Source organism: Kitasatospora sp. NPDC088264, from assembly GCF_040685715.1.
GTDB lineage: Bacteria > Actinomycetota > Actinomycetes > Streptomycetales > Streptomycetaceae > Kitasatospora.
On record NZ_JBFBIR010000044.1, the window covers coordinates 1 to 57,671 of the forward strand.

Consider the following 57,671-nt stretch of genomic DNA (forward strand, 5'->3'; position numbering starts at 1 on the left):
TCCTCGTACTGGGCCGTACTTGGACGTTTCGCCGGTGCGTCCAGGCGGGATGCCCGGCGTCGCGCGCCCGGCGGGAATTATGAAACACGCCCTAGCTCGGCCGGTCGCCCGGGCGGCCCGGGTCGATGCCGGGCGGCGGCGGGGTGGTGCCCGGAGCGGCCTGGGTGGTCGGCCGGGCCGGCTGGTTGGCCAGCACGTCCGCCCGGCCCGCCTGGTAGGCGCTGCCGCGCAGTTTGGCGCTCTCCTGCTCGGCGTGGTCCAGCCAGCGCTCCCAGCGCTGGCGCATCGGCAGGATCAGGCCGCCGCCGACACCCACCACCAGCACACCGGCGATCGTGGCGAGCGCCGCGATCAGCACCGGTCCGGTGATCGCGGTGGCGATCCCGGCCTGGCCGAGCGCCGCGATCACGCCCAGCGCGACGATGAACGCCCAGGCGATCGTGGCGACCGTCCGGCCGTACGAGGCGCCGGCGAGCGCGTTGCGCACGATGTCGCGGACGCCGTTGGCGATGGCCATCGCGACCACCACGATCGCGACCGCCACGATGCCCCTGGGCAGCCAGGCGACGATGCTGTGGATCATCACGCTGATCGGGTTCGGGCCGAAGACACCGAACGCCAGTTGCAGCACCATCAGCAGGATCGCGTAGTAGACGATCTTGCAGATGATGCCGGTCATGTCGTAGTTCGACCCGCTCAGGTGGCGGGCCATCCCGGCCCGCTCGGCGACCCGCTCCGAGCCGACCTTGCGCAGCACACGGTCCAGGACCTTGGCGATCGCCTTCGCCACGATCCAGCCGATGACCAGGATCGCCAGGAAGGCGATGAACTGCGGGATGAATTTCGCGATCTTGGACCAGGCGTCGGTGAAACCCGATCCGAAGTCCACGGAGAGTGCGAGCTGCTGAGCCACGGAGTCCTCCACTCGGTGACACGGCGCCACGAGCGGCGCGTGCGACCCCCCACCCTTCGTGGATAGCAGCACCCCGCCCGGCCCGCGCGCGCCTGGTCCCCGGGCTGCTCCCCCCGGGTGAAACGGGCCCGTAGACGCCCCGCGTAAAGTGATGTTCAAGGGCACGGGACGGGGGCGGGACGGGACGGGACGGTGCGGGTGTGAGCAGCGACACGGTGGACGGCGGCACGACGACCGGCAGCACGGCCGGGCACCCGGCACTGCGCTGGCGGGTGCGGCCCGAGGCGGCGTGCGCCGCCGTCCTGGTGCTGCACGGCGGCGAGGAGCACAACCTCTCCCGGCCCGGTCCGGTCAACCTGCCGCTGTTGCGGATGCGCGGCTTCCTGCGCTCCCTCGCCAAGGACACCGCCGGCGCCGACGTGGCCGTCGGCACCGTCCGCTACCGCCACCGGGGCTGGAACGGGCAGCGCGCCGATGCCGCGCTGGACGCCCTCGCCGCCCTCGACGAGCTGGCCCGGGAGCTGGGCGAGGTGCCGACCGTCCTGATCGGGCACTCGATGGGCGGGCGCGCGGCCCTGCGGGCCGGCGGCCACCCGGCCGTCACCGGCCTGGTCGCCCTCGCCCCCTGGTGCCCGGCCGAGGACCCGTGCGAGCAACTGGCCGGACGGGACGTGCTCCTGCTGCACGGCGACCGCGACAAGGTCACCCCGCCCGCCGAGACCCGGGCCTTCGCCGCCCGCAGCCGGGCCGCCGGCGCCCGCGTCTGCGGCTACACCGTCACCGGCAGCGGCCACGCCATGCTCCAGCGCATCCCCGACTGGCACCGGGCCACCACCCGCCTGGCCACCGCCCTGCTCGGCCTGCGCCCGCTCCCCGCCGAGACCGCCTCCGCCCTCGCCCTCCCGCCCGCCTCCCCCGAGGCCCTCACCCTCGCCCTGCCCCGCCAGCCGCGCGACTGACCCGGCGCGGACCGGCGGGCGCGCAGCGGCGCGGGGTCAGCGGGCCAGGCGGCCGAGGAGCGCGGAGGCCGCGGTGATGCCGAGCACGGTGGCCAGGGTCAGGACGGCGAAGTCGAGCGGGAGGTGGGCGCGGGTGCCGATCAGCAGGCCGCGCAGGGCGTCGACCTGGTAGCTGAGCGGGTTGGCCCGGCTGACCACCTGGAGCCAGCCCGGCATCAGGTCCACCGGGTAGAGGGCGTTGGAGCCGAAGAAGAGCGGCATCGTGATCGCCTGGCCGATGCCCATCAGGCGGTCACGGGTGAGCACGATGCCGGCGATGGTCATCGAGAGGCAGGAGAAGAACGCCGAGCCGAGCAGCACGGCGACCACGACCCCGAGCAGCCGCAGCGGGTTCCAGGTCATCGCGACTCCGAGCAGAGCGGCGATCACCACCACGACGACGGCCTGGATCACCGCCTTCACCCCGGCGGCGAAGGCCTTGCCGGTCACCAGCGCGGCGCGCGGGGTGGGGGTGACCAGCAGTTTGGTGAGCACCCCGGAGTCCCGCTCCCAGATGATCATGATGCCGTAGAAGATCGCGATGAACATGGCGGACTGGGCGATGATCCCGGGGGCCAGGAAGTCCAGGTAGGGGATGCCGCCGGTGGGGATGGCCTTGAGCCGGGTGAAGGTCTCCCCGAAGATCAGCAGCCACAGCGCGGGTTGCACGGCCCGGGTGTAGAGCTCGGTGCGGTCGTGGCGCAGCTTCTGCAGTTCGACGGTGCACATCGCCAGCGTCCGGGCGGGCACCAGCCGCCAGCCGGTGCGGGCGCGCGGGGGGACCAGCAGCAGGCCGAGGTCGGGACGGGCGGCGGTCGCGGCGGCAGTGGCAGCGGCAGTGGCAGTGGCGGGGCCCGGGGGCTCAGCCGACGCGGGAGGCGGTGCGGCGGGTACGGCGGACATCGCTGAACTCTCCTTCCGGAGCCTCGCCGGGGGCCAGCTCGCGGCCCGCGAAGTGGCGGAACACGTCGTCCAGACTGGGGTCGGCGAGCTGCGGGTCCTGCGCGCGGACCACGGTCTTCAGCTCCTCGGTGGTGCCGAGCGCACGGATCCGGCCGCGGTCCATCAGGGCGATCCGGTCGCAGTAGCGGTCGGCCTCGTCCATGTAGTGGGTGGTGACCAGCACGGTCATCCCGGTGGCCTGCCGGACCGCCTCGACGCACTCCCAGACGCCGGTGCGGGCGATCGGGTCCAGGCCGATGGTGGGCTCGTCCATCACCAGCAGGCGCGGGGCGCTGACCAGGGCCTGGGCGAGCTCCAGCCGGCGGACCATGCCGCCGGAGTAGGTGCCGGCCATCCGGTCGGCCGCCTCGGCGAGGCCGACGGCGGCCAGCGCCTGGGCGACCCGCTCGCGGCGCTCGCCGTGCGACACGTCGAAGACGCGGGCGAACAGCGCGACGTTCTCCCGACCGGTCAGCCCGCCGTCCGCGGAGAGCTGCTGCGGCACGTAGCCGAGCAGCCGGCGGACCTCCATCCGCTGCCGGGCGGGGTCGTGGCCGAAGACCCGCACCATGCCGGCGCGGACCGGCAGCAGGGTGGTGATCGCCCGGATCGTGGTGGTCTTGCCCGCGCCGTTGGGGCCGAGCAGGCCGAACACCTCGCCGGTGCGCACCGTCAGGTCGACACCGTCGACGGCCTTGGTGCCGGCACCCTTCCCGCGCCCGTGGTGGAAGGTGTACTCCAGACCGCGGCAGGCCACCGCCGCGTCACCGTCGTCCTCCGGGAACGTCATCGCTCCTCCTCCCCCGGCTCACCGGGCCGGGTGCGCAGGCCCGTCGCCACCTCGCGCAGCGCGGGCACCGCGGCGGCCAGGGCCGCCCGGGAGTCGGCGGGCAGCCCGGCCACCACCTCCCCCACCAGCGCGGTGCGCCGGGCCCGCCAGACCGCGAGGCGTTCGACGGCCTCGTCGGTGGCGTACAGCAGGGCGGCCCGGCGGTCGGCCGGGTCCACCTCCCGGCGCAGCAGCCGCAGCGCGACCAGCTGGTTGACCAGGGTGGAGACCGAGTTGCCGGCGAGGCACAGCTCCTCGGCCGCGTCGGACACCCGCAGCCCGGGGGTGTCCATCACCAGGCGGAGCAGTTCGATCTGCGCTCCGCGGAGCCTCGGCTCGGTGAGTCCCTGCCGCAGCCGGCGGCGGACCAGGCGCTGGATGCCGACCAGCAGGGCGGAGAGTTCGTCGGCCACGTCGGGATCGGGGGTCGCCAGGAGGTCGGCGGCCGGTGCGGGGGCGAGCGTTTCCGGTGTCGCACTCATACCTCCGATTTTAGCTCTCAGTGAGAGGTATTCGTCCAGAGGGCGGACGAGGTGGACCGGAGGACTGCCGGGCGGGGCGCGGCTGTGCCAGGATCCCGGGTGACCGTGTACGGACACCTACCCGCCCTCACCGCTGGGGACCATCATGAGAAGACTCGCGCGCCGTGTGCTGTCCGCGGCAACGGCGCTGTCCGCGTTGCTCGTTGTGCCGGTGGCCACTGCGGCGCCCGGCACTGCGGCGACCACCCCCGCGAGGGCCGCCGCCCCGGTGCCGCTCAGCGGCGCGCAGTTGGCGGCCTCCTGGGCGGGGCCGCTCAGCACCCGGGGGCGGTACGTCGTCGACGCGTCGGGCGACCGGTTCAAGCTGAAGTCCGGCAACTGGTCCGGCGCGCAGGGCACGTGGCAGGGCAGCGGCTCGACCACCGATCCGGCGAACAACCAGGCCGGCCAGGTCTCGTACAACCTGCCGCTCGGCCTCGACCGGGCGCCGCTGTCCGAGATCATGGCGGGCTTCCACAGCCTCGGGCTGAACAGCGTCCGACTGCCGTTCGCGGACGCGATGATCCGGGACACCGCCGCCGTCCCGGACGCCGCCGTCGCCGCCAACCCCGGGCTGCGCGGCAGCACCCCGCTCCAGGTGTACGACGCGGTGGTGGCGGCGCTCACCGCCGACGGGTTCGCGGTGATCCTCAACAACCACACCACCGGGTACCGGTTCTGCTGCGGCCTGGACGGCAACGAGCGGTGGAACAGCGGCCAGTCCACCGAGACCTGGGAGCAGGACTGGCTGTTCATGGTGAACCGGTACCGGGCCAACAAGCGCGTGGTCGGCGCCGACCTGCGCAACGAGGTCCGCCGCGACACCTGGGACGACCCCAACTGGGGCCTGGGCGACGGCCACGACGCGTACGCCGCCTTCGAGGAGGCGGGCAACCGGATCCTCCGGGCCGCCCCCGACCTGCTGATCATCATGGAGGGCATCAACTGGCAGGGCGTCCCGCTGGCGGGCCTGCCGCACGGCCGTCCGATGCTCAAGCCGGTGGCCACGCTCTCCCACACCCTGATCGACTCGGGCAAACTGGTCTACTCGGCGCACTTCTACGGGTACACCGGCTCGGCCAACACCGGTGCGGGCAGCGGGCCGGGCGCCACCGGCGATCCGCGCTACCAGGACCTGACGCCCGGTCAACTCGCTGCGGTGGTCGACGAGGAGGCGCTCTTCGTCACCCGCGCCGGGCAGCACTTCACCGCCCCGGTCTGGATCAGCGAGTTCGGTGCGGGCGGGCGGGGCTCGACCGACGCCAAGGAGCAGGCCTGGTTCGACCGCTTCACCGCGATCCTGGCCGAGCACGACACCGACTTCGCCGTCTGGCCGCTGGTCGGGTGGCACAACGGCGGTGTACCACAGGACAGCTGGGCACTGCTCCACTACGACCGGGCGGGCCGGCGGCTGAGCGTCGAGGACCCGGGCGACTGGCGCGCCGCGTACTGGAACCGACTGGTCGCCGCCCCCGGGCACACCGGCCCGGTCCCGGTCCCCGCCCGCTGGAACCTGCTCGACCTCGACCACGCCGACCAGAACGCCTCCCGGCGGATGCTGGCCCTGCCCGACTGGAGCAGCGGCAACCGCAAGGGGAACTGCCCGGACGGCCAGCGCCTGATCGGCCTCGGCCGCGGTGACGGCCGCGGCCTGTGCACCGACGCCGGGCAGCCCGCCACCGGGCCCGACGCCTGGACGACCGTCACGGACGAGCGCTACGTCACCGGCGGCGACTGGGCGCCCGGCTACGACAAACTCCAGTGCCCGGACGGCCGGTTCGCGGTCGGCTACAGCGTCCGCGCCGACGCGATGGCCGCCCTGCTCTGCGCCCCGGCCGCGGCCGCGCCGCCCGCCGCGACCGACCGGGTGCTCTGGTTCGACCACGGCGACAACCGGCCCCCGGTCACCACCGGCGCCGACTCGGCGGCCAGCGACTGGGCGCCCGGGGCCTACAAGGGGCAGTGCGCCTCGAACGAGTACGTCGCGGGGGTCGCCTTCACCTGGCGCTGGCTGCACGCCGGCGTCCCGGACGCGCTGCTCTGCCGTCCACTGGCCTGACACCGCCGCTGCCGGGGCCCGGCCGACGGGCCGGGCCCCGGCGGGAACGGTTCAGCTCAGCGCGGCCTGGGACTCCACGACCACGCCGTACAGGTCGCCGATGGTCGCCAGGGCACTGCGGTGCAGTTGGGCGGCGCTCACCCGGGTACCCGCCGAGGCGAGCGGGCGGGTCGCGCAGGCGTCGGCGACGACGGTCGGCCGGTTGCCGCGCAGGAAGGCGCCCGCGGTGGTGAAGGCCACGCACATGTGGGTCATGAAGCCGGCGACCACCACGTCCTGGTGGCCGGCCTCGTCGAGCAGGGCGCCCAGGCCGGTGCCGACGAAGGCGTCCGGGGCCTGCTTGACGACCACGGCCTCGCCCTCGGCCGGCGCCACGGCGGGGTGGATCTGCCCGATCTCGGCACGGACGTCGTACGGGGTGCCCGCGCCGCCGTCGTTGATCACGTGGATGACCGTGGCGCCCGCCGCGCGCGCCCGGGCGAGCAGGGCCGCGCCCGCGTCGAGCGCCTCCCGCCAGCCCTCCAGCTCCATCACGCCGCGCACGTAGGTGTTCTGGTAGTCGATCAGGATCAGCGTGGACGCGGCGAGCGTGGCGGGCGTCTCGTCGAGGCCGTTCAGGGCGCGCAGGGTCGTCGTGGGCATGGGGGGACCACCTTCGGTTCGGTACACGGGCAAGGGCGGGCGGCGGCTGCGACGGCCGCGGCGGCCCGCCTCCGGAACGCTACGACCGGCCACCGGATGTCGGCAATGCCGTCTAACCTGCAGATTCCGACATCGAGAGAGCATCGAGAGAGCAAGGTGGGGGCCGTGGGCGCCGTACAACGACTGATCGTCATCGTCCTGTTCGAGGGCGTCGACCTGCTCGACGTCACCGGACCGCCCGAGGTGTTCTCCCTCGTCCGGCGGGAGAGCGGCGACGCGACCGGCTACCGCGTCGTCCTCGCCGCCGCGACCACGGACCCGGTCACCACCGCCGCCGGCGTGCGGATCCTGCCCGACCTCACCTTCGACGAGGCCGCCGCGAGCGCCATCGACACCCTGCTGGTGCCCGGCGCCGTCGAGGTGGACGGCCCGCGCCGGGTCCGCCCGCGCACCGACCCGGCCGTGGTCGACTGGGTGCGCACCCTCGCCGGGCGCTCACGCCGCATCGCCTCGGTCTGCGTCGGCGCGCACCTGCTCGCCGCCGCCGGGCTCCTCGACGGCAAACGCGCCACCACCCACTGGTCGACCGCCGCGCAACTGGCCGCCGAGTACCCGGAGATCGAGGTGGACGCCGACCCGATCTTCATCCGCGCGGGCGACGTCTGGACCGGCGCGGGCATCAGCGCCTGCCTCGACCTCTCCCTCGCCCTGGTCGCCGAGGACTTCGGCGAGGAGCTCGCGCTGAGGGTCGCCCGCCAGCTCGTGATGTACCTCAAACGCCCCGGCGGCCAGAGCCAGTTCAGTGTCCCGCTGGAACCCGTCTCCACCACCCGGCGAATCGAGGAGCTGCGCCACCACGTCCTGCGCAACCTCACCGGCCGGCTCACCGTCCCCGATCTCGCCGCCCACGCCCACGTCAGCGAAAGGCAGTTGACCCGGATCTTCAAGACCGAACTGGGCACCACGCCCAGCGCCTACATCGAGTCGGCCCGGGTCGAACTCGCCCGCCACCAGCTCGAATCCACCGATGCCACGCTCGACCGCGTCGCCGCCGACTGCGGGTTCGGCACCACCGACACCCTGGTCCGGGCCTTCCGCCGCCGGCTCGACACCACCCCGACCGAGTACCGCCACCGCTTCCGCACCACCACGCCCACGCCCTGGGGTCCGCCCCCGGTCAGGGCGGCAGCCGGACCGTGAACACGGTGCGCCCCGGCCAGCTCGCCGCGTCCACCGTGCCGCCGTGCGCCCGGACCACCGCCCGCACGATCGACAGGCCGAGCCCCGTCGACCCGGTCGAGCGCGAGCGGGCGCGGTCCCCCCGGACGAACCGCTCGAACATCCGGCCCGCCAGCTCCGGCGCGATCCCCGGGCCGTCGTCGGCGACGGCCAGCCGCACCCCCGCCCCGGCCGGCTCCAGGCTCAGCTCGACCTCGGTGCCGGGCGGGGTGTGGGTCCGGGCGTTCGCCAGCAGGTTGACCACCACCTGGCTGAGCCGGTCCGCGTCCCCGCGCACCAGCACCGGTTCCTCGGGCAGCGCCAGGCGCCAGCGGTGCCCGGGCCCGGCCGCCCGGGCGTCGGCCACCGCGTTCAGCGCGATCCGGGTCAGGTCGACCTCGGCGTCGGCCAGCGGCCGGCCGGCGTCCAGCCGGGCGAGCAGCAGCAGGTCCTCGACGATCGCGCCCATCCGCACCGCTTCGGCGTCGATCCGCTCCAGCGAGTGCCGGACCGGCCCGGGCACCGCGCCCGGGTGGCGCAGCGCGAGTTCGGCGTGGCCGCGGACCGCCGCCACGGGGGTGCGCAGCTCGTGGCTGGCGTCGGCCGCGAACGCCCGCAGCCGCTCCTCCACCGCGTGCCGGCGGGCCAGCGCGTCGCCCACGTGCCCGAGCATCCGGTTGAGCGCCGCGCCGACCCGGCCGACCTCCGTCCGCGGATCGTCGTCCGGGACGCGTTCGGCCAGCGTGACGGCGCCGCTGGCGAGCGGCAGCGCGGCGACCCGCTCGGCCGTGCCCACCACCCGCCGCAGCGGACGCAGCGACCAGCCGACCCAGACCGCCCCGGCCGCCCCCGCCCCGGCGACGGCGATCGCGAAGACGGTCAGCTCCAGGGTCGCCAGCCGGTCCACGGTGTCCTCGGCCGGGCGCAGCGGCAGTCCACTGACCAGCACGTCGCCGTCCCGGCCGGCCACCGCGCGCACCCGGTAGTGGCCCTGCGCGCGGCCCAGGTCGACGGTGCGGGCCGGCCCGCCGACCGGCAGGGCGGCCAGGGCCCGCTGCTCGGCCGGCGAGAACACCAGCCGGTCGTCGGCGCTGGGGCCGTTGGCGTCGTCGGCGTCCCCGTCGACCACGCCCGCCGCGGTGACCCGGCCGTCCAGCAGCCGGGCGCCCAGGGTGCCGGGGGTCTGCGCCCGGGTGTCGGTGCCGCCGCCCTGGCCGGCGTGCTCCAGGCTGGCGGCGTAGCGCCCGCCGGCGTCGGCGAGCTGCTGGTCCAGGCGGTCCACCAGGAAGTGGCGCAGCGCCGCCGTGGTGGCGAGGCCGACCGCGGCGCAGGTCACCACCAGCAGCACCAGCAGGCCGGCGATCAGCCGGGCCCGCAGCGTCCGCGGCACCAGCCGGGCGGCCCGGCGGCGCGCCCTGGCGGCGCCCGTCACGGGGCCGCCGGTCACGGGGCCGCCCGTCGTGGGCCGGCCGGTCACGGGGCCGCCTTGATCAGGTAGCCGGCGCCGCGCACCGTGTGGATCATCGGCGTCCGGCCCGCGTCCAGCTTCTTGCGCAGATAGCTGATGTACAGCTCGACGACGTGCGCCTGCCCGCCGAAGTCGTACGACCAGACGGCGTCCAGGATCTGCGCCTTGCTGAGCACCTGCCGCGGGTGGTGCATCAGGTGGGCGAGCAGCGCGTACTCGGTCGGGCTGAGGTCGACCACCTCACCGGCGCGGGTGACCTCGCGGGCCCGCTCGTCGAGGACGAGGTCGCCGAGCACCAGGGCGTGCGCGGGCGGTTGCCCCGCGGCCCCCGGCGGGGTGGCGCGGCGCAGCAGCCCACGCAGCCGGACCACCACCTCGGCCAGGCTGAACGGCTTGGTCACGTAGTCGTCGCCACCCGCCGCGATGCCCGCGATCCGGTCCTCGACGGCGTCCCGGGCGGTGAGGAAGAGCACCCGCACCTCGGGCCGCTCGGCGTGGATGCGGCGCAGCACCTCCATGCCGTCGAGGTCGGGGAGCATCATGTCGAGCACCACGGCGTCCGGGCGCCAGTGCGCCGCCGCCCGGACGGCGGCCAGACCGGTGGTCTCGCCCCGTGCCTGCCAGCCCTCGTAGCGGACCGCGCCGCAGACCACCTCCACCAGGTCCGGTTCGTCGTCGACGACGAGGACCCGCCAGTCCTGCCGGTCGGCGCCCCGCTCGGCGGTGTCGTCCATGGTGCTCCCTGGGTGCAGGCGGTCGGCCGCCTTCATCCTGGCCCACCGCGATGAGAAAGCCGTGAGACCGGCAGTCGCCCGGGAAACCCGATCCACCCACCCTGACCTGCGGCGACATCGCCGGAGGCGACGGGGGCGACGGCCCCGGTTCAGAGCCGGCTCAGAGGTTGCGGTGCGATCGTGGTGCGCCCCGGCGGTGCTCGCCCGCCGGGCCCGAAGGAGGATCCCCGATGGCCACCGCCGCCCCGCCGAGACCCGCCGCCCGCACCCGCCGGGCGGCCCCGCGCCGCCCGGCCGCCGCCCGGCCGGACGCGGTGCTGGGCCTGATCGCCGCCGGGGCGCTCGGCGTCCTCGCGCTGTGGTGGTCCGACACCCCGGCGGTCGCCGGCGCGGCCGGCTGGCTGACCGGGGCGGGCCGGATCACCGGCCTGCTCGCCGGGTACGCGGCGCCGGTGCTGCTCCTGCTGATGGCCCGGCTGCCGCCGGTGGAGCGCGGGGTCGGCGCCGACCGGCTGGCCCGCTGGCACGCGTTCGGCGGGCGCTGGCTGGTCGCCGTGGTGACGGTGCACGTGCTGTCGGTCGTCTGGGGGTACGCGCTGACGGACGGGCGCGGCCTGTTCGGCGAGGGCGTGGAGATCGTCCTCCACTACCCCGAGATGCTCAAGGCCGCGCTGGGCACCCTGCTGATGCTGGGCACCGGCGCCGTCTCCGCCCGGGCCGCCCGGCGCCGCCTCCCGTACGAGGCCTGGTACTACCTGCACCTGGCCACCTACCTCGCGGTGGCGCTCGCCTTCGGCCACCAGCTGGCCACCGGCGCCGACCTCGGCGACGGCCCGGCCCGCGCCGCCTGGTACGCGCTCTACCTCGGCACCGCCGCCCTGCTGGGCTGGTACCGGCTGGCCCGGCCCTGGCGGCTCGACCGCCGGCACCGGCTGCGGGTGGCGGAGGTCCGCCGGGAGGGGCCGGGCGTGGTGTCGCTGTTCCTGACCGGTCGGCGGCTGGACGAACTCCGGGCCGAGCCGGGCCAGTTCTTCCGCCTCCAGTTTCAGACGCCCGGCCTGCGGTGGGCCGCCAACCCGTACTCGCTGTCCGCGCCGCCGCGCCCGGACTTCCTGCGCTTCACCGTCAAGGACCTCGGCGGGCACAGCGCCGCGGTGGCCGCGCTGCGCCCGGGCACCCCGGTGCGCGCCGAGGGCCCGTACGGGGCGTTCACGGGGCGGCTGCAACGGCGGCGCCGGGTGCTGCTGCTCGGGGCTGGGGTGGGGATCACCCCGCTGCGGGCGCTGTTCGAGACGCTGCCGGGCGAACTGACCCTGGTCCAGCGGGCCGGACGCCCGGAGGACGTGCTGTTCCGGGCGGAGCTGGCGGAGGTGGCCCGGCGGCGGGGCGCCGCGGTGCACGAACTGGTCGGCCCGCGGGCGCGGATCGGCGACCTCGGCCGCGCGCTCGCCCGGCTCGTCCCCGACCTCGCCGAGCACGAGGTCTACCTGTGCGGGCCGGACGCGCTGGCCGAGGAGGCCGTCCGTTCGCTGCGGGCCGCCGGGGTGCGGGCGGGGCGCATCCACCGGGAGTCCTTCGACTTCTGAGCCCGATCGCCGAGCCCGCCGGACCTGCCGAGCCCGTCCCACCACGCCACCTCCGCCACACCCCGAGGAGCCCCGCCCATGCGCCGAGCCGTCGTCACCAGTGCCGCCACCGCGGCCGGAGTCGTCCTGCTGCTCTCCCTCAAACCGCACGGGGCCACCGGGCCCGCGCCGGTGATCAGCTCCGGCGGCACGGGCTCGTCCGGTACCGCGGGCCCGTCCGGCACCGGTTCGTCCGGTACCGCCGCCGGGGCCTCCGACGCCACCGCCGGGCCGTCGGGCTCCCCCACCGCGCCGGCCGCCGGTGGCACTGGCGGCACCGGTGGCACTGGCGGCACCGGCGGCACCCGGAAGGTCACCGGCGACGCCGTGAACACCCGCTACGGCCCCGTCCAGGTCGAGGTCACCCTCGCCGGCAGCCGGATCACCGCCGTCGACGTCGTCAAGTACCCCACCGAGGACCGCCGGGACCGCGAGATCAACAGTTCCGCGCTGCCCCTGCTCAACCAGGAGGCGATCGCCGCGCAGAGCGCCGGGATCGACGTGGTCAGCGGCGCGACCTTCACCAGCGACGGCTACGTCCGCTCCCTGCAGAGCGCGCTCGACCGCGCCGGGCGGTGAGGCACGGTGCTCCGCCACGCCGAACCCGTCATGGGCACCGTCTTCTCGATCGCCGTCCGCGATCCCGGCCCGGCCACGCCCGCCGCGCTCCGCCGGATCGCCGACCGGCTGCACCGGATCGACGCGGTGTTCTCGCCCTACCGGCCGGACAGCGACATCAGCCGCCTCGACCGGGGCGAACTCGCCCTCGCCGACTGCGATCCGCAGGTCCGCGCCGTCCTGGCCACCTGCCGCGAGGTCGCCGCGCAGACCGACGGCTTCTTCACCGAGCGGCCCGACGGCCGGCTCGACCCGAGCGGCTGGGTCAAGGGGTGGGCGGTCGAGGAGGCGGCCGGGCTGCTGCGCGCCGCCGGGGCCCGGCAGTACTGCGTCAGCGGCGGCGGGGACGTGCAGACCGCCGGCGGGCCGTGGCGGATCGGGGTCGCCCACCCGCTGCGGCCGGGCGCGCTGGCCGCCGTCCTGGGCGGCGACGGCCTCGCGGTGGCCACCTCCGGCACCGCCGAGCGCGGCGCGCACATCCTCGATCCGCACACCGGCCGGCCGGCGCTCGGCCTGGCCTCGCTGACCCTGGTCGGCGCCCCCGGCACCGGGATCGCCCGCACCGACGCCTGGGCCACCGCCGCCTTCGCGATGGGCCCCGACCGCGCGCTCGTCTGGGCCGCCCGGCAGCCCGGCGTCGAGGCCCTCGCCGTCCTGCCCGACGGGACGAAGCGCTGGACGCCCGGCCTGCCCCGGCACCTCCCGCCCACCGGCCCCGCCGACTGGCGGCCGGCCGCCCCGGCGGCCCCAGCAGGGCCGTTTGCGCGCCAACTGGCTTTCGAACGCTGATAGTTCACTCCATCAGGTGAAGAACTCGATCATGACTCATCCGCCCCGGACCGGGTGGCCGATAGTGGGGAGACCGATCGGACGCACACCATCCGGTCCCACCGGAACGCGTGGACCCGCGGACACGCGTGAACCCACGGAAAGAGGTAGCGACACATGCCCACCGAGGCCACCCGGCGGATCGACCTCGTCTTCTCCCTGTTCGACGCCAACCGCAACGGCGTCGTCGAGGTCGACGACTTCAACCTGATGACGGCCCGCGTGGTCGCGGCCGCCGCCGATTCGGACGAGGCCGCGAAGGCCGCGATCCGCGCCGCCTTCCGGCGCTACTGGACCACCCTGGTCAGCGAGTTGGACACCAACGGCGACGGCGTGATCAGCCGCGAGGAGTTCGGCGGCTTCGTCCTCTCGCCTGAGCGCTTCGGCCCCGCCGCCGGCGAGTTCGCCGACGCCCTGGCCGCGCTCGGCGACCCGGACGGCGACGGTCTGATCGAGCGCCCGCTGTTCGTGGCGCTGATGACCGCGATCGGCTTCGAGCACGCCAACATCCACGCCCTCTTCGACGCCTTCGGCCCCACCCCCGAGGACCGCATCACGGTGGCCGTCTGGGCCGCCGGGATCCGCGACTACTACGCCCCGGACAAGGCCGGCATCCCCGGCGACCTGCTGGTGGGCCAACCGGCCGCCTGATCTCCCCGGGGCGCGCCCGCCCCGGATCGGCTGAGCGACGGCGCCGCCGCCCCGCACCTGCCCGGCGGCGCCGTCCCGCGCTTCGCGCACCGGGCCCACGGCCGCCCGCGCCACCACCCACGACCGGTCCGCCGGCCAGGTCCTGTCCGGCCGATCCTGCCGGACAGGACCTGGCCGCGGCTTCCCGAAGTCCGAACACCAGGAGGGATCATGGCCACCGCCGCCCGCCCCCGTGCCGGCGTCGACGAGGGCGTCGGACCGACCGCCCTGATGGTCGCCGCCGCCCGCGCGATCGAGACCCACCGCCCCGACGCCCTCGCCCGGGACGCCCACGCCGAGCACTTCGTGCGCGCCGCCCGGTCTTCCGCGCACTGGCCGGTGCACCCCCGGGACGTCCCGGACGGCGAGGCCGATCCGCTCTGGGGGCGGCTCGGCCGCTACCTCGCCCTGCGGACGAGGGCGTTGGACGACCAGCTGCTGTGGTCCGCCCACCTGGGCGTCCGCCAGGTGGTCCTGCTCGGCGCCGGCCTGGACACCCGGGCCTTCCGGCTCGACTGGCCCGCCGACCTCGCCGTCTTCGAGGTCGACCGGCCCGGGGTCCTCGCGTTCAAGCAGCGCGTCCTCGACCGGGTCGACGCCCGGCCGGCGGCGCGCCGCGTACCGGTGGCCGCCGACCTGCGCGGCGACTGGGCCGACGCCCTCACCGCGGCCGGCTTCCAGCCCGCCGAGCCGACCGCCTGGCTCGCCGAGGGCCTGCTGCCCTACCTGCCCGCCGCCGCCGAACAGCGGCTCGCGGCTGCCGTCGACCGACTCGGCGCCGCAGGAAGCACCTTGGCGTACGAGGCCAAGCTCGGACCGGAGTCCGCGGCGGTCCGAGAGAACCCCGTCTACACGACCGCTCGCGAGCGACTCGGCGTCGACCTGCTCGCCCTGTTCGACGCCGGGCCCCGCCCCGACACCACCGCCGATCTCACCGAGCGCGGCTGGTCCACCACCGTCCACAGCCCGTTCGACTTCACCCGCCACTACGGCCGCGGCCCCCGGCCCGAACCCCACGACGCCTTCGCCGCCAACCGCTGGGTCTTCGCCACCCGGTGACGCCCCCGCTCCGGGCTGCCCCGGCCGGCTCCGGCCCGCCCGGTGTTCGGTTCTGCGCACAGGCCGCCGCCGTACGGGCCCGGCGTGATCCAACGGACACGCCCTAGACTTCGGCCATGCTCAAAGCCGACCGTACCGCCCGGATCCTCACCCACATCACCGAGGCGGGCAGCGCCGATGTGCACGAGCTGGCCGGCCTCCTCCAGGTGTCACCGGCCACCGTCCGCCGGGACCTCCAGGAACTGCACGACCAGGGCCTGCTGCACCGCACCCGTGGCGGGGCGGTCACCGGTGCCGTCAACCTCGAACTGCCGCTGCGCCACAAGCACGGGACGCGGCAGGCGGAGAAGCGGCGGATCGCGCTGGCGGCCGACCGGCTGGTGCCGGACGGCGCCGTGGTGGGCCTGACGGGCGGCACGACGACGAGCGAGCTGGCCCGGGTGCTGGCCGAGCGCGGCGGGATCACCATCGTGACCAACGCGGTCAACATCGCGGCGGACCTCATCGTCCGGCCGGAGGTCCGCCTGGTGGTGGTCGGCGGCCTGGCCCGGACCACGAGTTACGAGCTGGTGGGGCCGGCCGCCGACCGGATGCTCGCCCAGTACCACCTGGACCTCGCGTTCATCGGGGTGGACGGCCTGACCGCGCAGGACGGCTGCACGACGCACGACGAGATGGAGGCCCAGACCGACCGCGCGTTCCTGCACGCCAGCGCGCGGTCGGTGGTCCTGGCGGACAGCACCAAGATCGGCCGGGTGACCTTCGCCAAGATCTGCCCGCTCGCCGAGGTGCACGACCTCGTCACCGACGACGAGGCCACCGCGGCGCAGGAGAAGGCGATCGCCGCCTGCGGGGTGCGGGTCGCGCGCGTCTGACCTGTTCACGCGGGGTGCCCGGCCGGGGAGAACCGGCCGGGCTCTCTGTCGCACCGCCAGTTGTCATGCAACGGTCCGATAACGACATCCGGGCGACACCTCGACCCCGCCGGTCCGCCTCGTGAATACTGCCCGACGCCACGCTCTTTCGAATCTGCTCAGAACCAGCGCTCTTCAAGCAACTAGGATCAAGCGGCGTACGAAGGCGGTAACTGCGGTGAACACACGTGTACGTACCCTCTGGGCGGTCTGTGCCGTCGGCGCGCTCGCCCTCACAGCGTGCGGCGGCAGCAGTGGCGGCGGGTCCTCCCCGAACGGCGCCGTGACGCTCAAACTCGTCGCCGCCGACTACGGCGAGAAGGAGTCCAACAGCTCCAAGGCCTACTGGAACGGCGTCGCCACCGCGTTCACCGCGGCCAATCCCGGCATCAGGGTCGACGTCCAGGTGATGAACTGGAACGACATCGACAAGCAGGTCAAGACGATGATCCAGAGCGGCAACGTCCCCGACGTCCTGCAGACCGGGGGCTACGCCGACAAGGTCGCCGACGACCTCCTCTACAAGGCCGAGGACGTCCTGTCCGCCGACACCCGGGCCGACCTGATCCCGAGCTTCGCCGAGGCCGGCCGGGTCGACGGCGTGCAGTACGGCATCCCGTTCGTCTCCTCCGCCCGCGCCCTCTTCTACAACAAGGCCGTCTTCCAGCAGGCCGGCATCACCCAGCCGCCCGCCACCTGGGACGAGGTGCGCAAGGACGCCGAACTGATCAAGGCCAAGGCGCCCGGGGTCACCCCGTACGCGCTGCCGCTCGGCCCGGAGGAGGCCCAGGGCGAGAGCATGATCTGGGAGCTCGGCAACGGCGGCGGCCCCACCGCCAAGGACGGCACGTACGCCATCGACAGCCAGGCCGACGTCGACACCTTCCGCTGGCTCAAGGCCAACCTCGTCGACCCCGGCCTGACCTACGCCAACCCGGCCACCACCGACCGCAAGACCGCCTTCGCCGACTTCGCCGCGGGCAAGGCCGCCATGGCCAACGGCCACCCCTCGCTGATCCAGATGGCCAAGGACGGCAAGGTCGACTACGGCGTCGCGCCCATCCCCGGCAGGACCGGCCCGCTCGCCTCCACCCTCGGCGTCGCGGACTGGACGATGGCCTTCAAGAAGAACGGCCACCGCGACCAGATCAGGAAGTTCCTCGACTTCGCGTACTCCAAGGACAACACGCTCGCCTTCGACGAGACCTACAACCTGATGCCGGTCACCCAGAGCACCCTGCGCGAGATGACCGCCAGCGGCAAGCACAAGGACCTCGAACCGTTCTTCGCCCTCCTGCCGAACGCCGTCTTCTACCCGCTCGGCAACACCACCTGGGACGCGGTCTCGGCCGAGCTCAAGAAGAGCATCGGCACCGCCGTCGCCGGGGACCCGGCCAAGGTGCTCGGCGACCTGCAGAAGAAGGCCCGGGACGCCGTCGCGAACAAGTAGGACACGCCCGCCCCGGCCCGCGCCCCGTCCGAAAGGCACCGCCGTGTCCCTCGACTCCCCCACCCCCCGAGCCCCCGGGCCCGGCCGGCCCGCCCGGACGGGCTCCGGCCCCGGTCGGCTCGGACCGCTGCCGTGGATCGCCCCGGCCGTCCTGCTGATCCTGGCCGTCGTCCTGTGGCCCGTCTACGAGATGGTCCGCACCTCGTTCCTGCGCATCAGCACCAGCGGGTTCGTCCGCGGCTCCGCCGGGCTGGACAAGTACCGCAAGCTCCTCGGCGAGGCCGACCTCGGCCGGGTGCTGCTCTCGACGGTGGTCTGGACGGTGGCCGTCGTCGGCCTGACGATGGCGCTCTCGCTCGGCCTGGCCCAGCTGTTCAACCAGCGCTTCCCCGGGCGCCGGTTCGCGCGCTGGGCCCTGATCGCCCCCTGGGCGGCGTCCGTCCTGATGACCGCCATCGGCTTCCGGTGGATGCTCGACCGGACGGCCGGCGTGCTCAACACCGCGCTGACCGACCTCGGCCTGGTCGACGGCCCCCGGGACTGGCTCGGCGACCCGTCGACCGCCTGGCCCTGGATGGTCCTCGTCGCCGTCTTCGTCTCGCTGCCGTTCACCACCTACACCCTGCTCGCCGGCCTGCAGACCGTCCCCGGCGAGCTGTACGAGGCGGCCCGGGTGGACGGTGCCTCCCCGTGGCAGGCCTACCGGAGGATCACCCTGCCGCTGCTGCGCCCGGCCTTCCTGGTCGGCCTCGTGATCAACCTGATCAACGTCTTCAACTCCTTCCCCGTCATCTGGGGCATGACCCAGGGCGGCCCGGGCAGCGCCACGGCCACCAGCACGGTGTTCATGTACCAGCTGAAGAACACCGACATCGGCGAGTCCGCGGCCATGTCGGTGGTCAACTTCGCCCTGGTGGTGCTGATGGTGCTGGTCTTCCTCAAGGTCGGCCGCTGGAACGGGGAGGAGCGTTGACGGCCCGCCCGCCCGCGCGCCGGATCCGCCCGCGCGCCCTGGTCATGGCGGCGGCGGCCTGGCTGCTGGCGGCGGTCTTCCTGCTCCCGTACCTGGAGATGGCCGTCACCGCGCTGCGCCCCGCCGACGAGCTGCGCGACGCGGGCTACCTGCCGCGCCACCCCGCCTGGTCCAACTTCGTCGACGTCTGGCGCGAGTCGACGCTCGGCGCCAACCTCAAGGTCACCCTGCTGGTCGCCGGCGGCTCCACCGTGCTGGCGCTGCTGGTCGCGCTGCCCGCCGCGTACTGCACCGCGCGGTTCAGGTACCGGGGCCGCAGGCTCTTCCTGCTGCTCGTCCTGGTCACCCAGATGTTCCAGCCGACCTCGCTGCTGGTGGGCCTCTACCGCGAGTTCTACCAGCTGGACATGCTCAACTCGGTCTGGACGCTGATCCTCTGCAACGCCGCCTTCAACCTGGCCTTCGCCGTCTGGATCCTCACCGCCTACATCGGCTCGATCCCGGTCGAGTTGGAGGAGGCCGCGCTGCTCGACGGCCTCGGCCGGCTCGGGGCGCTGCGCCGGGTGGTGCTGCCGCTGGCCATGCCCGGCGTGGTCACCGCGGTGATCTTCACCTTCATCTCCGCCTGGAACGAGTTCGTGATGGGCCTGACCCTGTCGACGGCCCCGGAGAGCCAGCCGCTGACCGTCGGCATCAACGGCTTCATCGGCAACTACACCGTGGAGTGGAACTACCTGTTCGCCGGATCGGTGGTCGCGATCGTGCCGGTCGTGGTGCTGTTCGCCGTCATCGAGCGCCACGTGGTCTCCGGGCTGACCGCCGGATCGGTCAAGTAGCCCCGGCCGTCCGGGGTGTCGGGAACGGTGACCCCGCCATTGACATGGACCGGCCACAACTGTGAATGTTGCTTGTATTCCCCCATGTTCAAGCAGCTTCGCGCAGTAAGTGAACATCTCTTGCTCATCCGACGGGAGAACACACCGTGCGCTTGGTACGACCTCGCCTCCGCCGGGCCGCCCTCACCGTGGCCCTCACCAGCATCGCCGCCGTGGCCGGGCCCGCCCTGCCGGCCCGCGCCGCCACCCCCGGCTCCGCCGTCCTCGACGGCAGCCACCAGAGCACCACCTGGCAGAGCCCCACGTACGCCAAGGGCACCCTCGGCGGCGCCGCCTCCTGCCCGTCCGCCGCCCAGGACCCGGACGGCACGGTCTGCGGCCGCTTCGACCTGACCGTCGACGCGCCCGCCGGCTACTGGGACGACAACCCCGAGGGCGGCGTCCCGCTCTCGATCCAGTGGCAGAACCCCACCGACGACTTCGACCTCTACGTCTACGACGCCAACGGCAAGGAGGTCGCCGAGAGCGCGGGCACCGCCAACCCCGAGGCGACCGTCATCCCGAAGGCCTCGGGCACGTACCACGTCCTGGTCGTCCCCTACGACGTGCACGGCGGCTCCTTCACCGGCCGCGCCTACCTGCCGCAGACCGCCGACGCGGGAGACCTCACCTCCTTCTCCGGCGGCCAGGGCAGCTACGACATCGCCGCCGGCACCCTCAAGGCCAAGGTCGACTTCCTCGCCGACGACCAGTTGCGGCTGCGCGCCGCCCCGGACGGCGTGCTCACCGACCCGGCCGGCAGCACGATCATCCGCAAGCAGCCCGAACTCCAGCGCGGCACCTCGTCGTTCGACGCCGGCGACTACTACGGCATCCGCTCCAAGGACCAGGTGCTGCGGGTCTACAAGCACCCCCTGAGGTTCGGCCTGTACAAGGCCGACAACCGCACCGCCGTCTGGCAGGAGGACGCCCCGCTACGCTGGTCCACCAGCGGGCTGCGGCAGAGCCTGGTCCGCGGCGCCGACGAGCAGTTCTTCGGCGGCGGCGAGCAGAACGGCTCCTTCTCCCACCGGGACAAGACCGTCCACGTCGCCAACAGCACCAACTGGAACGAGGGCGGCTACAACAACTCGCAGCCGTTCTACATCTCCACCGCCGGCTACGGCGTCTTCCGCAACACCTTCGCCCCGGGCAGCTACGACTTCGGCTCGCCCGTGCGCACCGGACAGCAGGAACGGCGCCTGGACGCCTACTACTTCACCGGTGACGTCAAGTCGGTGATCGGCAAGTACACCACCCTGGTCGGCAAGCCCTTCATGCCGCCCGTCTACGGCCTGGAGCCCGGCGACTCCGACTGCTACCTGCACAACGCCAACCGCGGCGAACGCCACACCACCGACGCGCTCAAGGTCGCCGACGGCTACGTGCGGAACCAGATGCCGCTCGGCTGGATGCTCGTCAACGACGGCTACGGCTGCGGCTACGAGAACCTCGCCCAGACCGGCGAGGGCCTGCGCAAGGACCACGCCCAGCTCGGGCTCTGGACCCAGAACGGCCTGCCCGACCAGGCCGCCGAGGTCAAGGCCGGCGCCCTGGTGCGCAAGCTCGACGTCGCCTGGGTCGGCAACGGCTACGACTTCGCGCTGAACGCCTGCGACCAGGCCAAGGCCGGCATCGAGGACGGCAGCGACGCCCGCGGCTTCGTCTGGCTGCCCGTCTCCTGGGCCGGCGCCCAGCGCTGCGGCGTCCTGTGGAGCGGCGACCAGAGCCTGTCCTGGGACTACATCCGCTGGCAGATCCCCACCTACGCCGGCGCCACCATGTCCGGCATCGCCTACAACACCGGCGACGTCGGCTCCATCTACCGCCGCGACCCGAAGATGTACACCCGCGACCTCCAGTGGAAGTCCTTCCTCCCGGCCATCATGACCATGGACGGCTGGGCCAGGGACATGGCCGGCAAGGAGCAGCGCGACCAGCAGCCCTGGCTGGACGGCGAGCCCTACACCTCGATCAACCGCAAGTACCTCCAGCTGAAGGAGCGGCTGCTGCCGTACATGTACACGCTGTCGGCGGAGGCCACCAGGACGGGCGTCGGCGCGGTGCGTCCGCTCGCCCTGGAGTACCCGGACGACCCGGCGACCCTCGGCCCGAACGCCAGGTACGAGTTCCTGGCCGGGCCGGACTTCCTCGTCGCACCGGTCTACTCGGACACCTCGGTGCGCGACGGCATCTACCTGCCCAAGGGCACCTGGACCGACTACTGGACCGGGCGCACCTACCAGGGCCCCACCACGGTCAACGGCTACTCCGCGCCGCTGGACACCCTGCCGCTGTTCGTCAAGGGCGGCTCGATCGTGCCGATGTGGCCCGAGGGCACGCTGTCCTGGGAGAACCGGGACCGCACCCGGCTCGACTACGACCTCTACCCGCAGGGCGACTCCTCCTACACCCTGTACGAGGACGACGGCGTCACCCGCGGCTTCGCCGCCGGCGCCTCGGCCACCCAGCGGGTGGACGTCCGCGCCCACGGGCCGGTCACCGTCGTCAAGGTCGGTGCCAGCGTGGGGAGTTACACCGGCAAGCCGGCCGAGCGGGGGTACCGCTTCACCGTGCACGGCAAGCCCGCCCCGCGCCTGGTCGTCACGCAGGGCGGACCGCTGCCCCGGCTGGACTCCGCGGCGGCGCTCGACTCGGCCGCCTCGGGCTGGTACTACGACGCCGCGACCGGGGTCACCCAGGTCAGGACGCCCGCCGTCGCCACCGACCACGGCTTCTCCGTCGAACTGATCCACGGCGGCCACTGACCGGCCGGACGCCGCAGGGCCCCCTCGCGAACCGCCGCGAGGGGGCGCTGCGGCGTTCCGGGGCCGCTGTGTCCGGGGCATTCCCCGGCCCGCCCCCGTCCCGTAGCGTGGCGGGGGTGAACGCGAACCCGTCCACCCCCGCCCGGTACGACGCCGTGATCGTCGGCGGCGGCCACAACGGGCTGGTGGCCGCCGCCTACCTCGCCCGGGCCGGACGCCGGGTCCTGCTGCTCGAACGGCTGCCCCGGGTCGGCGGGGCCGCCGTCTCCGCCCGGGCGTTCCCCGGCGTGGACGCCCGGCTGTCGCGCTACTCCTACCTGGTCAGCCTGCTGCCGCGGAAGATCGTCCAGGAGCTGGGCCTGCGGCTCGACCTGCGGCGCCGCCGGATCGCCTCGTACACGCCCACCGTCCGGGACGGGAAGCCCACCGGCCTGCTGGTGGACGCCGCCGACCCCGGCCGGACCGGGGAGGCGTTCCGGGCGCTCACCGGAACCGACCGGGAGTGGGAGGCCTGGCAGCGCTTCTACGGCATGACCGGGCAGGTCGCCCGACGGGTCTTCCCGACCCTCACCGAGCCGCTGCCCGCACGCGCCGAACTGCGCCGGCGGATCGCCGACGACGCCGCCTGGACCGCCCTGTTCGAACGGCCGCTGGGCGAGACGATCGAACGGACCTTCAGCGACGACCTGGTCCGCGGGATCGCCCTGACGGACGCGCTGATCGGTACCTTCACCCACGCCCACGACCCCTCGCTCCGGCAGAACCGCTGCTTCCTCTACCACGTGATCGGCAACGGGACGGGCGACTGGGACGTCCCGGTCGGCGGCATGGGCGCGGTGACGGACGCGCTGGCCGAGGCGGCCCTGGCCGCCGGCGCGGAGATCCGCACCGGGTGCGAGGTCACCGCCATCGCCACCGACGGCCACGGCGACGCCGAGGTGACGTACCGTCACCAAGGCGGCGAGGCCACGGCGGCGGGCCGCCGGGTGCTGGTCAACGCCGCCCCGGCCACCCTGGCCCGCCTCCTCGGCGAGGAGCCCGGGCCCGCGCCCGAGGGCGCCCAGCTGAAGGTCAACCTGGTGCTGCGCCGGCTGCCGCGGCTCCGGGACACCGGCGCGGACCCCCGGGAGGCCTTCGCGGGCACCTTCCACATCGCCGAGGGCTACCGGCAGTTGGAGACCGCCTACGCCGAGGCGGCGGCCGGCCGGATGCCCTCCGCGCCCCCGTCGGAGATCTACTGCCACACCCTCACCGACCCCACCATCCTGGGCCCCGAAGCCGTCCGCCAGGGCCTCCAGACGCTGACCCTGTTCGGCCTGCACATGCCCGCCCGGCTGTTCACCGACCCGGCCGCCAAGGAGCGCGCCCTGGCGGCCAGTCTGGCCCAACTGGACGAGGTGCTGGCCGAACCGATCGCCGACTGCCTCGCGCCGGACGCCACCGGCCGGCCCTGTGTGGAGGCCAGGACCCCGCTCGACCTGGAACGGGAGATCGGCCTGCCCGGCGGCCACATCTTCCACCGGGACCTCTCCTTCCCGTTCGCGACCGGGCCCGTGGACGGCCCCGCCGCCCGCTGGGGCGTGGCGACGGCCCACCCGAACGTCCTGCTGTGCGGCGCGGGCGCCGTCCGCGGCGGCGGAGTCAGCGGCATCCCCGGCCACAACGCCGCCCGGGCCGCCCTCGAAGCCCTCTCCGGTTAGCCCCGGTCGGCGTCGGCCCCGGCGATGACCTCGGCGGTGGTCTTCAGGTCGTGCAGCCACCCGTCGAGGCCCTGGCGCAGGATCCCGGTCGCGGTGGGAACGTCCGCGTCGACCTGGGGCCCGGTGTGGGTCTCCTCGGTGCTCACCCGGACGCCGCCCTTGACCTCGGTGAAGTTCCACACGTGGACGCCGTCGATGTGCAGCCCTTCGGCGACGGCGGGGCCCGTCCAGCGGATGCAGGACTCCCGCTTGAGCTGCTGGACGGTCGAGGTGATGTCCAGGCTGGTGGCGGTGGTCGCGGGGTTGGGCGGGAGCGGGGTCGTCCACCGGAACGCCGAACCCGGGCGCAGGCGGCCGTGGTCGAGGCGCTCCGCGCTCGCGACGGGGCCCTGCCAGGACGGCCAGCGCTCCACGTCGGTCTGCAGCTTCCAGATGGTGTGCAGCGGCGCGTGGACCACCGTCTCGGCCCGGTAGCGGACCTGGGCCCGGGGATCGACGCCCTGGCCGCGGCAGGTCAGGGAGGTGCCGGGGTGCGAGGTGGCGGCCCCGGCGGGCGCGGCCGCGGTGCCGAGGAGGCTGACGACGAGCGGGACGGCGAACAGGGCGGCGCGGACGCCGGTGCTGCGGGTGCCGGACATGGGATTCCCCTTGATCGAGTGTCAGTTGGTGGGCGGGCGTTGCCTGTCGGGCTGCGGGCGAGGCTGCGGCAGCCCCGCACGCGATAGATGCTTGCGCGTTCGTTAGAAGTTATAACGCGAATCCCCGTAAGAGGTCAACAGCTTTCGTGACACCCTCTAACCAGGGGCCGGGCGACGGGCGGCCGAGCGCCCCAAACTCTCCTTATGGGACGGAACGTGTCGAACCCGGGACCCTACGTGACCTTCGCCCTGCCCCAGGTCGACGCACCACCGCGCCACCGGGCCATAAGTCCTGCTTGGCGAGGGGCCTATGAACCGTCGTTGGACGCGGCGGCGCGATCGGCTCGATGTTGGCCGCATGACGTCTCCCGCTGCGTCCGACGCGGCCGCCGTGAACCAGAGCAGGACCCCGCACGAGATCGCCGTGGTGGGCGCAGGCGCCGCCGGCACCCTCACGGCGCTGCGCCTGCTCCACCACGCGGCCGCCGGGAGACCCGCACCGGCCCGGATCTGGCTCATCGACCCCGGGCCCGCAGGCCCGGGGCTGGCGTTCGGTACCGACGCGCCGCACCACCTGCTGAACGTCCCGGCCGGCCGGATGAGCGCCCACCGGGACGACCCCGGCCACTTCGTGCGCTGGCTCGGCGACCGCGGCGGCGAGCACGACTTCGTCCCCCGGCGCCTCTTCGGCCGCTACCTCGCCGAGAGCCTGGCAGCGGCTGCCTCCGGCCCCGGCACCCCCGACCTGGTCCGAGTGCCCGACCGCGTCGTCGCCCTCACCCACCGGCCCCGGGCGACCACCCCGCCGCTGCGCCTGTGGCTGCACGACGGGCCACCGCTCGACGTCGACGCGGCGGTGCTGGCCCTGGGCAACTTCGCACCCGGCCAAGCCTGGGCACCGCCGGCGCTGCGCGACTCCGGGCGGTTCCTGGCCGACCCCTGGGCACCCGGCGCCCTCGCGGCCGTCCCCGAGGACCGCGACGTCCTGCTCGTCGGCACCGGCCTGACCATGGTCGACATGGCGCTCAGCCTGCAACGCCCCGGACGCGTCGTCCACGCCCTGTCCCGGCACGGCCTGGTCCCCCGACCGCACGCCGCCACCCCGCTCACCACCCCGGCCGCACCGGCCGTCCCGCAGCTCGACGCCCGTGCGGGGCTGCCCGCGCTGCGCCGGGCGGTACTGTGCCAGATCGCCCGCTGCCGCCGCGTCCACGGCGACTGGCGGGCCGGGGTCGACAGCCTCCGCCCCCTCACCAGCGCCCTGTGGCAGCAGCTCTCACCCGCCGACCAGGCCCGGCTGCTGGCCCGGGACCTCCGGCTCTGGGAGACCCACCGCCACCGGATCCCGCCGGTCAGCGCCAGGGCCCTGCGCACCGCCGTCGACGCGGGCCTGGTCAGCATCGGCCGGGGCACCGTGGCCGACGCCAAGACCACCGCGGACGGCCCCGGCGAGGTCGGCGAGGTCATCGACGTCCGGCTGGACGACGGCCGCGCGCTGCAGGTGGGGGCGGTGCTGAACTGCACCGGCTCCGAGGCCGAACTCACCCGGGTCGACGACCCGCTGATCACCGACCTGCTCACCACCGGCCTCGGCTCCCCCGCCCCCGTCGGCGGCGGCTTCGACACCGCCGCCGACGGCCGGCTCCTCCCCGCGGGCGGCCGGGCTCCGGCGCCGCTGTGGACGCTGGGCTCGCTGCGGCGCGGCAACCTGCTGGAGACAACCGCCATCCCGGAGATCCGCTGCCAGGCCGACGACCTCGCCCTGCTGCTGGGCCGCAGCGCGGCGGGAACGCCGAGCGGGCCGGGAGCGCCGAACGGAGCGGTACCGGCCCGCTGAGCGGGCGTGCACGTCAGCGGCCCGCGGCGCGACCGGACGCGCCGCGGGCCGGGCCGCACCCGGCCGGGCCCGGTCAGGCCTGGCCGGTCGTCGAGAGCGCCACCACCTTCGTCACCGAGCCGTCGTCCCCGAGGACGTCGCGCAGGTGCCGGAAGCCCAGCCGTCGACACATCGCCAGGCTCGGGGCGTTCTCCGCACCCACCATGCCGTAGACCTCCTTGAGCCCCAACTCGTCGGCGGCGTAACGGATCAGTCCGCGGACCACCTCGGTGCCCAGGCCCCGGCCCCAGAACTCCGGGGCGAGGGCGGTGACCAGCTCGTGGCCGTCGACGTTCCCGGTCTTCTTCACCTCGGCGTGGCCCGCGTACCTCCCGTCCAGCCACAGGCCCCACACGTCGAAGATCCGCTGCGGGTACACGTCGGTCAGGATCGCGCGGAACAGCGCGCGGATCTGCGGCTCGGGCACCAGGTCCTGGCCCATCCAGCTGCACACGTCAGCGTTGCGGAGGAGGGAGACGAAGGCGTCCTCGTCCTCGGCCCGGTAGGGGATGAACTCCAGGTGTTCGGTGCGCAGCGAAGGGGTCACGGTCAGCTCCTCGGGGTTGTCGTGGGACGGAAGTGCTGCGACCGGTCAGGATCCGGCGCTCTCCATGCGCTCGCGCAGGCTCCGCGGCCGCATGTCGGTCCACACCTCGTCGACGTAGGCGGTGCACTCCGCCTCGGTGCCCTCCTGGCCGACGGGCTGCCAGCCGGCGGGCACGTCGAGGTCGACCGGCCAGAGGGAGTACTGCTCCTCGTCGTTGCGCAGCACCTGGTAGCGGGTGTTCTCGTCCATGTCGTACTCCTTCGTCGTTGTCGGGTTTCCAGCGGTGGTCTTGCGCGGTGGTCTGACAGCAGGGGGTTCAGCGGCGGGTGGTCGTCGGTGGGTGGGCGGCCGTCACCGTCCTCCCCGGGCGTGCCGGGCGATGTGCCGCAGCGCCACGGCGAACTCCTCGGCCGCCCGGCGCACGGTCGCCGTGTCGTGGAGGGCGGGGCGGTGGTGCCAGGTGAAGGCGAGGCGCCCGTGCTGCGCCGCGCCCACCACCTCCACCGGATGCGAGCCGCCGTCGCGGGGGTCGTGGTCCTGCCCGAAGGAGCCGTGCTCGGCGCGGACCAGGCCGTCGCCGGCGGTCTCGGGCCGCGCGTCCCACTGGCCGAGGTAGTTGAAGACCACCTGGCCGTGCGCGCCGGCGGCGAGGCGCTCGCGGACCTCGGGCGGGCCGAAGGTGCGCAGGGCGCCGAAGCCCAGCCCGTTGCCCGGCACGGCGCGCAGCTGGCGGCGGACCGACTTCACCAGGGCGCGCCAGTCGCGGTCCGGGCCGAGGTCATCGGGGTCGGGGACGTGGAAGGTGACCGGGTGCATGGTGGTGAACCAGCCGACCGTGCGGGACAGGTCCACGCCCTCCACGACGTCCTCCCGGCCGTGCCCCTCCAGGTCCAGCCGGATCCGCTCGTGGCCGGTCCAGCGGGCCAGTGCCAGGGCCAGGGCGGTCAGCAGCACGTCGTTGACGCGGGTGCGGTAGGCCGCCGGGGCCGCGCGCAGCAGTGCCTCGGTGTCCTCCTCGTCCAGTTCGACGGTGACCGTCGCGGTCTCGGCGGCACCGGGGTCAGCGGCACCGGGCACGGCGGGTCGGCCGGGCAGGGCCTCGGCGGCGCTCACCGCCTCGTCCCAGTAGGGCAGTTCGTGGTCCAGGCCGCCGTCGGCGACATGGGCCGCGAGCCGGAGCGCCCAGTCCCGGTAGGAGGTGCCGCGCTCCCCCAGCGTGATCGCCGTGCCCAGGGCGGCCTGCCGGTAGGCGCTCTCCAGGTCGTCGCGCAGCAGGCGCCAGGAGACGGCGTCGACGACCAGGTGGTGGGCGACCAGCAGCAGGAGCGCCGGGCGGTCCGGGGCGCCGGTGAACAGGGCCGCCCGCAGCAGCGGGCCCCGGGCCAGGTCGAAGCCGGCGTGCAGTTCGTCGGCCGCCTTGGCCATGGCCGCGTCGGCGACCTCGGCGCTCTGCCCGGTCAGGTCGTACCGGACGAGGACGTCCTCGGCGGGGGCCGGCGGCGGGTTGAACTGGTGCCAGCCCGTCTCGTCGTGGGTGAAACGCAGCCGCAGGGCGTCGTGGTGTTCGAGCAGGGCGTCCAGCGCGGCCCGCAGTGCCCGCGGGTCGGGGTCGGCGCCGAGTTCGAGCAGGGTCGACTGGTTGAAGTGGTGGTGGGCGGCGCGCGGGGTGGCCAGGAACCACTCCTGGATGGGGGTGAGCGGCACGTCCCCGGTGACCGGGCCGTCGTCCTCGCGGTCGGGGGCGGTGCGCACCACGGTGGCCAGTTCGGCCACCGTCTGGTGGGTGAAGAGCTCCCGGGTGGCGAGGTACAGGCCGTCCCGGCGCAGCCTGGACACCACCTGCATGCTGAGGATGGAGTCGCCGCCGAGCAGGAAGAAGTTGTCGTCGGCGCCGACCTCCTCGATGCCCAGGACGTCGGCCCAGATCCGGGCGATCCGGCGTTCGGTGTCGGTGCCCGGCTCCCGGCGCGGACCGGCCGCGGCCTGCACGGGCCCGGGTTCGGGCAGGGCCCGCCGGTCGAGCTTGCCGTTCGGGGTGAGCGGCAGCCGTTCCAGCGGGACGAACACCGACGGGACGAGGTGCGGCGGCAGCAACCCGGCCAGGTGGGCGCGCAGTTCGGCGGCGGGCAGGCCCGCAGTGGCCCCATCGTCGTCGCCCTCCGGTGCGGCACCGCCCGCTCCGGCCCCGACCGCCGGGACGACGTAGGCGACCAGCCGGCCGGCCCCGGAGCCCGCACCGCTCCCGGGGGCGTCGGCGCGCACGGTGACGACGGCGTCGCGCACCAGGGGGCTGCGGCGCAGCGCGCTCTCGATCTCGCCCGGTTCGATCCGGAAGCCGCGCAGCTTGATCTGGTCGTCGACGCGGCCGGCGAAGCGCAGTTCGCCGTCGGCGTCCCGGTGGGCGAGGTCGCCGGTGCGGTACATCCGCTCGCCCGGTGCGCCGAAGGGGTCGGCGAGGAACCGCCCGGCCGTCAGTCCCGGGCGGCCGAGGTAGCCGCGGGCGAGGCCGGGGCCGGCCAGCCAGAGCTCTCCGGTCACGCCGGGCGGCACCGGCCGCAGGGCGGCGTCCAGGACGTAGCTGCGGGCGGCGCCGCCGGGGCGGCCGATCGCCGGTGCGCCGGTGCCCGGCGACAGCGGGCCGGTCCAGGTGGCGACCACGGTGGCCTCGGTGGGGCCGTAGGAGTTGATCATCCGACGGCCGGGGGCCCAGGTGTCGACCAGATCGGCCGGGCAGGCCTCCGCCCCGACGACCAGGGTGCGCAGGGCGGGCAGGGTCGCGGCCGTCGCCGGGTCCACGGTGGCCAGGGCCGCCGGGGGGATCAGGGCGTGGGTGATGCGCCGTTCGGCCAGGACCTCGGCCAGCCGCTCGCCGACGAGCGGCCCTTCCTCCCCCGTGACCAGGGTGGCCCCGCTGAGCAGGGAGACGCACAGTTCCAGGACGGAGGCGTCGAAGCTGGGCGAGGCGAACTGGAGCACCCTGGCCCCGGGGCCGGCGGCGTACTGCTCGGCGGCGGCCTCCGCGAAGGCGGCGAGTCCGGCGTGGGTCACCAGGACGCCCTTGGGCGTGCCGGTCGATCCGGAGGTGTAGATGACGTAGGCCGGGTGTCCGGGGGTGAGCGGGGTGGCGCGGTCGGCGTCGGTGGGCGCGGTCTCGCGGTCGGTGGCGCGGTCGGCGTCGGTGGGCGGGGTCTGTGGCCCGTCGGCGGACCACACCTCGGCCGGGTCGTCGAGCACCAGGTGGGCACCCGCGTCGCGCACCATGAACTCCCGCCTGGGCGCCGGGTAGTCCGGGTCCACCGGGAGGAAGGCGCCGCCGGCCTTGGCGACGGCGAGCTGGGCCACCACCGCCGCCGCCGAGCGGGGCAGGGCGAGGGCGACCAGCCGCTCCGGCCCCACGCCGCGCCGGATGAGCCGGTGGGCCAGCCGGTTGGCCACCCGCTCCACCTCGGCATAGCTCAGCTCGCGGCCGCCGTCGAGCAGCGCCACCGCGTCGGGGGTGCGGGCGGCCCGGCGCTCGAAGAGTTCGGCCAGGGTCGCCTCGGGGACGGGGCGGAAGGTGGCGCGCGCCCGGTCCAGTTCGGCGGCCAGCTGGTCGCCACCGGCGAGCGGCAGCGTGCCGATGGCGCGATCCGGGTCCTCGGCGACGGCGGTGAGCAGGGTGGCGAGCTGCCCGGCCATCCGCTCGGCCGTGGCCGGGTCGAACAGGTCGGTGTTGTAGGTGATCAGGCCGTGCAGCGCGCCGGAGTCGGCCTCCGCGAACTCCAGCGCGAGGTCGAAGGCCGCCTGCGTGGTGTCGGTCTCGACGTCGGTCACGTGCAGGCCCGGGAGGTCGAGGTCGGCGGCCGGGGTGTTCTGGAGGACGACCAGGGCCTGGAAGAGCGGGCTGCGGCTGGTGTCGCGCACCGGCTGCACCTCGTCGACCACGCGCTCGAACGGCACGTCCTGGTGGGCGAAGGCGTCCCGGACGGTCTGCCGGACCGCGCCGAGGAAGTCGCCGAAGGGCTGCGCGGGTTCCACCCGCGAGCGCAGCACCAGGGTGTTGACGAAGAAGCCGACGAGGCTCTGGGTCTCCGCCTGCTCGCGGCCTGAGGTGACGGTGCCGACGGCGATGTCCTGGTCGCCGCCGAGCCGGGCGAGGTAGGCCTGCGCGGCGGCGACCAGGGTGGTGAACAGGGTGGCGCCGCGCTCCCGGCCGACCCGGGCCAGTCGGCGGGCCGTGTCGGCGGGCAGCTCCAGGCGGGCGGTGGCCCCGTTGGTGGTGCGCACGGCGGGCCGAGGCCGGTCGGTGGGCAGGCGCAGCGTCGAGACGTCGGCCAACTGCTCCTTCCAGTAGGCGAGTTGGTCGGCCCCGGCGGCGCCGACCGTGCGCTGCCAGTGCGCGTAGTCGGCGTACTGCACCGGCAGCGGCGCCAACCGGCTCTCCCCGGAGCCGAGTTCGGCGCGGTAGAGGTGGGCCAGATCGGTGAGCAGGACGGCGGTCGACCAGCCGTCGGTGACGATGTGGTGCAGGGTCAGGGCCAGCACGTGGTCGCCCTCGGCCAGCCGCACCAGGGCGGTGCGCAGCAGCGGTCCGCGGCGCAGGTCGAAGGGGCGGGCCCGCTCGGCGGCGAGCAGGCCGCGCAGGGCCTCCGCCCGCGGCTGCGCCGGCCGGCCGGACAGGTCGTGCAGCGGCAGCGGCACGTCCTGCGGCGGGTGGACGAGCTGGACGCCGTGGCCGTCGACGCTGTCGAAGGTGGTGCGCAGCGACTCGTGCCGGGCCGCGAGGGCGCGCAGTGCCGCGCCGAGGGCGTCGGTGTCCAGGACGCCGCGCAGGCGCAGCGCGAGCGCGGTGACGTACTCGGCGCCGCCGGGCGCGAACTCCTCCAGGAACCACAGGCGTTGCTGGGCGTAGGACATCGGCGCGGCGCCGTCGCGGGCGACCGGGAGGACGGGCGGGCGCCCCGGGCTTCCCGGGCTTCCCGGGCGGCCCTGCTCCTCGGTGAGCAGGCGGGCCAGGCCGGCCGGTGTGGGGTGGTCGAAGACGGCGCGGGGGGTGAGGTCGGCGCCGAAGGCCTCGGCCAGGCGGGCGACGAGCCGGATGCTGAGGATCGAGTCGCCGCCCAGCTCGAAGAAGCCGTCCTCCACGCCGGGCGGCCGGATGCCCAGGACGTCCCCGAAGACCTCGGCGGTGCGGCGTTCGGCCTCGGTGCGCGGCTCGATCCGCGCGCGGCGTCCGCTCCCGTGCTCCTCGTCCGGCGCCGGGAGGGCCGCCCGGTCGACCTTGCCGTTGCGGCTCAGCGGGAGGGCGGCGAGCGGGACGAAGGCGGCGGGGACGAGGTAGTCGGGCAGCGCGCGGGCGGCGAAGGCCCGCAGTTCCCCGGGTTCGGCGCCCGCCGGGCCGACCACGTAGGCCACCAGGCGCCGGGCGCCGGGCCGGTCCTCGCGGGTGACCACGGCGACGTCGGTGACCTGGGGGTGGCGGGCGAGTGCGGCCTCCACCTCGCCGGGTTCGACCCGGAAGCCGCGGATCTTCACCTGGTCGTCCGCGCGGCCCAGGAACTCGACGGTGCCGTCCGGGCGCCGCCTCGCCAGGTCGCCGGTGCGGTACATCCGGGCGCCGGGCGGGCCGGAGGGGTCGGCGAGGAAGCGGGCCGCGGTCTCGCCGGGCCGGCCCAGGTAGCCGCGGGCCACGCCCTCGCCGGCGACGTACAGTTCGCCCGCGCAGCCCGGCGGGACGGGCCGCAGGCGCCGGTCGAGGACGTGGACGCGGCGGTCGTCCAGGGGGTGGCCGATCGGCAGGGTGTCGGGCACCGCCGCCGCCTCCGCGACGGCGAAGGCGGTGGCGAAGGTCGTGGTCTCGGTGGGCCCGTAGCCGTCCACCACGGTCAGCCCGGGGCAGGCCGCCAGGACGCGGCGCACCGCGGCGGCGGGCACCACGTCCCCGCCGGTCCACAGCGTGCGCAGGCCCGCGAAGCAGTCCGGCGCGTCCTGGGCGAGCAGCCGGAAGAGCCCGGCGGTGAGCCACAGCGCCGTCGGCCCGTCCGGTCCGGCGAGCCGCCGCAGCAGGGCGGCGTCCACCGGCCCGTCGGGGGCGACGAGCACGCAGCCGCCGCCCAGCAGCGGCGCCCAGACCTCGAAGGTGGCGGCGTCGAAGGCGACCGGCGAGTGCAGCAGCACCCGTGCGCAGCGGCCGTCGGCGAAGCGGCTGTCGGTGGCGAGCGAGGCCACGTCGCGGTGCCGTACCGCCACCGCCTTGGGCACCCCGGTGGAGCCCGAGGTGAACATCACGTACGCCAGCCGGTCGGGGTCGGCGGGCGGCAGGGCCGCCGCCACCGGCCCGGCCGCGCCGGTGCGCGCGGCGGTGACCTGCTCGGAGGTGAGCCGCAGGGCGGCGCCGACCTGGTCGAGCAGGGCGCGGCGGCGCTCCTCGGGGGCCCGGAGGTCGACGGGCAGGTAGGCACCGCCCGCCTTGAGGACGGCCAGCTGGGCGGCGACGAGTTCGGCGGAGCGGTCCATCAGCAGCGCCACCCGGTCTTCGGGGGCCAGGCCGTCGGCCAGCAGCCGGGCCGCCAGGCGGTCGGACCAGTCGTCGAGTTGACGGTAGGTCAGCTCGCGGTCGCCGTCGCGCACGGCGGGCGCGCCGGGGGTGCGCCGGACCTGCTCGGCGAAGACCTGGAGCGGGCTGCGCGGCGCCACCGGGCGGGCGGTTCCGTGCCAGGAGGCCAGCTGCTCCCGGTCGGCGGGGGTGAGCCGGTCCAGCTCGGCGAGGTCGCCGTCGAGGCCGTCGGCGAGGGCGGTGAGCAGCAGGACCAGGCGGTCGGCCGCGCCGTGGGCCGTCCGGTGGTCGAAGAGCGCGGGGTCGTAGGCCAGGTCGAAGCCGAGCCGCTCGGCCAGGTGGGCGCGCAGGCACCAGGGGAAGGTGGTGGCGTCGTCGGCGCGCACCTCGACCACCCGCACCCCGGTCCGGTCGGCGGCCGACTCGTCGACGGGGTAGTTCTCGAAGACCGCCATGCTGTCGAACAGCGGCTCCCCGGCGGGCAGGTCGCTCAGGGCCTGGACGCGTGGTAGTGCCAGGTGGTCGAAGCGGCGGCCGTCGCTCTGGCGTTCCTGGAGCTCCCGCAGCCAGGGCAGCACGCCGCCCGAGGGGATCGGGACCCTGGTCGGCACGGTGTTGATGAACAGGCCGATCATCGACTCGACGCCGGGCAGTTCGGCCGGGCGCCCGGACACGGTGGTGCCGAAGACCACGTCGTCGCCGCCGCTGTAGCGGGCCAGCAGCAGCGCCCAGGCGCCCTCCACCACGGTGTTGACGGTCAGACCGGCGGCCGCGGCGTTCTCGCGCAGCCGCCGGGAGAGCGTCTCGTCCAGTTCGCGGCGGGCCGCGGCGCTGGAGCGGGCGCGGTGGGCCCGCGTCGGGGGGCGGTCGTACGGCAGCGGGGTCCGGCCGGTGAACCCGGCCAGCAGGCCGCGCCAGTGGGCCTCGGCCGCCTCCTCGTCCCGCTCGTGCAGCCAGCCCAGGAAGTCCGCGAACGGCCGTCGGACCGGCCGGGGCGCCTGCGGGCCGCCGGTCAGCGCGGCGTACTCCTCGCACACCTCGGTGAGCAGTTGTCCGGTGCTCCAGCCGTCCAGGATCAGGTGGTGGGTGGACCACAGCAGCAGGACCTCGTCGCCGGGCAGCGCGGCCAGGGTCAGCCGGGTGAGCGGCGCGGTGGCGAGGTCCATCCCGGCGGCGCGCTCCTCGGCGAGCAGCCGCTCCGTCCGGTCGGCGCGCTGCCCGGGCGTCAGGTCGCGCCAGTCGAGCCGACGGACGGGCAGTGCGGCATGCCGCGCGACCACCTGGACGGGGTGCGGCAGGCCCCGCCAGTGAACACTGGAACGCAGTGCCGGGGTGCGGTCGGCGACCTGCTGCCAGGCCTCGGCGAAGGCCCGCGGGTCGGCCACGCCGGCCAGGCGCACCGCGATCCGGTCCACGTAGGCGCCGTCGGCGTCGACGAGCCCGTGGAAGAGCATGCCGGACTGCAGCGGCGTCAGCGGGAGCACGTCGTCGGTCTCGCGCCCGTCGCCGACGAGCCGGTCCAGCCGGTCCTGGTCGAGGCCGGCGAGCGGGAAGTCCGACGGGGTGCGGCCGCCGGCGTCCGGGCGGGCGCAGTGCGCTGCCAGCTCGCGCAGCGCGGCGCCCATCTCCTCGGCGAGCCCGCGGACGGTGGCCTCGTCGTAGACGGCGGCGGGGTAGGTCCACGCCAGTTCGAGGCGGCCGTCCTGGACCGCGCCGATGATGTCCAGCAGGTAGGGGCGGGGCTCGTCGGGGTCGGTGTCGCGACCGGCCGGGGGCAGCGCGCCGCGGACCAGGCCGTCGGCGCCGCCGCGGGTGTCCCACTGGCCGTGGTAGTTGAAGCCGATCTGCGGCGCCGCCGAGCCGGTCAGCGGGCCGTCCGGCCGCAGGTGGCGCAGCGCGCCGTGGCTGAGTCCGCGCAGCGGGACGGCGCGCAGTTGCTCCTTGACCGAGCGCAGGGTGTCGTGCCATCCGGCGTCGGGGTCGACGCGCAGGGCGAGCGGGAACTCGGCGGTGAACCAGCCCACCGTCCGGGAGAGGTCCAGGTCCTCGAACAGGTCCTCGCGGCCGTGCCCCTCCACTCCGACCAGCACGGTGTCCCGGCCGCACCAACGGGCCAGGGTGCGGCCCAGGGCGCTGAGCAGGACGTCGTTGACCTGGGTGCGGTAGACCTCGGGGACGCGGCGCAGCAGCGCCTCGGTGGTCCGCTCGTCCAGCGTCACCTGGACGGTGGCGGCGGTGGCGTGGGTGTTGGAGGCGCCGGCGTCAGGGGCGGGGCGGCCGGCGGGCAGGTCGGCCGGGGCCGCGCCGGTGCGCGTCCAGTGGCCGAGGTCGCCGTCCAGGGCGCCGGCGCGGGTGTGCCGCTCCAGCCGGGTGGCCCAGCGGCCGTAGGACGTGCCGGTCGGCGGCAGGGCGACGGGGGCTCCGGCGCGGGCCGTGCGGTACGCCGCTTCGAGGTCGGCCAGCAGGATGCGCCAGGAGACGCCGTCCACGGCCAAGTGGTGCACGGTGAGGACGAGTTGGCCCGGCTGCCGGGGGCCGGGGTCGAAGAACAGGGCCCGCAGCAACCGGCCGTCGACGGCGTCGAGCGAGCGCTGGGCCTCGTCGGTGGCGCGCTGGACCTGCGCCTCCGCGTCATGGCCGGCGAGGTCCGGGTGGCTGACGTCGTGCCGGGTGAAGATGCCGTCCGCCTCCTGGGGAAGCACCTCCTGGCGCCAGCCGGCCTCGGTGCGGTGGAAGCGGGTGCGCAGGGCCGGGTGGTGCTCCACCAGGGCCAGCACCGCCCGGCGCAGGGCCGCCGGATCGGTGCCGGGGGCCAGTTCCAGGCGCTGGGTCATGGTGAAGCGCAGGGCGTCGCCGGGGCGGCGGCCGTCGAGGTACCAGTGCTGGATCGGGGTGAGCGGCGCCTCGCCGGGCTCGGCTTCGCCGCCTTCCTGGCGATCGGTCAGATCTCCTGCACACAGCGCGAGTTCGGCGATGTTCTGGTGCCGGAAGACGTCCTTGGTGGTGAGGGCGAGCCCGGCGGCGCGGGCGCGGGAGACGATCTGGATGCTGAGGATGGAGTCGCCGCCGAGCGCGAAGAAGTTGTCCCGGGTGCCGACGCGCTCCACGCCCAGCACCTCGGCCCAGATCGCGGCGAGCCGTTCCTCGGCACCGGGCCGCGGTGCGACGTACGGGGTGGTGCGGTCGGGCTGGGCGGGCGGGGCGGGCAGCGCGCGCCGGTCGGTCTTGCCGCCGGTGGTCCGCGGTATTCGGGCCAGCGGGACGAACGCGACGGGCACCAGGTGGTCGGGCAGCGTCCGCCGCAGCCAGGTCCGCAGTTCCTCGGCGGTCGGCACGCGGCGGCCGGCGGGCACCGGGTAGCCGACGAGCACCGTACGGCCGGCGTGCTCGCGCGCGGCGACCGCGCAGTCGGCGACGTCCGGGTGGGCGAGCAGGGCGGCCTCCACCTCCCCGGGCTCGATCCGGAACCCGCGGACCTTGACCTGTTCGTCGGCCCGGCCCCGGAACTCCAGTTGCCCGTTCGCGTCCCAGCGGGCCAGGTCGCCGGTGCGGTACATCCGGGCCCCGGGCGGGCCGTAGGGGTCGGCGAGGAAGCGGGCGGCCGTCAGCCCGGGCCGGTTCAGGTAGCCGCGGGCCACCTGCTCCCCCGCCAGGTACAGCTCCCCCGGCATGCCGGGCGGCACCGGCCGCAGGGCGCCGTCGAGCAGGTAGGCGCCCAGGTTGCGGCCGGGGCGGCCGATGACGGGGCGCTCGGGGTGGTCCGCGCACCGGGCGTAGGCGGCGTCGACGGTGCACTCGGTGGGCCCGTACATGTTGTAGGCGGTGACGCCGAGGTCCGCGTGCGCCGCGCACAGCTCCCGCCAGACGGCGGCGGGGACGGCCTCGCCGCCGACCAGCAGCAGGCGCGGGTGGTGCGGGCCGGGGGCGAGCAGTCCGGCGGCGGTGAGTTCGCGCAGGAAGGAGGGGGTGACGTTGACCAGGTCCAGACGGCGGTCGACGACCTGGGCGCAGAACGCCTGCGGGTCCAGCCGGACGTCCTCGTCGATCAGGTGGAGCTCCTGGCCCAGTGCGAGCAGCAGCGGGCCCTCCCAGCTGGTGTCGAAGGAGAAGGAGGCGCTGAGCGCGGCCCGCAGCCGCCCTCCGTCGGCGGTGTGCGGCGCGACCAGGCCCTCCTGGTGGTCCCGGCAGAGGTTGACCAGCTGGCGGTGTTCGACGACGACGCCCTTGGGGCGGCCGGTCGAGCCGGAGGTGTGGACGAGGTAGGCGGCGTGCTGCGGCAGCAGGGGGGCGGTCCGCTCGGCGTCGGTCAGGTCGTGGGCGGGCAGCGCGTCCCACGGCACCTCGCGCAGGGCCTGCCCGGTCAGCACCACCCGGGGCCGGGTGTCGTCGAGGAGGAGGGCGGCCCGGTCCTCGGGCAGGTCCGGGTCGACGAAGAGCAGGGCGGCGCCCGCCTTGAGCACCGCGAACAGCGCCACCAGCAGGTCCGAGGTGCGCGGCAGCCGGACCGCGACCACCTGCTCCGGGCCGGCGCCGAGGGCGGCGAGGTGGCGGGCGAGCCGGTTGGCCCGCGCGTTGAGGGCGGCGAAGTCGAGGGTGGCGTCCCGGGCGACCAGGGCGGTGGCGTCCGGGGTGCGGGCGGCCTGCGCCTCGAACAGGGCGGGGAAGGTGGTGTCCGACGCGGGCAACGGCGTGCCCCGCCCCTGCCGCAGCACCCGGCGCCGTTCGTCGGCCGTCATCAGCGGCAGCGCCCCGACGGCCGTCTCCGGCGCCTCGGCCACGGCCTCCAGCAGGGTGCCCAGCCAGCCGGCCAGGTGCTCGGCGGTCCGCGCGTCGAACAGCCCGGTGTTGTACTCCAGATAGCCGGTCAGGCCGCCGTCGCGCTCGACGAAGTCGAAGGAGAGGTCGAAGGTGGCGCCGTGGACGGGCGGGGTGACCGGCTCCACCATCAGGCCCGGCAGGTTCGGCACCTCGGCGCCGAGGTTGTGCAGGGCCACCATGACCTGGAAGAGCGGCGTGCGGCTGGTGTCGCGCTCCGGCTGGAGGGCGTCCACCAGCCGCTCGAAGGGCACCTCCTGGTGGGCGAGCGCTTCCAGGACGGTGCCGTGGGCGGCGGCCAGCAGTTCGCGGAACGACAGCTCCGGCCGGACGGCGCCGCGCAGCACCAGGGTGTTGACGAACATGCCGACCACGTCGTGGAGTTCGCCCTGCTCGCGGCCCGAGGTGACGGTGCCGACCGCGATGTCCTGCTGCCCGGACCAGCGGGCGAGCAGGACCTGGCAGGCCGCCAGGAGGGTGGTGTAGAGGGTGCCGTCGACCTCCCGGCCCCGTTCGCGCAACCGCGCGGTCAGCCCGGCGGGCAGGGTGAAGGCGACCAGCGCGCCGTCCCGGGTGCGTACGGCCGGGCGCGGCCGGTCGGTGGGCAGCTCCAGCGGGGTCAGGCCGTCCAGGGCCCGGCGCCAGTGGGCGAGGTCCGCCTCGGCGAGGTCGGTGCGCGCGCGCTGCCAGGACGCGTAGTCGGTGTAGCGCACGGGCAGCGCGGGCAGCCGTGGCGGGCGCCCCTCGCGGGCCGCCGCGTACAGCTCGCCCAGGTCGCGGCCCAGGACGCCCATCGACCAGCCGTCGGTGGCGATGTGGTGCACGGCCAGCGCGAGCACGTGCTCGTCCGCGGCCGTCCGGACCAGCCGGGCCCGCAGAAGGGGCCCGGCGGCCAGGTCGAACGGGGTGCCGGCGATCCGCTCCAGCAGCGCGTCCAGGGCCGCCGGGGGCGCCCCGGCGAGGTCCTCGCACGGCAGCTCGACCGGCTGCGGCGGGCGCACCACCTGCCGGGCGCGGCCGTCCCGCTCGGCGAAGGTGGTCCGCAGCGCCTCGTGCCGGGCGACCAGGGCGTCCAGGGCGGTGCCCAGCGCGGCCGGGTCAAGCGCTCCGCGCAGGCGCAGCACGGACAGCGAGGTGTACTCGGTGCTGCCCGGCTCGAACCGGTCGAGGAACCAGAGCCGCTGCTGGGCGTACGACAGCGGCGGCTCGGCCGCCGGGTCCGCGGCCGGGATGACCAGGGCCGACGGGCCGTCCGCCGCGCCCGGCTCGCCGAGCGAGCCGAGGGCCTCGGCCAGGTCCGCCAGCACCGGGTGGCTGAACAGCAGCCGGGGCGAGAGGTCCGCCGCCCCGAAGGCCGCGCGCAGCCGGGCGGTGACCCGGACGGCGAGGATGGAGTCGCCGCCCAGGGCGAAGAAGTCGTCCTCGGCGCCGATCTCCCCGGTGTCCAGGACCTCCGTCCAGGCCGCGGCGACCAGCCGCTCGGCGCGGGTGCGGGGCGCGGTGCGCTGCCGGCCGGCGGCGAAGCCCTCCGGGCCGGGCGCGGGCAGCGCGCGCCGGTCGAGCTTGCCGTTGGGGGTGAGCGGCAGGACCGCCAGGGGGACGTACGCGGCGGGCACCAGGTAGGCGGGCAGCAGCCGTTCGAGGTGGGCGCGCAGGTCGGCGGCGGCCGGGGGGTGGGCCGCGCCGGGGCCGGCGACGACGTGGGCGACCAGTCGGCGGGTGCCGGAGGCGTCCTGGTACACGCCCACGGTGGCGGCGCCCACACCCGGGTGGGTCTGGAGGGCGGCCTCGATCTCGCCGGGTTCGATCCGGTAGCCGCGGATCTTGACCTGCTGGTCGGCGCGGCCCAGGTAGCGAAGGGTGCCGTCGGCCTGTCGGCGCGCCCGGTCGCCGGTGCGGTACATCCGGGTGCCCGGGGCCCCGAACGGGTCGGCGAGGAAGCGGGTGGCGGTCAGGCCGGGCCGGTTGAGGTAGCCGCGGGCCAGCCCCTCCCCCGCCACGTACAGCTCGCCCACGGCGCCCGGGGGCACCGGGGCCAGGTCGGTGTCGAGGACGTACAGCCGCAGGTCCTGGAGGCCGGTGCCGATCGGTGCGGGGCCGCCGGCCGCCGCGGTCGTGCGGTCCAGCGGGGCCTGGGTGACGTGCACGGTCGTCTCGGTGATGCCGTACATGTTCACCAGGCGCGGCGCGTCCTGCGGGTGGCGGTCGTACCAGTCGGCGAGGCGGCCTGCGTCCAGCGCCTCGCCGCCGAAGACCACCGTGCGCAGCGCCAGCCGGCGGGAGAGCTCGGGGTGTTCGGCGTCGGCGCGGGCCAGCGGGTGGAAGGCGGACGGGGTCTGGTTGAGGACGGTGACGCCTTCGTCGGCGAGCAGCCTCAGGAAGTCCTCCGGGGAGCGGGCGGTGTCCTCGGGCACGACGACGAGCCGGCCGCCGTGCAGCAGCGGGCCCCACAGCTCCCAGACCGAGAAGTCGAAGGTGTAGGAGTGGAACAGCGTCCAGACGTCCTCGGCGCCGAAGCCGAACACGTCCTCGGTCTGCTCGAACAGCCGCACCACGTTGGCGTGCGGCACCACGACGCCCTTGGGGCGGCCGGTGGAGCCGGAGGTGAAGATGGCGTAGGCGGGGCTGTCGGGCAGCGGGCGGTGCCCGGCGGCGAGCGGGGCGGCCGGGCCCCGGGCCAGGTCGGCGCGCAGCTGCGGGTCCGCCAGGGAGAGGACGGGCACCCCGTGCTCGAAGCTCTCGGGCGGCGCGCCGGGTGCGTGGGTCACCAGGGCCACCGGGGCGGCGTCGCCCAGCAGTTGGGCGCGGCGTTCGGCCGGCAGGCCCGGGTCGAGCGGCAGGTAGGCCGCGCCCGTCTTGAGGACGGCGAGGACGGCCACGACCAGGTCGGCCGTGCGGGGCAGCGCGAGGGCCACGAACCGCTCGGGCCCGGCGCCGAGTCCGGCCAGCCGGTGGGCGAGCCGGCCGGCCCGCGCGTCCAGGGCGGCGTAGTCGAGGTGCTCGTCGCCGCAGGTGACGGCCTCGGCGTGCGGGGTGCGGGCGGCCTGCGCCTCGAAGAGGTCGACCAGGGTCCGGTCGGGGCGGCCCCGCACGGTGCCGTCCCACTCGGTCAGCAGCCGCCGCTCCTGCGCGGTCGTCCACTCCAGGGCGCGCAGCGGCCGGTCCAGTCCGGCGGCCAGTCCGGTGAGCAGCAGGCAGAGCCGCTCGGCGAGGGCGCGGACCGTCGCGGCGTCGAACAGCTCCGGGTCGTAGGCGAGGTCGAAGCCGAAGTGCCCGCCCTGGTAGGCGCGCAGGACGAGCGGGTAGTTGGTGGCGTCCCGGGAGGTGACCTCCACCAGGCGCACCCCGCTGTCGGCCGTGCGGGCGTCGTCGAAGGGGTAGTTCTCGAAGGCGACGATGCTGTCGAACAGCGTGCCGCCGGACGGCACGCCGCTGAAGGCGGTGAGTTCGGCGAGGGACACCGCGGCGTGGCGCCGGGCCTCGGCCTGGGCCTCCTGGAGGTCGCGCAGCCAGTCGGCGGCGGTGCGGTCGCCGTCGACCAGGACCCTGGTGGGCAGGGTGTTGATGAACATGCCGATCATCGACTCGACGCCGGGCAGTTCGTCGGGGCGTCCGGAGACGGTCGTCCCGAACAGCACGTCCGGCTCGCCGCTGTACCGGGAGAGCAGCAGGGCCCAGGCGCCCTGCACCACGGTGCCGAGGGTGAGCCCGGCCTGCCGGGCGGTGCGGGCCAGCCGCTCGGAGGCCTCCGGCGACAGGCCGGCGGTGTGCGCGAGCGCCGAGCGGGCCCGGTGGGCCTCGCGCCGGACGCGGTCGGCGGGCAGCGGGGTGGCGGTGGCGAAGCCGTCCAGGACGCCCCGCCAGTGCGCGCGGGCGGCCGCGGTGTCCTGCCCGGCCAGCCAGTGCACGTAGTCGGCGAAGGGCCGGCGCACCGCCGGTGTCGGCACGCCCCCGGTGGTGAGGGCCGCGTACTCCTCGAACACGTCGGTGAGCACCTGGGCCAGGCTCCAGCCGTCCAGGATCAGGTGGTGGGAGGTCCACAGCAGGTGCAGGCGGGCCTCGGGCAGCCGGACCAGGGTGAGCCGGGTGAGCGGCGCCGTGGCGAGGTCCAGCCCGTGGGCGAGGTCGTCCGCGCGCAGCCGGGCCAGCCGGTCGGCGCGCTCGCCCGGGTCGACCGCCCGCAGGTCCAGGTGGGTCACCGGCAGCCGGACGCCGCGGCGCACGACCTGGAGGGGGGCGGGGACGCCCTCCCACACCACCGAGGTGCGCAGGGCGGGCGTGCGGTCGGCGACCCGCTGCCAGGCCAGGGCGAAGGCGTACGGGTCGCCCACGCCCTCCAGCAGCAGGCCGGCCTGGTCCACGTAGACGTCGTCGGGGCCGCCGACCAGGCGGTGGAAGAGCATGCCCTCCTGGAGCGGGGTGAGCGGCAGCAGGTCCTCGACGTCCCGCCCGTCGCCGGCGATCCGGTCCACCCCGGCCTGGTCCAGTCCGGCCAGCGGGTAGTCGGAGGGGGTGCGGCCGCCGGCGTCGGGGCGGGCGCAGTGCTCGACGATGCCGGTCAGCGCCGCGGCCGTGGCCTGCGCCAGCGCGCGGACGGTGGCCGCCTCGTGCGCCTGGTCGCTGTAGTGCCAGGTGAGTTCCAGTTCGCCGTCGGCGACGACCGCGGAGACGTCGAGCAGGTGGTCCAGGGGTTCGTCGGGGGCGAGCTCCCGGCCCGGCGCCTGGCCGGCGGGCGCGAAGTCGCCGGTCCCGGGGGCGGTCCACTGCCCGTGGTAGGTGAAGCAGACCTGCGGCAGCGGACGGTCCCTCAGGGCGTCGGCGGCGGGCGGGCCGAGCCGGGCCAGGGCCTCGTAGCTCAGGCCCCGGCGGGGTACGGCGCGCAGCCGCTCCTTGACCTGCTTGAGGGTGGCGGCCCAGTCGGGGGCGCCGGCCGGGCCGGCCGGGGCGAGGGTGACGGGGTACCGGGTGGTGAACCAGCCGACCGTCCGGGAGAGGTCGACGCCGTCGAAGAGTTCCTCGCGGCCGTGGCCCTCCAGGGCGATGGTCACCCGTTCGGTGCCCGTCCAGTCGGCGAGGGCCCGGCCCAGCGCGCTGAGCAGCACGTCGTTGACCTGGGTCCGGTAGGCCTCGGGGACTCTGCGCAGCAGGGCCTCGGTGGTGGCGCGGTCGAGTCGGGTGCGCAGGGTGCGCACGGAGGCGGCCGTGGGCGTGCCGGGGTGGTCGACGGGCAGCGGGGCCGCCGGGGCCCTGGTCTCGGCGCTCCAGTAGGGCAGGTCGTCGTCGAGGCCTCCGGCCCGGACCCGTTCGGCGAGGTGGTGGGCCCAGTCGGTGAACGGGGTGGGCTCGGGCTCCAGGTGCGGGGCGTCCCCGGCCGCCGCCTGCCGGTAGGCCTGTTCCAGGTCGGCGAGCAGCACCCGCCAGGAGACTCCGTCGACGGCCAGGTGGTGGGCGGTCAGGACGAGTTGGGGCCGGGCGTCGCCGCGGGCCCGGAACAGGACGGCGCGCAGCAGGGTGCCGGTGGCCGGGTCCAGGGCGGCGCGGGCGGCCTCGGCGGCCTCGACCCGGGCGGCTTCAGGGCCGGGGCCCGCGCCGGGGGCGGGCGGGTCGAGTCTGGTCAGCAGCCCGGTGCCCGGGTCCGCGACCGGCTCCTGGCGCCAGGTGCCCCCGGCGCGGGTGAAGCGGGTGCGCAGCGCCGGGTGGGCCGCCAGGACCGCCCGCAGCGCCTGGTCCAGGGCCGGCTCGTCGAGGTCGCGCGGCAGGTCGAGCAGCATCGACATGGTGAAGTGGCGCAGCGGGCCGTGGGCGGCGAAGAACCACTCCTGGACGGGGGTGAGCGGGGCCGGTCCGTCCGCGCGGCGCGGCCGGGGGGCCGGGGCGGCGGCCGGGCGGGCGGCGGCGACCAGGTCGGCGACGGTCTGGTGGCGGAAGACGTCCTGGGAGCCGATCCACAGGCCGGCGGCGCGGGCCCGGGAGACGGCCTGGATGCTCAGGATCGAGTCGCCGCCGAGCTCGAAGAAGTTGTCGGTGACGCCGACCCGCGCCACGCCCAGCACCTCGGCCCAGATCCCGGCGAGGGTCTCCTCCTCGGGGGTGCGCGGGGCCACGAACTCCCCTTCCCTTCCTTCGCCTTCGAGGTCGGGGGCGGGCAGCGCTCGGCGGTCCAGCTTCCCGCTGGTGGTGAGCGGCAGGGTGTCGAGCGCGGTGAACGAGGACGGCACCAGGTGGTCGGGCAGCACCCGCCGCAGGGCGGCGCGCAGGTCGGCGGACGGGCGTGCCGCGCCGTCGGCGAAGACCAGGTAGGCCGCCAGCCGGGTGTGGCCGCGCGCGTCGGGCACGGCGGCGACGGCGGCCGCGGCGACCTGCGGCAGGTCGAGCAGCGCTGCCTCGATCTCGCCGGGTTCGATCCGGTGGCCGCGCACCTTGACCTGGTCGTCGGCGCGTCCGAGGTACTCCAGGCTCCCGTCGGCCGTCCAGCGGGCCAGGTCGCCGGTGCGGTACATCCGGGCGCCGGGCGGCCCGTACGGGTCGGCGGTGAAGCGGGCGGCGGTCAGCCCCGGCCGGCCGGCGTAGCCGCGGGCGACCTGCTCGCCGGCGAGGTGGAGTTCGCCGCTCACCCCGGGCGGCACCGGCTGGAGCCGGTCGTCGAGGACGTAGGCGCGCAGGTTGGGCAGCGGGCGGCCCACCAGCGGCCGGTCACCGCCCGCGATGCGGCAGGCGAGCGCGTCGACCGTGCACTCGGTGGGGCCGTAGTAGTTGTAGGCGGCGACGTCCGGGTGCCCGGCGAGTTCGCGCCAGAGCCGGGGCCCGACGGCCTCACCGCCGAGCATCAGCACCCGGGGGCGGTGGCGCGGGTCGTCGAGCAGCCCGGCGGGCAGCAGCTGGCGCAGGTAGGAGGGGGTCAGGTCGAGGAAGTCGACGCGGTGGCGCACGACGTACTCGACCAGGGCGGCCGGGTCCATCCGGGTCGTCTCGTCGACCAGGTGCAGCGGGTGGCCGTCGGCCATCAGCAGCACGCCCTCCAGGGAGGTGTCGAAGGAGAACGAGGCGGTCAGCGCCACGCGCAGCGGCCCGCCGCCCGCGTCGGCGACGAAGCCCGCCCGGTGGGCGGCGAGCAGGTTCACCACCGCGCGGTGCGGGACGGCGACGCCCTTGGGGCGGCCGGTGGAGCCGGAGGTGTAGAGCACGTACGCGGTGTTGGAGGGGTGCAGCGGGGCGGTCCGGTCGGCGTCACCGGGGTCGGTGTCCGGGCCGGTGTCGGGCAGCGCCCGGAGCGCCTGTTCGTCCAGGACCAGGGCGGGGCGGGCGTCGTCGAGCAGGTAGCGCAGGCGCTCGGCCGGCAGGGCCGGGTCCAGGGGCAGGTAGCCGGCGCCGGCCTTCCAGACGGCGAGGATCGCCACGATCATGTCGGCGGTGCGCGGCAGCCGCAGCGCGACCAGCCGTTCGGGGCCGGCGCCGCGGGCGATGAGCTGGTGGGCGAGCCGGTTGGCGCGGGTGTCGAGCGTCGCGTAGTCGAGCCGCTCGGCTCCGGCGACCAGGGCCGGGGCGTGCGGGGTCAGGGCGGCCCTGCGCCGGAACAGCTCGGGGTAGCTGGTGTCCTCGACGGGCAGCGCGGTGGCGTTCCAGTCCCGGGTGACCTGCCGGGTCTCCCGGGGCGAGAGCAGCGGCAGGGTGCCGAGCGGTCGGTCGGGCTCGGCGGCGGCGCCGTCCAGCAGCAGCAGGAGCTGGTCGGCCATCCGGCGGGCGGTGGGCGCGTCGAAGAGGTCGGCGCGGTACTCCAGCAGGCCGGTGAGCGCCTCGCCGTCCGGGACGAACTCGACGCTGAGGTCGAAGGTGGCGGCCTGCCGGGGCACGACGACCGGGGTGAGCGCCGACCCCAGCGGGGTGGTGGCCTCGGGCGGCGCGGGGTGCAGCAGGACCAGCACGTCGAACAGCGGGTTGCGGCCCGCCTGGCGGGGTGCGCCGACCGCCTCGACGAGCCGTTCGAAGGGCGTGTCGCCGTGCGCGAGCGCGTCGTTGCCGGTCTCGGTGGCGGCCGCGAGCAGGTCGCGGAAGGATCCGGCTGGCTCCACCCGGGTGCGCAGGACGACGGTGTTGACGAAGCAGCCGACGGCCCGTTCCAGCTCGGTGCGGGAGCGCCCGGGCGTCAGGGAGCCGACGGTGACGTCCTGCTGGCCGGACCAGCGGGCCAGCAGCGCCTGGGTGGCGGCGACCAGGGCGGTGTGCAGGGTGCCGTGCCGCTCGGCCGCGAGCTCGCGCAGCCGGGCGGTGAGCGGCGCGGGGACGGTGAAGGCGTGGACGGCGCCGGGGCCGGCCTCCTCGCCGCGCCGCGGGTGGTCCAGCGGCAGTTCCGGCGGCACCGCACCGGCCAGTTTCGCCTTCCAGTGGGCCAGTTGGCCCTCCAGCCGGGCGCCGGAGAGCTGTTCGCGCTGCCACACCGCGAAGTCCGGGTACTGGACCGCCACCGGGGGAAGGTCCGGGGCGGCGCCGCGGGCCAGGGCCTCGTAGCCGGTGCACAGTTCGTCCAGGACGACGCCCATCGACCAGCCGTCGGTGACGATGTGGTGCGCCGTCACTTGCAGGACGTGCGAGCGGTCCGACTCGCGCACCAGCAGGGCGCGCAGCAGCGGCCCCTGCCGGAGGTCGAAGGGGCGGGAGTACTCCTGGAGCAGGATCGCGTCGAGGGTCTCCCCGTCGGCCGGCTCCCGGACGGGCAGCGGCACCGGCCCGGCCGGCCGCACGGTCTGCACCGGGCGGCCGTCGGCCTCGTCGAAGGTGGTCCGCAGCCCCTCGTGGCGGGCCACGACGGCCGCCAGCGCCCCGGCGAGCGCCGCGCGGTCCAGCGGGCCGGTGAACCGTACGGCGACCGCGCTGTTGTAGCGGGGGTCGCCGGGGCGCAGCCGGTCCAGGAACCACAGGCGCTGCTGGACGAAGGAGGGCGGCAGCGGTCGGCTGCGGTCGGCTTGCGGGATGGACCGGTCGGCGGCGGCCCGGGCGCCGCCGGAGCGCCCGGCCAGCCGCAGGCGCAGCGCTTCGCGCAGGTCGGCGGGCAGGGCCTCGGCGCGGTCTCGCTTCGAAGGCGTCATGGTCGTCGGATCCTCACCGTTCGTCATCGTTCGTCATCGTCGGGGCCGCCGGACGCGGCGTCTTCGAGTTCGCTCAGCACCTGGTCCTCCACCAGTTCCGCCAGGGCGGCCACGGTGCGGGAGACCAGGACGTCGCGGGGGGTGAGCGTGACGCCGAAGGCATCGTTGGCGCGGGAGGCGATCAGCAGGGCCCGCATGGAGTCGCCGCCCAGCTGGAAGAAGTCGTCCGTCACGCCCACGGCCGTCCGCAGGGTCTCGGCCCAGATCTCGGCCACGGCCTCCTCGGTGGGCGTGCGGGGCGCCAGCCGGCCGGGCCGCTGCTCCTCCTCCTCCGGTGCGGGGGCGGGCAGGGCGGCGCGGTCGGTCTTGCCGCTCGCGGTGAGCGGGAAGCGGTCGAGGACCGCGAAGGCCGAGGGGACGAGGTGGCCGGGCAGGGAGCGGGCGGCCAGGGCGCGCAGTTCGGCGCCGGTCGGCGGTTCGGCGCCGGGGGCCGCGAGCAGGTGCGCGACCAGGCGGGGCAGCCCGGGCTCGTCCTCCCGCACCGTCACCACGGCGTCCAGCACGGCCGGGTGGCGCGCCAGGACGGCCTCGACCTCGCCCGCCTCGATGCGGTGGCCGCGCAGCTTGAGCTGGTGGTCGATGCGGCCCAGGTAGTGCAGTTCGCCCCGGTGGTCGCGGCGCACCAGGTCCCCGGTGCGGTACATCCGGGTGCCGGGCGGCCCGTACGGGTCGGCGGTGAAGCGGGCGGCGGTCAGGCCCGGCCGGCCGAGGTAGCCGCGGGCCAGGGCCGGTCCGCTCAGCCACAGTTCGCCGGTGACGCCGTCGGGCACCGGCCGGAGCCGGGCGTCGAGGACGTAGGCACCGGTGCCGGGCAGCGGGCGGCCGATCGGCGGCGCGGCGCCGTCCGGGGCCAGCGGCGCGGACCAGGCGGCGACCACGGTGGCCTCGGTGGGACCGTAGGAGTTGACCATGCGGTGGTGCGGGGCCCAGCGGGCCACCAGGTCGGCGCCGCACGCTTCGGCGCCAACCACCAGGGTCCTGAGCGCGGGCAGCGTGCCGGGGGTGTCGGCGGGCAGGGTGGCGAGGGCGGCCGGCGGCAGCAGGGTGTGGGTGATCGCCTCCGCCCGGAGCACCTCGGCCAGTTGGGCGCCGAGCAGCGGTCCGGGCGCGGGCACCACCAGCCGGGCGCCGTGCGGCAGGGACATGCACAGTTCGAGCACGGAGGCGTCGAAGCTGGGGGTGGCGAAGGCCAGCACCCGGTCACCCGGCACGACTTGGTAGTGCTCGGCCTCGGCGGCGGCGAAGGCGGCCAGCCCGCGGTGGGTGAGGACGACGCCCTTCGGGGTGCCGGTGGAGCCGGAGGTGTAGATGACGTAGGCGGGGTCGTCCAGGTCGAGCGGGCGGATCCGGTCGGGGTCGGCGGGGCGGTGGTCGGGGGCGCCGTCCGGCGGGGCGGCCAGCAGCGCCGCGACCTCCTTGGCGTCCAGGGTGAGTGCGGGCGCCGCGTCGCGCAGCATGAACTCGACGCGCTCGTCGGGGTAGTGGGGGTCGACCGGCAGGAACGCGGCGCCGGTCTTCGCCACCGCCAGCTGGGCGAGCACCATGTCCGCCGAGCGCGGCAGCAGGAGGGCGACCACCTCGCCGGGGCCGGCGCCGCGCGCGATGAGCCGGTGCGCCAGGCGGTTGGCGTGCGCCTCGGCCTCGGCGAAGGTCAGCTCCAGCCCGGGGGCGCTCAGCGCCGGGGCGTGCGGCCGGCGGTCCACGGCGGCCTCGACCAGGGCGGGCAGGGCCGCCGGGGGCACCGGGCCGCCCGCCGGGCGGGCCGGGCCGCGCAGCAGCCGCTCGCGTTCCCCGGGCGGCAGCAGGTCGAGGTCGTCCAGGCGGGCGGTGCCGTCCGAGCCGGCCAGCGCGGCGAGGGTGTGCAGCAGCTGGGCGGCCAGTTTCTCGGCGGTGGCCCGGTCGATGTACCGGGGGTCGTGGCCGAGTTCGACGGCGAGCCGGTCGCCGGGCGAGACGACCACGGTGAGCGGGTAGTTGGTGGCCTCCCTGGCGTCCAGTTCGCGGATCAGCAGGCCGTGGGCGCCGGCCGTCGCGTCGCCGACCGGGTAGTTCTCGAAGACCACCAGGCTGTCGAACAGCGCCGTCCCGGGCGCAAGCCCGCTCAGGCCGTGCATCGCGGCCAGCGGCAGGTGGTCGAAGCGGCGGTCCTCGGCCTGCTCCTCCTGGAGCGCGCGCAGCCAGGCGGCACAGGGCTGTGAGCCGTCGACGGTGACATGGGCGGGCAGGGTGGTGATGAACAGGCCGACGATGGCGTCGGAGCCGGCCAGGTCGGCCGGGCGCCCGGAGACGGTGGTGCCGAAGCACACCCGCTGCTCCCCGCTCCACCGCGACAGCAGCAGCGCCCAGGCGCCCTGCACCAGGGTGTTGAGGGTGAGGCGGTGCCGGCGGGCGAACTCCTGGAGCCGCTCCGTCTCGGCCTCGGCCAGGAGGTGCGAGAGCCAGGCCCCGGAGCGGGCCGTGTCGCCCTGGGCGGGCTTGCGGTCGTAGGGCAGCGCCGTGGTGGTGAGGTCCGCCAGGACGCCGCGCCAGTGCTCCGTGGCGGCGGCGGTGTCGCGGGCGGCGAGCCAGCCGACGTAGTCCGCGAAGGGCCGGCGCTCGGGCAGGCCCGGCCGGTCGCCGCGGGCGAGCGCGGCGTGGGCGGCCAGGACGTCGGACAGGACGTGGAAGACGCTCCACCCGTCGAGCAGCACGTGGTGGAAGGTCCACACCACGCGTGCCGCGTCCGGCCCGAGCCGGATCAGGTCGAGCCGCAGCAGCGGGGCCCGGTCCAGGGCCAGCGGGCGGGCCCGCTGGTCGGCGAGCAGCCGCTCCAGGCGGGCTTCGCGCTCGGCTTCCGGCAGCGCGCTCCAGTCGTGTTCGGTGACCGGCAGCGTCACGTCCCGGTGGACCACCTGGAGGGGTACGGGCACGTCGCGCAGGACGACGGCGGTGCGCAGCACGGGGGTGCGGTCGACGACGTGCTGCCAGGCGGCGGCCAGCGGCCGCAGGTCGCGGGCGCCGTCCAGCACGAAGGTGATCTGCTCGACGTACAGGCCGTGTTCGGCCTCGTCCAGGCCGTGCAGCACCATGCCGGTCTGGGTGGGGGTGAGCGGCTGGATCTCCGTCACGTCCCGTCCGGTGCCGGCCAGTCGGTCGACGGCGGCCTGGTCCAGGGGGGCCAGCGGGTAGTCGGCGGGGGTGCGGCCGCCCGCGCCGGGTTCGGCGCAGTGGCGGACGATCTCCCGCAGCTCGTCCAGCAGTTCGGCGGCGAGCCGGGCGACGGTCGCGCGGTGGTGCACCGCGCGGGAGTACGACCAGGTGAACGCCAGCTTCCCGTCGCTCACCCGGCCGAGCACGTCCAGCAGGTGCGGCCGGTCCGCCGCCCGGTCCATGCCGCCGGTGAGCGGGCCGGACGGGGCGTGCAGCAGGCCGCCGGGGGCGGGGGTCCAGTCCTGCCGGCCCAGGTAGTTGAAGCCGATCTGCGGCAGGTCGGGCAGCCGGGGCTCGACAGTGGCGGCGGGCCGCAGGTGGCGCAGGGCGCCGTAGCCGAGCCCGCCGCGCGGTACGGCGCGCAGGTTCTCCTTGACGGTCTTCAGGGCGGTGCCGGTGTCGGCGCCCCGGGGCATGTCCAGGGCCACGGGGTACAGCGTGGTGAACCAGCCGACGGTCCGGGAGAGGTCGACTCCGTCGAACAGCTCCTCGCGGCCGTGGCCCTCCAGGGCGACCGTCACCCGGTCCCGGCCGGTCCAGCGGGCCAGCACCCGGCCCAGGGCGCAGAGCAGGACGTCGTTGACCCGGGTGCGGTAGACCTCCGGGACGTCCTGGAGCAGCCGGCGGGTGTCCTCGGCGTCCAGGGCGAGGTCCAGCGACTCCTCGGTGGCGGCCGTGTTGGCACCGTCCAGGTCGGTCGGCAGGGCGGTCGCGGCGCCGTGCTCCAGCCCGTACCAGTGGGCGTGCTCGTCGTCGAAGCCGCCGGCCGCGGTGTGCTCGGCGAGCCGTTCGGCCCAGGCCCGGAAGGAGGTGCTCTTGGGGCCGAGGTCGGGGCGTTCGCCCGCCCGCAGCGCACGGTGGGCGGTGTCCAGGTCCTCCAGGAGCACGCGCCAGGACACCGCGTCGACCACCAGGTGGTGCGCGGCCAGCAGCAGGACGGGATGCCGTTCGCCGTCGAAGCGGCACAGCGCGGCCCGCAGCAGCGGCCCTTCGGCCAGGTCGAAGCCCGCGGCCAGGCGCTCGGCCAGTTCGCGCAGCGTCGCCTCGCGCTCCTGCGCCGAGGCGGCGGGCCGTTCGTGCGTGCGCAGCTCCGGCAGGTCGCCGGGCGCGGTGCCGTGCTGGCGCCACCGCCCGTCGCCGAGCGGCTCGAACCGCAGGCGCAGCGCGTCGTGGTGGTCCAGGACGGCGGCGAGCGCGGCCCGCAGCAGGGGCTCCTCGGTGCCGGGGGCGAGGGTGAAGGAGACCGACTGGGTGAACTGGGCGGTGTCCCCGCCGAGGGTGTCCAGCAGCCAGTGCTGGACGGGGGTGAGCGGGGCGTCGCCGACCACGGCGCCCTGTTCGGCGGCGACCGCCGGGCTCGGCGACTCCTCGGCGGCGAGGGCGAGTTCGGCCAGGGTCTGGTGGGCGAACAGGTGCCGGGGGGTGAGTGCGAGGCCGGCCCGGCGGGCCGCCGAGACGATCTGGATGCCCAGGATCGAGTCGCCGCCGAGCGCGAAGTAGTTGTCGTCCGCGCCCACGTCGGGTACGCCGAGCACCTCGCGCCAGATCGCGGCGAGGGTGCGTTCGGCCTCGGTGCGCGGAGGCCGGGCGCCGATTGCGGCCGGGGCGGCCCACACCGGGGCGGGCAGCGCGCGGCGGTCGAGTTTGCCGGTGGCGCCGAGCGGCAGCCGGTCCAGCGGCACCACCAGTGCGGGCACCAGGTGGTCGGGGAGGGTGCGCCCGAGGAAGGCACGCCACTCGACGGGGTCGGGCAGTGCGCCGTCACGGGCCACCGCGTAGCCCACCAGGCGCCGGTGGCCGTCGTGGTCGACGACCCGGGCGGCGGCGGCCGACACCTGCGGGTGGCGGGCCGTCGCGGCCTCGACCTCGCCGAGTTCGATCCGGAAGCCGCGCACCTTGACCTGGTCGTCCGCGCGGCCGAGATAGCAGAGGTCGCCGTCGGCCGTCCAGCGCACCAGGTCCCCGGTGCGGTACATCCGGCGCCCGGGCGGGCCGAAGGGGTCGGGCAGGAACCGGGCGGCGGTCAGGCCCGGGCGGCGCAGGTAGCCGCGGGCGACGCCGGTGCCGGCCAGGTACAGCTCCCCCGGCGCGCCGACAGGCACCGGGCGCAGCCGGTCGTCCAGGACGTAGGCCCGGGCGCCGCCGACCGGGCGGCCGATCGGCGGGTCGCGGTCGGGGTCGGCGGGGTCGCAGGCGAAGGCGGTGGCGTAGACGGTGGCCTCGGTGGGGCCGTAGATGTTCAGCACCCGGCAGCCGGGGACGGCCTCGCGCAGCCGGCGCACGGTGCGGGCGGGCAGGGCCTCGCCGGCCAGGACGACGGTGTCCGCGCCGAGGTGCACGGCGTCCTCCGCGAGGAGGCCGCCCAGGGCGGAGGGCACCGCGCTGAGCAGGCCGGCCCGCCACGGCCCGGGGCGCTCGGCCAGGGCCAGCAGGTCCCGGACGAGTTCCACGCAGCCGCCGGCGAGCAGGGGCGAGAAGATCTCGAACACCGACACGTCGAAGTTGAGCGAGGTGGCGGCCACCACGTGGGCCAGGCCGTGGTCGGCGAACTCGGCGGCGGCCCAGTCGGTCAGGGCCAGGACCGAGGCGTGGGCGACCACGACGCCCTTGGGGCGGCCGGTCGAGCCGGAGGTGTGGATGACGTACGCAGGGTGCTGCGGCAGCAGGGCGCCGAGCCGTTCGTCGTCGCGCACGGCGTCGGGGCGGGCGGCGGCGAGCCGTTCGGCGCACCCCGGGTCGTCGAGCACGATCCGGGTGAACGGGCCCGCCGGCAGCCGCCCTCCGGTCTCCGCGTCGGTGACCACGGCGTCGGGCCGGACGTCCGCGAAGAGGAACGCGATCCGCTCGGCCGGGTACCCGGGGTCGACCGGCAGGTAGGCGGCGCCGCTCTTGAGCACCGCCAGCAGCGCCACGGCCAGGTCGGCGGTGCGGGGCAGCGCGAGCGCGACGAACCGCTCGGGCCCGGCGCCGGCCGCGATCAGCAGCCGGGCCAGCCGGTTGGCCCGTTCGTCGAGCTCCCGGTAGGTCAGCTGCACGTCGCCGCAGCGGACGGCCGGGGCCTCGGGCGTGCGGGCGGCCTGCCGGGCGAAGGCCTCGGGCACGGTGTCCTGCGGTGCCTCGACCGCCGCCCCGCCGAAGCGGTCGACGAGTTCGCGCCCCCGCGGCGGGTCGAGCAGCGGCAGGTGCGCCGCCGGCCGGTCGAGGCCGTCCGCCATCGCCGTCAGCAGGGTGCACAGGCCCGCCCCGAGCGCCTCGACGGTGGCGGTGTCGAAGACGGCCGGGTCGTGGTCGAGGCTGACCGCGATGGCGTCGCCGGGGGCGACCACCACGCCGAGCGGGTAGTTGGTCGGCTCCAGGACGTGCTCGGTCTCGACGCCCAGGCCGTGCCGGGTCAGCGCCTGCGCGTCGAACGGGTAGTTCTCGAAGACCACGATGCTGTCGAACAGGGCCGTGCCGCCCGGCAGTTCGCTCCAGTTCTGGAGCTGCGCCAGGGAGACGGCGTCGTAGCGGCGGGCCTCCGACTGGGCGTCCTGGAGCTCCCGCAGCCACTCCAGCAGCGAGCGGCCGGCGTCGATCCGCACCCGGGTGGGCAGCGCGTTGATGAACAGCCCGACCATCGAGGTGACGCCCGGGAGTTCGGCGGGCCGGCCGGAGACGATCGTGCCGAAGACCACGTCGTCCCCACCGCCGTAGCGGGAGAGCAGCAGCGCCCAGGCGCCCTGGAGCACGGTGTTGACGGTCAGCCCGGCCTGCCGGGCGGTGGTCCGCAGCCGCTCCGACAGGTCGTTGTCGAGGGTCACCCGCACCGATGCCGAGGACGACGCGCGGTGCGCCTCGGCCGGGCGCCGGTCGCGGGGCAGTTCGGTGGGGGCGGGGAACCCGGCCAGCGTGTCGCGCCAGTACCGCTCGACCCGCGCCGGGTCCTGCCCGGACAGCCAGCGCAGGTAGTCGGCGAAGGGGGCGCGCGCGACCGGGTTCGGCCGGCGCCCGGCGGCCAGGGCGGCGTACCGCTCGCACACCTCGTCGAAGACCTGGGCCGCGCTCCACCCGTCGAGCAGGACGTGGTGGAAGGTCCACACCACCCGCACCCGGGTCGGCGACAGCCGGACCAGGGTCAGCCGCATCAGCGGTGCGGCGGCCAGGTCGAGGCCGGCCGCCCGGTCCTCGGCGAGCAGCCGGGCGGTGTCCCGCTCGATCCGGTCGGCCGGCCGGCCGGCCCAGTCGTGGTGGGTCACCGGGACGGCGGCCCGGTGCTGGACGACCTGGAGCGGTTCGGCGGTGTCCTGCCAGGCGAGCCGGGTGCGCAGCACCGCGTTGGCGTCCACGGTCTGCTGCCAGGCGGCGGCCAGGGCGTGCGGGTCGGTGACCCCGGAGAGGACCAGCTGGACCTGGTTGACGTAGGTGTGGGCGTCCGGGTCCAGCAGGCTGTGGAAGAGCATGCCCGCCTGCATCGCCGTCAGCGGGTACACGTCCGCGACGCGGCGGCCGTCCCCGGCGATCCGGTCCACCGCCGCCTGGTCCAGCCGGGCCAGCGGGAAGTCGGCGGGGGTGCGGCCGCCGGCGCCGGGCTCGGCGCAGTGGGCGACGAGGTCCTCCAGGGCGCGCAGCATGGCGTCCGCGAGCGCGGTGACGGTCCGTTCGTGGTGCCGGCCCGCGCTGTAGTACCAGCCGATCTCCAGCCGGTCGTCCTCGACCCGGGCGACGACGTCCAGCAGGTGCGGGCGCTCGGTGCCGGGCGCCTCCGCGCCGCCGAGGCCGCCGGGGACGGCGCGGACCAGGGCGGCGCCGTCGGCGGACCAGTCGAAGCGGCCCAGGTAGTTGAAGCTGATCCCGGGGGCCGGGGCGTCGGCGAGCTGCTCGTCCCGGGCGAGGTGGCGCAGCGCGCCGTAGCCGAGGCCGCGCTCCGGCACCGCCCGCAGCTGCTCCTTGACGGCCTTCAGCGCGGTGCCCCAGTCCCCGTCCGGGACGTCGAGGGCGACGGGGAAGAGCGAGGTGAACCAGCCGACCGTGCGGGACAGGTCGATGTCCTCGAACAGCTGGTCCTCGCGGCCGTGCCCCTCCAGGCCGATCGCGACGGTGCGCCGTCCGGTCCACTCGGCGAGCACCCGGCCCAGGGCGGTGAGCAGGATGTCGTCGATCCGGGTGCGGTAGACCCCGGGGACCTTGCGCAGCAGGTCCCCGGTGCGCTCGCGGTCCAGCCGGACGGTGACGGCGCGCAGATCGGCGGCGGTGTTGCCGCCCTCGCCGTCCACCGGCAGCACGGCCGCGCAGTGCCGGGCGGCCGCCGCCCAGTGGGCGCGCCGGGACGCGAAGCCGCCGGCCGCGGTGTGCTCGCGCAGGCGGCGGGTCCACTCCCGGACGGAGGTGGTGCGGGCGGGCAGGCGCAGCGGCCGGCCCTCCACGGCCTGCCGGTAGGCGGTCTCCAGGTCCTCCAGCAGGATCCGCCAGGAGACCCCGTCGACGACCAGGTGGTGGACGGCCAGCAGCAGCCGGGCGGGCCGGGTGCCGTCGGTGGTGAACAGGCGGGCGGTGAGCAGCGGGAGGGTGTCCAGCCGGAACGCGGCGTGCGCGGCCTCGGTGGCCCGGGCCTCGGCGGCCTCGGCCGCCGCCCGGTCCAGGGCGCCGAGGTCGACGACCTCCAGCAGTTCGGGGGCGGCGGCGTCCGCGGGGGCGCAGTGCTGCTGCCAGGCGCTGTCCTCCCCGGTGGTGAAGCGGGAACGCAGGGCGTCGTGGTGGGCCCACAGGGCGGTCAGGGCGCGGCGCAGGGCCTGCGGGTCGACCTCGCCGGGAGCCTCCACCACGACGGACTGGTCGAAGGACGCGGCGTACGGCGGGTGCGGGTCGAGGAACCAGTGCTGGATGGGTGTCAGGCCCACCTCTCCGCTGACCGGTTCGGTCCCGGCGACGGTGACGGCGGTACCGGCGGCAGCGGCCAGCGCGGCGACGGTGGGGTGCCGGAACAGGTCGCGGGGGGACAGCGCGAGACCGGCGGCGCGGGCGCGGGAGACGACCTGGATGCTCAGGATCGAGTCGCCGCCGAGCAGGAAGAAGTCGTCGTCGACCCCGACCCGCTCCACGCCGAGCAGTTCCGCCCAGATCGCGGTGAGGACGCGTTCGGTGTCGGTGGTCGGGGCGCGGTGGGCGCGGTCGCCCGTCGCCGACCAGTCGGGGGCGGGCAGCCGCCGGCGGTCCACCTTGCCGTTGGCGGTCAGCGGCAGTTCGGAGACCGTGACGAAGGCCGCGGGCAGCATGTAGTCGGGCAGGTCGGCGGCCAGGTGGGCGCGCAGCGCCGTGGCGGAGGGCGGCTCGGCGCCGCCGGCCGGCACCAGGTGGGCGGCCAGCCGCTTGCGCCCCGCGTCCTCGTGGAGCGAGACGACGGCCTCCGCGACGGCCGGGTGGGCGGTGAGCCGTGCCTCGATCTCGGCGGGTTCGATGCGGAAGCCGCGGATCTTGATCTGGTCGTCCGCGCGGCCCACGAAGTGCAGTTCGCCGTCCTCGCTCCACCGGGCGGTGTCGCCGGTGCGGTACATCCGGCCGCCGGGCGGCCCGAAGGGGTCGGCGAGGTAGCGGGCGGCGGTCTCGCCGGGCCGGCCCGCGTAGCCGCGCGCGACTCCGGCGCCGGCGATGTACAACTCGCCGGTGATGCCGGGTGGTTGCGGCTGGAGGGCGCCGTCCAGCACGTACACCCGGGTGTCGTCCAGCGGGCGTCCGATCGGCAGCACGGCGGGCAGCCGGTCCCCGGGGCGGAAGGCCCGGCGGGTGGCGAAGGTGGTGGTCTCGGTCGGGCCGTAGCCGTCGACCACGGTGAGGTCGGGGCAGGCCTCCAGGACGCGGCGCACGACCGCGCCGGGCACCGCCTCGCCGCCGGTCCACACCTCCCGGGCGCCGCGCAGGCAGCCCGGGTCCTCCTGGGCGAGGAGCCGGAACAGGCCGGCGGTCAGCCACAGGCATTGCACGCCCTGCTCGGTGACGGCGCGGCGTACGGCGGCGGCGTCCAGGTCCTCCGGCGGGGCCAGTACGGCGGTGCCGCCGCGCAGCAGCGGCACCCACAGCTCGTAGGTGGCGGCGTCGAAGGCGTGCGGGGAGTGCACGAGCACCCGGTCG

At 75.7% G+C, this 57,671-nt stretch carries 27 protein-coding genes (1 of these 27 running past the window's edge); 15 read left to right on the forward strand and 12 right to left on the reverse strand.

Annotation, left to right across the window (positions count from 1 at the left end; all coding sequences use genetic code 11):
* Nucleotides 1–91: 91 nt before the first annotated feature.
* Entirely contained in the window at nucleotides 92–913 is an 822-nt protein-coding gene (locus tag AB0O82_RS27440; RefSeq protein WP_363586591.1) for a hypothetical protein, read from the reverse strand.
* Nucleotides 914–1,113: 200 nt separating this feature from the next.
* Here AB0O82_RS27440 and AB0O82_RS27445 point away from each other — a divergent pair, with 200 nt between their 5' ends.
* A complete protein-coding gene (locus AB0O82_RS27445; protein ID WP_363586592.1) occupies nucleotides 1,114–1,872 on the forward strand; it encodes an alpha/beta fold hydrolase in 759 nt (252 codons plus the stop codon).
* A gap of 36 nt (nucleotides 1,873–1,908) precedes the next feature.
* Here the strand turns inward: AB0O82_RS27445 and AB0O82_RS27450 are convergent, their stop codons facing one another.
* Genes AB0O82_RS27450 through AB0O82_RS27460 form a run of 3 tightly spaced genes read right to left on the reverse strand, consistent with a single transcriptional unit; the run spans nucleotide 1,909 to nucleotide 4,164 of the window.
* Nucleotides 1,909–2,814, reverse strand: coding sequence for an ABC transporter permease (locus AB0O82_RS27450; protein ID WP_363586593.1), 906 nt, complete (start codon nucleotides 2,812–2,814; stop codon nucleotides 1,909–1,911).
* Nucleotides 2,774–3,643: an ATP-binding cassette domain-containing protein gene (locus tag AB0O82_RS27455; RefSeq protein ID WP_363586594.1), complete on the reverse strand. Its 870-nt coding sequence runs from the start codon at nucleotides 3,641–3,643 to the stop codon at nucleotides 2,774–2,776. Before AB0O82_RS27455 ends, AB0O82_RS27450 begins: the two co-directional genes overlap by 41 nt.
* Nucleotides 3,640–4,164, reverse strand: coding sequence for a MarR family transcriptional regulator (locus tag AB0O82_RS27460; protein ID WP_363586595.1), 525 nt, complete (start codon nucleotides 4,162–4,164; stop codon nucleotides 3,640–3,642). Before AB0O82_RS27460 ends, AB0O82_RS27455 begins: the two co-directional genes overlap by 4 nt.
* A gap of 145 nt (nucleotides 4,165–4,309) precedes the next feature.
* Here AB0O82_RS27460 and AB0O82_RS27465 point away from each other — a divergent pair, with 145 nt between their 5' ends.
* Nucleotides 4,310–6,262, forward strand: coding sequence for a cellulase family glycosylhydrolase (locus AB0O82_RS27465; RefSeq protein WP_363586596.1), 1,953 nt, complete (start codon nucleotides 4,310–4,312; stop codon nucleotides 6,260–6,262).
* Nucleotides 6,263–6,313: 51 nt separating this feature from the next.
* Here AB0O82_RS27465 and AB0O82_RS27470 read toward each other — a convergent pair whose 3' ends face one another.
* Nucleotides 6,314–6,904, reverse strand: a complete 591-nt coding sequence (locus AB0O82_RS27470) for an isochorismatase family protein (protein ID WP_363586597.1) — start codon at nucleotides 6,902–6,904, stop codon at nucleotides 6,314–6,316.
* A 165-nt stretch (nucleotides 6,905–7,069) separates the two neighbouring features.
* Here AB0O82_RS27470 and AB0O82_RS27475 point away from each other — a divergent pair, with 165 nt between their 5' ends.
* A complete protein-coding gene (locus tag AB0O82_RS27475; RefSeq protein ID WP_363586598.1) occupies nucleotides 7,070–8,104 on the forward strand; it encodes a DJ-1/PfpI family protein in 1,035 nt (344 codons plus the stop codon).
* On the opposite strand, the gene AB0O82_RS27480 is transcribed toward AB0O82_RS27475, so the two are convergent.
* Together AB0O82_RS27480 and AB0O82_RS27485 are read right to left on the reverse strand one after the other, a co-directional pair.
* The gene (locus AB0O82_RS27480; RefSeq protein WP_363586617.1) at nucleotides 8,082–9,554 is read right to left on the reverse strand and encodes a HAMP domain-containing sensor histidine kinase; all 1,473 of its coding nucleotides are present in this window, start codon (nucleotides 9,552–9,554) and stop codon (nucleotides 8,082–8,084) included. The genes AB0O82_RS27475 and AB0O82_RS27480 overlap by 23 nt on opposite strands.
* 41 nt (nucleotides 9,555–9,595) lie before the next feature.
* Nucleotides 9,596–10,324: a response regulator transcription factor gene (locus AB0O82_RS27485; RefSeq protein WP_363586599.1), complete on the reverse strand. Its 729-nt coding sequence runs from the start codon at nucleotides 10,322–10,324 to the stop codon at nucleotides 9,596–9,598.
* 230 nt (nucleotides 10,325–10,554) lie between these two features.
* Between AB0O82_RS27485 and AB0O82_RS27490 the strand changes: the two genes are divergently transcribed.
* From AB0O82_RS27490 to AB0O82_RS27540, 11 genes are all read left to right on the forward strand, one after another.
* Complete coding sequence (locus AB0O82_RS27490; RefSeq protein WP_363586600.1) at nucleotides 10,555–11,910, forward strand: ferredoxin reductase family protein; 1,356 nt, start codon at nucleotides 10,555–10,557, stop codon at nucleotides 11,908–11,910.
* 78 nt (nucleotides 11,911–11,988) lie between these two features.
* The gene (locus tag AB0O82_RS27495; RefSeq protein ID WP_363586601.1) at nucleotides 11,989–12,528 is read left to right on the forward strand and encodes an FMN-binding protein; all 540 of its coding nucleotides are present in this window, start codon (nucleotides 11,989–11,991) and stop codon (nucleotides 12,526–12,528) included.
* A gap of 30 nt (nucleotides 12,529–12,558) precedes the next feature.
* The gene (locus tag AB0O82_RS27500; RefSeq protein WP_363586618.1) at nucleotides 12,559–13,356 is read left to right on the forward strand and encodes an FAD:protein FMN transferase; all 798 of its coding nucleotides are present in this window, start codon (nucleotides 12,559–12,561) and stop codon (nucleotides 13,354–13,356) included.
* A 156-nt stretch (nucleotides 13,357–13,512) separates the two neighbouring features.
* A complete protein-coding gene (locus tag AB0O82_RS27505; RefSeq protein WP_363586602.1) occupies nucleotides 13,513–14,046 on the forward strand; it encodes an EF-hand domain-containing protein in 534 nt (177 codons plus the stop codon).
* 210 nt (nucleotides 14,047–14,256) lie between these two features.
* The gene (locus tag AB0O82_RS27510; RefSeq protein ID WP_363586603.1) at nucleotides 14,257–15,144 is read left to right on the forward strand and encodes an SAM-dependent methyltransferase; all 888 of its coding nucleotides are present in this window, start codon (nucleotides 14,257–14,259) and stop codon (nucleotides 15,142–15,144) included.
* 116 nt (nucleotides 15,145–15,260) lie between these two features.
* The gene (locus AB0O82_RS27515) at nucleotides 15,261–16,019 is read left to right on the forward strand and encodes a DeoR/GlpR family DNA-binding transcription regulator (protein WP_363586604.1); all 759 of its coding nucleotides are present in this window, start codon (nucleotides 15,261–15,263) and stop codon (nucleotides 16,017–16,019) included.
* Between the two features lie 217 nt (nucleotides 16,020–16,236).
* Entirely contained in the window at nucleotides 16,237–17,508 is a 1,272-nt protein-coding gene (locus AB0O82_RS27520) for an extracellular solute-binding protein (RefSeq protein ID WP_363586605.1), read from the forward strand.
* A 43-nt stretch (nucleotides 17,509–17,551) separates the two neighbouring features.
* Nucleotides 17,552–18,481 carry a sugar ABC transporter permease gene (locus AB0O82_RS27525; RefSeq protein WP_363586606.1) on the forward strand — a complete coding sequence of 310 codons (930 nt, stop codon included), beginning with the start codon at nucleotides 17,552–17,554 and terminating at the stop codon, nucleotides 18,479–18,481.
* A 44-nt stretch (nucleotides 18,482–18,525) separates the two neighbouring features.
* The gene (locus tag AB0O82_RS27530; RefSeq protein ID WP_363586619.1) at nucleotides 18,526–19,317 is read left to right on the forward strand and encodes a carbohydrate ABC transporter permease; all 792 of its coding nucleotides are present in this window, start codon (nucleotides 18,526–18,528) and stop codon (nucleotides 19,315–19,317) included.
* A 146-nt stretch (nucleotides 19,318–19,463) separates the two neighbouring features.
* Complete coding sequence (locus tag AB0O82_RS27535; RefSeq protein WP_363586607.1) at nucleotides 19,464–22,124, forward strand: TIM-barrel domain-containing protein; 2,661 nt, start codon at nucleotides 19,464–19,466, stop codon at nucleotides 22,122–22,124.
* A 116-nt stretch (nucleotides 22,125–22,240) separates the two neighbouring features.
* Nucleotides 22,241–23,824: an NAD(P)/FAD-dependent oxidoreductase gene (locus AB0O82_RS27540; protein WP_363586608.1), complete on the forward strand. Its 1,584-nt coding sequence runs from the start codon at nucleotides 22,241–22,243 to the stop codon at nucleotides 23,822–23,824.
* On the opposite strand, the gene AB0O82_RS27545 is transcribed toward AB0O82_RS27540, so the two are convergent.
* Nucleotides 23,821–24,462, reverse strand: a complete 642-nt coding sequence (locus AB0O82_RS27545; protein ID WP_363586609.1) for an SRPBCC family protein — start codon at nucleotides 24,460–24,462, stop codon at nucleotides 23,821–23,823. The two genes, AB0O82_RS27540 and AB0O82_RS27545, sit on opposite strands and share 4 nt — an antisense overlap.
* Nucleotides 24,463–24,820: 358 nt before the next feature.
* On the opposite strand from AB0O82_RS27545, the gene AB0O82_RS27550 reads away from it, so the two are divergent.
* Complete coding sequence (locus AB0O82_RS27550) at nucleotides 24,821–26,299, forward strand: FAD/NAD(P)-binding protein (RefSeq protein ID WP_363586610.1); 1,479 nt, start codon at nucleotides 24,821–24,823, stop codon at nucleotides 26,297–26,299.
* Nucleotides 26,300–26,372: 73 nt separating this feature from the next.
* Here the strand turns inward: AB0O82_RS27550 and AB0O82_RS27555 are convergent, their stop codons facing one another.
* The 4 genes from AB0O82_RS27555 to AB0O82_RS27570 form a co-directional block, all read right to left on the reverse strand.
* Nucleotides 26,373–26,885, reverse strand: coding sequence for a GNAT family N-acetyltransferase (locus AB0O82_RS27555; protein ID WP_363586611.1), 513 nt, complete (start codon nucleotides 26,883–26,885; stop codon nucleotides 26,373–26,375).
* Nucleotides 26,886–26,930: 45 nt separating this feature from the next.
* Nucleotides 26,931–27,134, reverse strand: a complete 204-nt coding sequence (locus AB0O82_RS27560; RefSeq protein ID WP_363586612.1) for an MbtH family NRPS accessory protein — start codon at nucleotides 27,132–27,134, stop codon at nucleotides 26,931–26,933.
* A gap of 102 nt (nucleotides 27,135–27,236) precedes the next feature.
* A complete protein-coding gene (locus AB0O82_RS27565) occupies nucleotides 27,237–47,318 on the reverse strand; it encodes a non-ribosomal peptide synthase/polyketide synthase (protein WP_363586613.1) in 20,082 nt (6,693 codons plus the stop codon).
* Between the two features lie 23 nt (nucleotides 47,319–47,341).
* Nucleotides 47,342–57,671: the 3' portion of a non-ribosomal peptide synthase/polyketide synthase gene (locus tag AB0O82_RS27570; RefSeq protein ID WP_363586614.1), read on the reverse strand. Its footprint extends 8,633 nt past the window's final position; 10,330 of the gene's 18,963 nt are visible here — the last part of the coding sequence; its start codon lies off the right edge, out of view; it ends in the stop codon at nucleotides 47,342–47,344.

What these genes read in the sequence shown, in the direction of transcription:
- AB0O82_RS27490 (WP_363586600.1), top strand. Translation starts at nt 10,555, where the DNA reads ATGGCCACCGCCGCCCCGCCGAGACCCGCCGCCCGCACCCGCCGGGCG.
- AB0O82_RS27485 (WP_363586599.1), bottom strand. Translation starts at nt 10,324, where the DNA reads ATGGACGACACCGCCGAGCGGGGCGCCGACCGGCAGGACTGGCGGGTC.
- AB0O82_RS27500 (WP_363586618.1), top strand. Translation starts at nt 12,559, where the DNA reads ATGGGCACCGTCTTCTCGATCGCCGTCCGCGATCCCGGCCCGGCCACG.
- AB0O82_RS27560 (WP_363586612.1), bottom strand. Translation starts at nt 27,134, where the DNA reads ATGGACGAGAACACCCGCTACCAGGTGCTGCGCAACGACGAGGAGCAG.
- AB0O82_RS27550 (WP_363586610.1), top strand. Translation starts at nt 24,821, where the DNA reads ATGACGTCTCCCGCTGCGTCCGACGCGGCCGCCGTGAACCAGAGCAGG.
- AB0O82_RS27545 (WP_363586609.1), bottom strand. Translation starts at nt 24,462, where the DNA reads ATGTCCGGCACCCGCAGCACCGGCGTCCGCGCCGCCCTGTTCGCCGTC.
- AB0O82_RS27455 (WP_363586594.1), bottom strand. Translation starts at nt 3,643, where the DNA reads ATGACGTTCCCGGAGGACGACGGTGACGCGGCGGTGGCCTGCCGCGGT.
- AB0O82_RS27465 (WP_363586596.1), top strand. Translation starts at nt 4,310, where the DNA reads ATGAGAAGACTCGCGCGCCGTGTGCTGTCCGCGGCAACGGCGCTGTCC.
- AB0O82_RS27505 (WP_363586602.1), top strand. Translation starts at nt 13,513, where the DNA reads ATGCCCACCGAGGCCACCCGGCGGATCGACCTCGTCTTCTCCCTGTTC.
- AB0O82_RS27460 (WP_363586595.1), bottom strand. Translation starts at nt 4,164, where the DNA reads ATGAGTGCGACACCGGAAACGCTCGCCCCCGCACCGGCCGCCGACCTC.
- AB0O82_RS27510 (WP_363586603.1), top strand. Translation starts at nt 14,257, where the DNA reads ATGGCCACCGCCGCCCGCCCCCGTGCCGGCGTCGACGAGGGCGTCGGA.
- AB0O82_RS27530 (WP_363586619.1), top strand. Translation starts at nt 18,526, where the DNA reads ATGGCGGCGGCGGCCTGGCTGCTGGCGGCGGTCTTCCTGCTCCCGTAC.
- AB0O82_RS27565 (WP_363586613.1), bottom strand. Translation starts at nt 47,318, where the DNA reads ATGACGCCTTCGAAGCGAGACCGCGCCGAGGCCCTGCCCGCCGACCTG.
- AB0O82_RS27515 (WP_363586604.1), top strand. Translation starts at nt 15,261, where the DNA reads ATGCTCAAAGCCGACCGTACCGCCCGGATCCTCACCCACATCACCGAG.
- AB0O82_RS27470 (WP_363586597.1), bottom strand. Translation starts at nt 6,904, where the DNA reads ATGCCCACGACGACCCTGCGCGCCCTGAACGGCCTCGACGAGACGCCC.
- AB0O82_RS27495 (WP_363586601.1), top strand. Translation starts at nt 11,989, where the DNA reads ATGCGCCGAGCCGTCGTCACCAGTGCCGCCACCGCGGCCGGAGTCGTC.
- AB0O82_RS27450 (WP_363586593.1), bottom strand. Translation starts at nt 2,814, where the DNA reads ATGTCCGCCGTACCCGCCGCACCGCCTCCCGCGTCGGCTGAGCCCCCG.